This window comes from Actinomycetota bacterium, from assembly GCA_035536535.1.
Lineage (GTDB): Bacteria > Actinomycetota > JAICYB01 > JAICYB01 > JAICYB01 > DATLNZ01.
Genome location: DATLNZ010000159.1, coordinates 1 through 54406, shown reverse-complemented (window position 1 = coordinate 54406; position 54406 = coordinate 1). Strand labels below are relative to the sequence as shown.

Genomic DNA, 54406 nt, shown 5'->3' with positions numbered 1-54406 from the left:
GAGGCGGCAACGGCAGCGATGGCACCCCCGCAGCAACGAATCAGGATCAAGCTGAAGGCCTTCGACCACGAGGTCGTCGACCTTTCGGCCAAGCGCATCGTCGACACGGTGCTGCGCTCCGGCGCGCGCGTGTCGGGCCCGGTGCCTCTGCCGACGGAGCGGGGGATCATCTGCCTCATCCGGTCACCGCACAAGGACAAGGACTCGCGGGAGCACTTCGAGATGCGCACCCACAAGCGGCTGATCGACGTGATAGACCCGACCCCCCGCACGATCGAGGACCTGACGCGCCTGGATCTGCCGGCGGGCGTGGACATCGAGATCAAGCTCGCAGGTGCGGGTGCCCGCTGATCGCCATGCCTACCGTGACCAAGGGAATCATCGGGCGGAAGCTGGGCATGACCCAGGTCTTCGACGAGGCTGCCCGCGCGCTGCCCGTCACGGTGGTGCAGGTCGGCCCGTGCCGGGTCGCGCAGCTGCGCACCCCTGAGCGCGACGGCTACTCCGCGGTCCAGCTGGCGTTCGACGAGATCCCGGACCGCAAGCTGAACAAGCCGGAGGCCGGACACCTCCGCAAGGCGGGGCTGGACGGCCACCGCCATCTGGTCGAGTTGCGGGTGGCGGATCCTTCGGTCTTCTCCGTGGGCCAGGAGCTGCGAGCGGACGTCTTCGAGCAGGGCGAACAGGTCGACGTGGTTGGGACGTCCAAAGGCAAGGGCTTTTCCGGTGTTTACAAGCGCCACAATTTCGGAGGCGCCCCCGCGAGCCACGGCACGGAGCGCAAGCACCGCACACCCGGGTCCGTCGGCGGCGGCTCGACCCCCGCCCGTGTGTTCAAGGGCTTGAAGCTGCCGGGGCGGTACGGCCACGAGCGCGTGACGGTCCTGAACCTGCCCGTCGTGAAGGTCGACGCCGAGCGAAACCTTCTGCTCGTCAAGGGAGCCGTGCCCGGTCCCAACGGCGGGCTTGTCATCGTCCGGTCCTCGGTGAGGGGGAAGCGGTGAACGTCCCACTACTGGCTGAGGACGGGTCCAGCGCGGAGCAGATCGAGCTGTCCGACGAGATCTTCGCGGCGAAGGTGAACGTGCCGCTGATGCACCAGGTCGTGACGGCCCAGCTCGCCGCTGCCCGCAGCGGGACCCATTCCACCAAGACCCGGGCGGAGGTCAGCGGGGGCGGCAAAAAGCCATGGCGCCAGAAGGGCACCGGACGCGCGCGTCACGGTTCGACCCGCGAGCCGCAGTGGAAGGGCGGCGGGACCGTGTTCGGTCCGAAGCCGCGATCGCACGCCGTGTCGGTCCCCAAGAAGATGAAGGCGCTGGCCCTGAGGTCCGCGCTGTCGTCCAGGATGTCGTCCGGGGGTCTGTTCGTGGTCGCGGACCCGCCGTTCGAGGTTCCCAAGACCCGCCGGGCGGCCGCCGCCCTGGGCGCCTGGAGCGTTCAGGGCAAGGTTCTCGTGGTCGTGGACTCCTCCCAGGTCCTTACGGCGGTGGCTTTCCGCAACCTGGCACGGTCGCACTGCATCGACGAGACCCAGCTGAACGTCTACGACGTTCTGCGCCACGACAGCATCGTCTTCACGCGCACGGCCGTGGAGGCGTTTCAGCAGAGAGCCGCCGATCTTCCCGGCCGGCGCACGGCTCCCGCGCCGGAGGAGGCGTCATGAGCCTTGAAGCGAGGGACGTCATCATCCGGCCCGTCGTCTCGGAGAAGTCCTACGCGGCGGCCGAGGGCGGCAAGTACACGTTCGTGGTCGCGGCCAAGGCCACCAAGCCGGACATCCGCCGCGCCGTCGAGACGATCTGGGGCGTTCACGTCAAGCAGGTCAACACGGTGAAGCGCCGCGGGAAGATGGTGCGCCGCCACCTCGTCCAAGGACAGCGCCGGGACACCCGCCGGGCAGTCGTCACCCTGGCGCCCGGCGAGAAGATCGAGATTTTCAACACGGGATAGCCGATGCCCATCAGACAGCGAAAGCCCACATCCTCAGGACGCCGGTTCCAGACCGTCGCGACCTACGAGGGCATATCGACCAAGAGGCCCGAAAAGGCTCTCACCGTCCCTCTGCCGAAGACCGGGGGGCGCAACGCGCACGGCCGCATCACGTCGCGCCGGCGTGGCGGCGGCAACAAGCGCAGCTACCGGATCATCGATTTCAGGCGCAACAAGGATGGGATCCCGGCGAAGGTCGCGGCGATCGAATACGACCCGAACCGGTCGGCCCGCATCGCGCTGCTGCACTACGCCGACGGCGAAAAGCGATACATCCTTGCGCCCGACGGCCTGCGCGCAGGTGCCATGGTGCAGTCCGGGACGGGGGCCGAGATCAAGCCCGGCAACTCGCTGCCGCTGGCGCGGATACCGGACGGAACCGTGATCCACAACGTGGAGCTTGTCCCCGGACAGGGCGGGCGGATCGCCCGTTCCGCTGGGACCAGCGTCCAGCTCATGGCCAAGGAGAAGGGCTACGCAAACCTGCGGATGCCCTCCGGGGAGATCCGGCTGGTCCACGCGCAGTGCAAGGCCACGGTCGGGCAGGTCGGCAACACGGAGCACGAGCTGGTCTCGCTGGGCAAGGCCGGGCGCAACAGGTGGAAGGGCCGGCGGCCCAAGGTGCGAGGAGTGGCCATGAACCCCGTCGACCACCCCCACGGAGGCGGCGAGGGCAAGGCGTCCGGCGGACGTCCGGCCTCCACCCCGTGGGGACAGCCGGAGCGGCGGACGCGTCAGAAGCGCAAGACATCGAGCACGTTCATCGTCCGAAGGCGGGAGAAGAAGCGGCGCAAGTAGCCGCTGGAGCCAACATGCCGAGAAGCCTCAAAAAAGGACCCTTCGTAGACGAGCACCTGGCACGCAAGGTGTCGCTGCTCAACGACCGCAACGACCGCCGCGTGATCAGGACGTGGTCGCGTCGGTCCACGATCACCCCCGACATGGTGGGGCATACGATCGCGGTCCACGACGGGCGCAAGCACGTCCCGGTGTTCGTGACGGAGGCGATGGTCGGACACAAGCTCGGCGAATTCGCCCCCACCCGGACCTACCGGCGCCACGGCGCCACCGAGAAGTCATCGAGGACGAGATAGATGGCCAGAAGGCTCGAAGAGAACACACGCGAGGGCAAGGCGGTGGCGAAGTTCGTCGCCATGTCGCCGTCCAAGATCCGGCGGTCGGCCGACCTGATGCGCGGCAAGCCGCTGCTCGAGGCACGCCGCCTGCTGGCGTTCTCCCCGCTGCGTGGTTCCAGGGTGCTGCTCAAGGTTCTGGACTCGGCCGCAGCCAACGCCGTTAACAACTTTCACCTGCCGGAGGACCGTCTGTTCGTCTACCGCGCGTTCGTGGACGAGGGACCGACCTACAAGCGCTGGAGGCCCAAGGCCTACGGCCGGGCCGGCCGGATCCGCAAGCGCCGCAGCCACGTCACCGTCGTCGTCCGCGCAGCTGGAGAGGAGTCCTAATGGGCCAGAAGGTCAACCCCTACGGGTTCCGGCTCGGCGTGACGACCGACTGGAAGTCGCGCTGGTTCGCGGACCGCAAGCAGTACAAGCTCTACCTGCACGAGGATCTGCGCATCAGGCAGTTCATCCAGAAGGAGCTCCCGCAGGCGGGGATCTCCCGAGTTGAGATCGAGCGGACCCGCGACCGCGTGCGTGTGGACATTCACACCGCCCGTCCCGGGATCGTCATCGGCCGGCGTGGAGCGGAGGTCGAGCACCTCAAGGAGCGCATCCAGAAGATGACGGGGGCCGCCGAGGTGCGCGTCGACGCGCTGGAGATCAAACTGCCTCAACTGGAGGCGCCTCTGCTCGCCCAGGTCATCGCGGAGCAGATCGCGGGACGGGTCCAGTTCCGCAAGGCGATGAAGCGCGCGGTCGGAGAGGCCATGCGCTTCGGCGCCAAAGGCGTGAAGGTGCAGTGCTCCGGACGCCTTGCGGGAGCCGAGATGGCCCGGACCGTCGCCGACCGCGACGGCCAGGTCCCGCTCACCACCCTGCGCGCGGACATCGACTACGGCTTCTACGAGTCCCGCACCAAGTACGGCCGCATCGGGGTGAAGGTCTGGATCTACAAGGGCCAGATCCTTCCCAAGCCGGAGGAGGAGCGCATCCGCAAGGCAGCCCAGGAGAGGGTCCGCAGACGCGGGGGCGGCAGGCCGCGCAGGCCCGTCGAGGAGACCTCGGCTCCCGTGCAGTCGGCACCCGCCGATGCGGCGCCGGCCCAGTCCGAACCCGCGCAGCCCGCGCCTGAGACTTCCGCAGGAAGCGAGGGGTAGCCGCTCATGTTGATGCCGAAGAAGGTCAAGCACCGCAAGCAGCACAGGCCGAAGCTGCGCTCTCACCCCAAAGGCGGGGTGACGGTGGCGTTCGGCGAGTGGGGCCTGCAGGCGCTGGAGCCGGGCTTTCTGACGAACCGTCAGATCGAGGCGGCTCGTATCGCCATGACCCGGTACATCAAGCGCGGAGGCAAGGTCTGGGTGAACATTTTCCCCGACCGTCCCCGCACGAAAAAGGCGGCCGAGACCCGAATGGGGTCCGGAAAGGGCAACCCCGAGATCTGGGTGGCAGTCGTCCGGCCGGGGCGAGTGCTGTTCGAGCTGGCCGGCGTCCCGGAGGACGTCGCCCGCGAAGCGCTCAGACTCGCCGCGCACAAGCTGCCGCTTCGGTGCCGGTTCCTGCGGCGAGGGGAGCTGCCCATATGAAGCCAATGCAAGTCCGTGACCTGGCGACCGAGGAGCTGGAGGACAGGCTGCGCGAGCTCAAGGAGGAGCTCTTCAACCTGCGCTTCCAACTGGCCACGGGCCAGTTGGACAACCACCGGCGGATGCGCATCGTCAAGCAGGACGTCGCGCGCGTCCGGACGGTGCTTCGCGAAAGGGAGATCCAGGAGTGGACCGGAGGTGGGGCATGACCGAGCCTCAGGAGCGGGGCATGCGCAGGGTCCGGACCGGACACGTGGTCTCCAACGCCATGGACAAGACGGTAGTGGTGCGGGTGCGCACTACCGGCCAGCACGCGCTCTACTCGAAGGCCGTCAGGCGCGTAGAGAAGTTCTACGCCGACGACCCGGAAAACAGCTGCAGGGTAGGCGATGTCGTCCGGATCGCTGAGACGCGTCCGCTGTCGAAGCTCAAGCGGTGGCGTGTGGTCGAGGTCGTGGAAAGGGCGCGTGAGTGATCCAGCAGGAGACGAGGGTCCGGGTGGCCGACAACACCGGCGCGCGCCAGGTGCTCGTGATCCGCGTGCTCGGCGGGTCGGGCAAGCGCTACGCGCGCCTTGGTGACATCATTGTGGGGACCGTCAAGGACGCGGTTCCCGGAGCATCGGTCTCAAAGGGATCGGTCATCAAGGGCGTCGTCGTCCGCTGCGTCAAGGAGTCCCGGCGCCAGGACGGCTCGTACATCAAGTTCGACGACAACGCGATCGTCATCATCGACGAGGCGGGCAACCCCAAGGGGACCCGCATCTTCGGCCCGGTCGCCAGAGAATTGCGCGAGCGGAAGTTCATGCGGATCGTCTCGCTCGCGCCGGAGGTGCTGTAGTGAAGCTGACCGTCAAGCGTGGAGACCAGGTCCGGGTCATGACCGGGAAGGACCGGGGCAAGCAGGGCCGGGTCCTCAAGGTGATCCCCCGTGAGGCCCGGATCCTCGTGGAGGGCGTGAACCTGACCAAGCGCCACATGAAGCTGCGTCCCGCGCGCGGCCGGTCGGGCCAGGAGGGTGGGATCGTGGAGCGCGAGGCGGCCATAGCGATCTCCAACGTGCAGGTGCTGTGTCCGTCCTGCGGGCCGACCAGGGTCGGTCACAACGTCCAGGAGGACGGACTCCACGTCAGGGTCTGCCGTAAGTGCGGCGGGGAGCTGTAGGACATGGCCAAGGACACCAAGAAGAGCGCTCAGGCTCCGCAGGGGAAGGGCAAGGGAGGCAAGGGCGGCGGACAGTCCGCGCAGGATCGCAAGCGCGACGCCCCCTCGTTCCAGCCGGCCCCCGACACGTACGAGCCTAGGCTGCGCAGTCGATACCGCGAGGACATCGTTCCCGTGTTGATGGAACGCTTCGGGTACTCCAACCCGATGCAGGTTCCGCGGCTGGAGAAGATCGTCCTCAATATGGGCCTGGGTGAGGCCGTGCGCGATCCGCGCATCATCGAGCTCGCCGTGCGCGACCTGCAGGTGGTCGCGGGGCAGAAGCCGGTGGTTACGCACGCTCGCAAGTCCATCGCCGGCTTTAAGCTCCGCGCGGGGATGCCCATCGGGGCGAAGGTGACCCTTCGGGGCCCCCGGATGTGGGAATTCCTGGACCGGCTGCTGTCGATCGCCCTTCCCCGCATCCGGGACTTCAGAGGACTGAACCCCCAGTCCTTCGATGGTCAGGGCAACTACACGATGGGCGTCACCGAGCAATTGATTTTTCCCGAGATCGAGTACGACAAGATCGAGCGGCAGCTGGGCATGGACATCACTTGCGTGACCACGGCGCGGGAGAACGAGGAGGGCTACCAGCTCCTGAAGGAGCTCGGCTTCCCCTTCCGGGCTCGAGCCGAGGCCCAAGCCCAGGCCCAGGCCGGATAAGGACCCAGATGACGCGCAAATCGCTGTACGTGAAGACGTTCGAGAAAGAGCCGCGCTTTAAGGTGCGCAAGTACACGCGCTGCCGGCGTTGCGGCAGGCCGAGGTCGGTCTACCGCAAGCTGGAGCTGTGCAGAATCTGCATCCGCGAGCTTTGCCACGCGGGTGAGATCCCGGGCATGCGGAAAGCGAGCTGGTAATGGGCACAGGCGTCATAAGCGACCCGATCGGCGACCTGCTGACCCGCATCCGCAACGGGCTTCACGCCCGGCACGCGGAGGTGGTGCTTCCGCATTCGAGCGTCAAGGCGCGGATTGCGGAGATTTTGATGCAGGAGGGTTACCTGACCGACGTCCAGATCGAGCCGTCCGCGGTGCAGGGGAAGTTGCGGGTCACGCTGAAGTACACCCCCGATCGCAAGCCGGTCATTCTGGGGCTGCGCAGGGTCTCCAAGCCGGGCCTGCGTGTGTACGCCGGGTGGGACGAGGTCCGCAAGGTGCAGGGCGGACTCGGGGTGGCCATACTGTCCACCTCCCGCGGTCTGATGGTTGATCGCGAAGCACGCCGCTCACGTATCGGCGGCGAAGTCCTGTGTGAGGTCTGGTGAGATGAGTCGGATAGGCAGGATGCCCATTCAAATCCCGGACGGCGTCGAGCTGCGGATCGAGCCCGGCGTTGTCACCGCGCGCGGCCCTCTGGGAGAGCAGCAGGCGAAGTTCCCGGACGTCGTGCAGGTCGTGCGTGAGGACGACACGCTGACTGTGACGCGGTCGTCTGACGCCCGCCGCGAGCGGGCTTTCCACGGACTGGCCAGGGCCCTGGTGGCCAACGCCGTGCAAGGGGTCTCGCAAGGGTTTCAAAAGGTCCTCGAGCTGAGGGGAGTCGGGTACCGGGCCGCCATGGACGGCAAGGACCTGACCATGCAGCTGGGCTTTTCGCATCCCGTGCGGGTCGATGCACCCGAGGGCATCACTTTCGAGGTGCAGCCGGGCCCCCCCGGCGGCACTCCGCCGGTCCAGAACCTGGTGATCGTGAAGGGTGCCTCCAAGGAGCTCGTGGGACAGGTCGCCGCCACAGTCAGGAAGATCCGTCCCGTGGAGCCCTACAAGGGCAAGGGGATCCGCTACGAAGGCGAGTACGTCAGGCGCAAGGCCGGAAAGGCGGCGAAGTAATGGCCGGTGCCCTGTCCGCGCGCAACAAGGCCCAGGAGCGCCGGCTGTCACGCGTCCGGCGGCATCGGCGGGTCCGCAAGAGGGTTCTCGGCATGCCCGAGCGCCCGCGCCTCGTGGTTTTCCGGTCTGCCCGGCACATCTACGCCCAGGTGATCGACGACGTGGCCGGACGTACGCTCGCCTCGGCCTCGTCGCTGGATGCTTCGCTGCGCGGGGAGCAGGCCCGCAAAGCAGAGTCGGCCAAGCGAGTAGGGTCGATCGTGGCCGAGAGAGCCAAGGCGGCGGGGGTCGAGAAGGTCGCGTTCGACAGAGGCGGCTATGCCTACCACGGCAGGGTCGCAGCCCTGGCCGAAGGGGCACGTGAGGGAGGGTTGCAGTTCTGAGCGCGCAACGCAGATCAGATGCCGGGCGAGGACGCCGACGCGACCGCGACCAGGCCGATGACGGACGTCCTCAGCTCGAGGACAGACTGATCGGACGGCCCAACAGGGTCGCCAAGGTCCAGAAGGGCGGCCGCCGGTTCTCCTTCACCGCGACGATGGTCGTCGGCGACAAGGCGGGCCGCGTCGGCATGGGCTACGGCAAGGCCAAGGAGGTGCCCGCGGCGATCGACAAGGCCAAGGAGTACGCGAAGCGGTCGATGTTCACCGTCCCGATGATCGGCGCGACCATCCCCCACGAGGTCATCGGCGCCCACGGAGCGGCACGCGTGATGCTCAAGCCTGCGGCCCCGGGTACGGGGGTCATCGCTGGGGGACCGGTTCGCGCCGTGCTGGAGTGTGCGGGGGTAGAGGACTGCCTGGCGAAGATCCTCGGCACGAACAATCCGATCAACGTGGTTCACGCGACGATGGAGGGCCTCAAGTCGCTGCGTCGTCCAGAGGAGGTCGCCAGGGTGCGGGGCAAGTCACTCGAGCAGGTGGCTCCCAGGGTCATGCTGCGCCGGATGGAAGCGGCGAAGACCAAGGGCGCGGCTCCCGAAGCCGCGTCGGAGCCGCAGCCCGCAGGCGACGGCGCCGAGCCCGCGAAAGACGGTTCGTGATGCCCAGGATCCGTATCACACAGTTCCGAAGCGTCATCGGGTGTCCCGACGGCCAGCGCAGAACCGTTCGCTCGCTGGGCCTGCGCAAGATCGGGCAGAGCGTCGTGCATGAGGACACCCCGTCGCTGCGCGGGATGGCTTTCAAGGTCAGGCACCTGGTCAAGGTCGAGCCCGAGAACGGCGAGTCCGGAGGGAGCTCATGAAGATTCACGACCTCCGCCCCGCCAAGGGGGCGACGCACAGGTCCAAGAGAGTTGGTCGCGGCGAGTCCTCCGGACTCGGCAAGACCTCGGGACGCGGAATGAAGGGCACGAAGGCGCGCGGGCAGGTTCCCGCTGCTTTCGCCGGAGGTCAAATGCCCCTGCAGCGCCGTTTGCCCAAGTGGGGCGGGTTCACTTCCAGAAACCGCGTGGAATACGCTGTGGTCAACCTGGCCCGGCTCGAAAGCGCGTTCGAGGGCGGGTCTGTGATCGACCCCGACGAGCTGCGCCGGCGGGGGCTCGTTCGGAAGCGGATGCCCGTGAAGGTCCTCGGCCAAGGCGACATCAGCAAGTCCCTGACGATCCGCGCCAACGCGTTCTCAAAGCAGGCCGTCGACAAGATTCAGCATGCGGGCGGCACGGCCGAGGTGATCTAGGACGTGCTGACGGCGCTGCGCAACGCGTTCAAGGTCCCGGATCTCAGGCGCAAGCTGCTTTTCACCTTCTTCATCCTGGCCGTCTTCAGGCTCGGCGCCCACATCCCCGTCCCTGGGATCGACCTGGCGACGCTGAACCGCCAGATCGAGCAGCGCCAGCAGGTCGGAGGAGTCGCCGCTTTCCTGAACCTGTTCTCGGGAGGGGCGCTCACCAACTTCGCCATCTTCGCGCTGGGCATCATGCCGTACATCACGTCCTCGATCATCATGCAGCTGCTCGCCGTGGTCATCCCCCGGCTCGAGGAGTGGCAGAAGCAGGGCGAGGTCGGTCACCGGCAGATCACGAAGTTCACGCGTTACCTGACGATCGTCCTGGCCCTGATCCAGTCGACGGGCCTCGTGTTCCTGTTCCACAGCCCGGAGAACTCCCCGGTGGGGGCGGATGTCGTCCCTAACTTCACTCCACCGAGGGTGGCGCTCATCGTCCTGACGCTGACCGCGGGCACCGGCCTGATCATGTGGCTGGGTGAGCTCATAACCCAGCGCGGCATAGGCAACGGCATGTCGCTGCTGATCTTTGCCGGGATCATCGCCGGGCTCCCGGGCCAGGGCGCCGCGGTCTACGAGCAGTTGAAGATCATCGGGTCCGTCATCTTCCTTTTGATCGGGCTGATGATCGTGGTGGCAATCGTGCTCGTCGAGCAGGGCCAGCGCCGAATCCCGGTCCAGTACGCGAAACGGATCGTCGGACGCAGGATGACCGGGGGCGGGTCCACCTACATACCGATCAAGGTCAACCAGGCCGGTGTCATCCCGATCATCTTCGCGTCCTCTGTTCTGTACATCCCCGTGCTGGTCTCCAGCGCCGCCCCCTGGAAGGGGATGCGCGAGTTCGTCGAGAGGTGGTTCGTCAACCCGGCCACGGTGCCGTACATCGTCCTTTACGCCATCCTCATCCTGCTGTTCACGTTCTTCTACGTGGCGATCACGTTCAACCCGACGCAGCAGGCGGACTACATCCGCAAGTACGGCGGCTTTATCCCCGGGATTCGACCCGGCCGCCCGACCGCCGAGTATCTGAACAAGGTCCTCACGCGGCTCACGGTCCCCGGAAGCCTCTTTCTCGCGCTGGTTGCGGTGGTCCCATCCGTCATAGCCGTCATCACGGGACTGCCCGCGCAGACGTTCCCGTTCGGCGGGACGACGATACTGATCGCGGTGGGTGTGGCGCTCGAGACCATGCGACAGATCGAGTCCCAGCTCCTCATGCGCAACTACGAGGGCTTCCTCAAGTAGCGCCCGACACCGCCTCGCCGAAAAGGATGCCTATCGTGCGGCTGCTGATGGTGGGCCCTCCTGGCGCGGGGAAGGGCACCCAGGCCCGGCGTCTCGCCGAGCGCCTGGGGGTCCCCCACATCGCGTCGGGCGAGCTCCTGCGCCAGGCCATGGCCGACCACTCCGTTGTGGGCGACCAGGTCCGGGACTATGTGGAGCGCGGCGACCTCGTCCCCGACGAGCTGATGATCCATTTCATATCCGCCCGGATCGACTCTGCGGACGCGGAACACTTCGTCCTGGACGGTTTCCCCCGCACGGTCACGCAGGCCGGGGCGCTGGACCTGGCGCTGCAAGAGGCGAGCAGGCCGCTGGACATCGTGGTGCACCTCACGGCGACCGACGAGGAGGTCGTCCGGCGCCTGACGGGACGGCGGATGTGTCCCGTCTGCCAGCACCCGTACCACATGATCTACAACCCGCCGGCCGACGACGAGAAGTGCGACGACGACGGTTCCCCCCTTGTGACCAGGACCGACGATCAGCCGGACACCGTGATGCACAGGCTCGAGGTGTACCACCGCGACACCGAGGAGCTGATCCACCACTACGACAAGCAGGGTCTGGTGGTGACGGTGGACGGCATGGACGGCATGGAGCTCGTCTCCGAACGGATAGACAAGGCCATCGAGGCGGGTCCTTGATGGCCGGCGCGACACCGTGATCATCAAGAAGTCGCCGGACGAGCTCGACCGGATGCGTTCGGCCGGCAAGGTGGTGGCCACCGCGCTTCAGGCGGCGCGGGAGCACGTGAGGCCGGGTGTCCGGACGTCCGAGGTCGACGCGGTCGTCGAGAAGGTCATCCGCGCAGCCGGCTGCGTGCCTTCGTTCAAGGGGTACCGCGGCTTTCCCGGCAGCGTCTGCATCTCGATCAACGAAGAGGTCGTCCACGGGATCCCGGGTCCGCGCCGCATCGAGGAGGGGGACCTGGTGAAGATCGACGTCGGGGCGATCCACGACGGGTACCACGCCGACTCGGCCGCCACCTTCTACGCGGGGGAGTCCCCGCCCGAGGAGGTCCAGGGGCTGCTCAAAGCCACCGAGGAGTCGCTGTGGGCCGGCATCCGCCAGGTGAGGCCCGGGCAGCGGCTGTCCGACATCTCGCACGCCGTGCAGCAGGTCGCCGAGGGGGCGGGGTTCACCGTGGTCCGCGAGTACGTGGGGCACGGGCTCGGGCGCAACCTGCACGAGGAGCCACAGATCCCGAACTATGGCGCGCCCGGCCGGGGGCCGAAGCTGGAGCCCGGCATGGCGCTGGCGATCGAGCCGATGGTCAACGCCGGGGGGTGGGAGACGGAGGTACTCGCCGATGAGTGGACGGTCGTGACCGCGGACCGGTCCCTGTCCGCCCACTTCGAGCACTCGGTCGCAGTGACCGACGGTGATCCGCTTGTGCTCACCCTGCCCTGAGCGGCGGTCGACGCAGGGGGCCGACTACGCTAAACTTGCCGTTCGCCGCCCCGGCAAGGGTACGGCCGCGTTCGCGCGTCCGGGCCTAGGGCGAGAGCTTGAAACCGACAGAAAGCAGGCGTAGTGAAGGTTCGCGCGTCCGTGAAGAAGATGTGTGACAAGTGCAAGGTCATCCGCCGGCACGGCCGGGTTCTCGTGATCTGCGAGAACCCGCGCCACAAGCAGCGCCAGGGGGCCTGATTTGGCACGTATCGCGGGGGTCGACCTGCCGCGCGACAAGCGCGCGGACGTGTCCCTGACCTACATCTTCGGTGTGGGCAACGTGAAGGCGAAGCAGATCTGCGAGCGCGCGAACATCGATCCCGCGGCCAAGGTACGCGACCTGAGCGACGAGGAGGTCGCCCGGATCAGGCAGTGGATCGACGTAAACGTGAAGGTCGAGGGCGAGTTGCGGCGGGAGGTTCAGGAGAACATCCGCCGAAAGATCGAGATCGGGTCCTACCAGGGCATGAGGCACGTCCTCGGACTGCCTGTCCGGGGACAGCGCACTCAGACCAACGCCCGCACGCGCAAGGGTCCCCGCAAGACGGTGGGGGCCAAGAAGAAGAAGGTCGGCAAGAAGGGATAGTCCCAGTGGCGTCCGGACGGGAGCGGTAACGGGTGACTGCGAAGAAGAAGGGTGTCGGCGAGCGCGTAAAGCGGCGCGAGCGAAAGAACATCGCCGCCGGCGAGGCCCACATAAAGTCCAGCTTCAACAACACGACCATCGCGATCACGGATCCCGAGGGTGGTGTGGTCTCCTGGTCGACGGGCGGCACCGTCGGCTTCAAGGGTTCCCGCAAGTCGACTCCGTTCGCGGCGCAGCTGGCGGCCGAGGCCGCCGCGCGCAAGGCGATGGAGCACGGCATGCGGCGAGTGGACGTCTTCGTCAAGGGCCCCGGCTCCGGACGCGAGACGGCCATTCGGGCGCTGCAGGCCGCCGGCCTCGAGGTCGCCAGCATCACCGATGTGACGCCGGTGCCCCACAACGGGTGCCGTCCCCGCAAGCGGCGGAGGGTGTAGCCATGGCCAGATACGCGGAGGCCGACTGCAGGCACTGCCGGCGCGAGGGGATCAAGCTGTATCTCAAGGGCAGCAAGTGCGAGACCCCCAAGTGCCCCATCGAAAAGCGTCCGATCCCGCCGGGCCAGCACGGCCGCCGGCGCGCCGGCAAGGCATCGCCGTACCTGGAGCGGCTGCGTGAGAAGCAGAAGGCGCGCCGGATCTACGGCGTGCTGGAGAAGCAGTTCCGTGGCTATTACGGCGTGGCTGCCCGCCAGAAGGGCGCCACCGGTGAGAACCTGCTCCGGATTCTGGAGCGCCGCTTGGACAACGTCGTGTACCGGGCCGGGTTCGCCCACTCGCGTGACGACGCCCGGCAGCTGGTCCTGCACCGTCACGTCCTTGTCAACGGGCGTCTCACGAACATCCCGTCCTTTTTGTGCCGACCCGGGGACGTCGTCTCCGTGAAGGAGAAGTCCCGGGGAATCGTCCGGGTCCAGGAAGCAACCGAGCGTGCGCAGTCGCGAACGGTCCCCTCCTGGGTCTCGGCTGACTACTCACGCATGGAGGCCAAGGTGACCTCCCTGCCCGAGCGAGGCGAGATCGACGTCCCCGTCAAGGAGTCGTTCATCGTCGAGTTCTACTCGCGGTAGATCCGCGGGCAGTTTCGCTTCTTACGCATAAGGAGGCTTTGTGCTCACGATTGCCAGGGCGACCGTTTCAGAGGAACCCGTCTCGGAGTCGATCTCGAAGTTCGTGATCGAGCCGCTCGAGCCGGGGTTCGGCTACACGCTCGGAAACGCCATGCGCCGGACTTTGCTTTCTTCGGTCCCAGGGGCGGCCATCACGGCCGCCAAGATCGACGGCGTGCTCCACGAGTTCACCACCGTCGCCGGCGTCAAGGAGGACGTCACCGACATCGTCCTCAACCTGAAGGACGTGGTCGTTCGGCTCGAGGGCGACGAGGCGACTGCCTCGCTTCACCTGCGTGCCCGCGGCGCGAAGGAAGTCGTGGCCGGCGACATAGAGGCCCCGGCTGGGGTCGAGATCATCAACCGCGACTCCCACATCGCCTCGCTGAACACCAAGGGGAAGCTCGACATCGAGCTGACCGTCTCCCGTGGCCGTGGCTACCAGGTGGCCGACCGCATGGCCGGCCGGGACGTCATCGGTGAGATTCTCGTGGACGCCATGTTCTCGCCGGTCCGGCGCGTGACGTACGTCGTTGAGCACACGCGGGTCGAGCAGATGACCAACTACGACCGGCTCGTGCTGGAGGTCGAGACGAACGGCGCTGTGGCGCCGAAGGAGGCGACCATGCACGCGGCGCGCCACCTCGGACAGCTGGTCGGCCTGTTCGACGAGCTCGAGGAGGGGGCGGAACGACGCGACGAAAAGCAGGCCGGTCCCGGCCCCCGCGTCGATACGGAACGCCCCGTGGAGCAGCTGGACCTTTCGGTCCGGGCGCTCAACTGCCTCAAGCGCGAGGGGATCAACACGCTGGGCCAGCTGCTGGAGTACTCGATGGAAGACCTCATGGACATCCGCAACTTCGGGGAGAAGTCGGTGGTCGAAGTCGACGAGAAGCTCAAGGAGATGGGCCTGGGGCTCAAGGAGAAGGGGCTGTAGCATGGCGGCCCCCACACGCGGTCCCCGGATGGGAGGCAGTGCCTCCCATGAGCGCGCCATCATGCGCAACCTCTCCCGGTCGCTCATCGAGCACGGCAGGATCGTGACCACGCACACGAAAGCCAAGCGGCTGCGCCCCTTTGTGGAGAACCTGATCACGAAGGCCCGCCGCGGTGACGTCCACTCCAGACGGATGGTGCTGTCGGAGCTGCGTGACAAGGGGATCGTGCACCGTCTTTTCGCCGAGGTCGCCCCCAGGGTGGGGGAACGGCCGGGCGGCTACACCCGCATCCTGAAGCTCGGCTACCGCCGCGGCGACGCCGCCCCCATGGCCATCGTCGAGTTCGTAGACCAGCCGGGCAAGGAGGACTGATCTTGTCCCTCGTGAGGCTGCTCGTCTCCTACGACGGCACCGCCTTCGCCGGATTCCAGGTCCAGCCGGGCGTGCGGACTGTCCAGGGTGAGATCGAGTCCGCGCTGGAGCAGGTCCTCGGACGGGAAGTCCGTATCGCCGCTGCCGGCCGCACCGACGCCGGCGTCCACGCGACGGGCCAGGTCGTGTCGTTCGAGGATCCGGAGGCCGACGCCGAGCGGATCCTGCGCGGGGCCGCGGGCCTGCTGCCGTCCGATCTGAGCCTCGAGGACGCGCAGCAGGGGCCGGAGGGCTTTCACGCCAGGCACTCAGCGCGTGGCCGGACCTACGTCTACCTGCTATGGAACGCCGACGTCCGCAACCCCCTCATGGACCGGTTCTCGATCTGGGAGCCACGCACTCTCGACGACGACCTGCTCGCGGAGGCTCTGGCGTCCATCGTCGGCACGCATGACTTCAGTTCCTTTGCCCGGATCCGCGACGATCAGTCACCGGTCCGGACGGTCGTGGAGGCGTCCTGCCGCAGGTCCGGGTCGCTGGTCATGTGCCGGCTGTCCGCCAACGCTTTCCTGCACCAGATGGTGCGGAGCATCATGGGCTCGGCCCTCGAGGTGGCTTCGGGACGCAGGCCTCTGTCTTGGATGGAGCAGCTGCTCGAGTCGCGCAGCCGTGCGGGAGCCGGCAACGTCGCCCCCGCCCGCGGCTTGACTCTGACCGAGGTGCTTTACGAGGATGCCCCCTGGCCCCGGCGCGCGGCCGCGGCGTGGCCGTGGGCTTCCGTGCCTCAGCCCGCGACGATCTGAAGGAAGGGACCATGAAGACCTACTCGGCCAAGCCAGGAGAAGTGCCGCGGCACTGGTACGTCGTCGACGCGACCGACCAGGTGCTGGGACGACTGGCGACGCAGATCGCCGTCGTGCTGAGGGGCAAGCACAAGCCTCAGTTCACGCCGCACCTGGACACGGGCGACTTCGTCATCGTGGTGAACGCGGAGAAGATCAAGCTGACCGGCAACAAGCTGGAGAAGAAGCTGTTCCACCGCCACTCCGGGTATCCGGGGGGGCTGAGGTCGATCGAGTACGGCAAGCTCCTTCAGACGCATCCGGAACGGGCGGTTGAGAAGGCCGTCTGGGGAATGCTCCCGAAGAGGCGGCTGGGCCGCCAGCAGATCCGCAAGCTGAAGGTCTACCGCGGCCCCGAGCATCCACACGAGGCCCAGAAGCCCGAGCCGCTGCCGGCGACGCTGGCGGCCGGCCATCGCGGAGCCCCCGCTTTCGCGGGCGCGGCTCCCGAATCCAGTGATAACAAGGAGGCGTAGGAGACGTGGCGGATCGCATCGGTTGGGGAACAGGACGGCGCAAGGGCGCCGTCGCGCGCGTGAGGGTCCTTCCCGGGGACGGAACCATCACGGTCAACGACCGCACCTTCGACAATTACGTCACGTCCCGCGTGCAGCGCATGAGGATCATGGACCCGCTCCGGGTGGCCGGGATGGAAGGCCGCTACAGCGTGATTGCGCGCGTCGAGGGCGGGGGTACGACGGGGCAGTCCGGTGCACTGCGCCTGGGGGTTGCCCGCGCGATCCTCGAACTGGACCCCGAGCAGCGGCCTGCACTCAAGCGGGCCGGGCTCCTGACGCGCGACCCGCGTGTCAAGGAGCGGAAGAAGTACGGCCTGCGCAAGGCTCGCAAGGCCCCGCAGTTCTCGAAGCGCTGACGCCTCCGGCCTCGCCGCCGGGCCATCGAAAGGGCTGAGATGGGCAGGCTCTTCGGAACCGACGGCATCCGCGGCCGGGCCAACGCAGATCTTTCCGCGGAGCTCGCGCTGGACGTGGGCCGTGCAGTCGCCCGTGCCGCGTCGACGGGCGTCCTCGGCCAGGGCACGTCTGCCCGTCCGCGCGTCGTCGTCGGACGGGACACCCGGCCCTCCGGTCCCCTGCTGGAGGCGGCGCTCGTGGCGGGCCTGGCGTCCGCGGGGGCCGACGTCCTTCTGGCGGGAGTGGTGCCGACCGCTGCCGTCGCCTTTCTCGTAGCGGGCGACGGCGCCGATGCGGGCGTGGTGCTGTCCGCGTCGCACAACCCCGCGGCCGACAACGGGATCAAGGTGTTCGGTCCGGGAGGATGGAAGCCCTCGGAGATCCGGGAGGAGGCGCTGGAGCAGCTGATCGGGCAGCCGGCGGCACTTCCTGCCGGAGTTGACGTCGGTTCGGTCCGGTGGATTCCGGACGCTCGCGAGAGATACCTCTCACACCTCGAGCAGTCGGTTACCGCCGACCTGCGCGGCCTGAAGGTCGTGGTCGACTGCGCCCACGGAGCCGCGTGCGGACTGGCGCCGGAGATCCTGCGCAGGCTCGGAGTGGAGGTCGCGGAGATCCACGGCGAGCCGGACGGGGCGATGATCAATGACGGCTGTGGAGCCACCCACCCGGAGGTGGTCGCGGCGGCGGCGGCGGAGTCCGGGTCTATCGGACTGACCCACGATGGCGACGCGGACCGGGTCCTGGCCGGTGACGAGTCCGGGGCCGTGGTGGACGGCGACGCGATTCTCGCCATCCTGGCATCACGCCTGAGAAGGCGAGGCCGCCTGACGCACGACATGGTCGCGGTGACGGTGATGGCGAACCAGGCGCTCAGGGCGTGGTCTGCACGGGAGGGGATTTCGCTTGTGGAGACCCCGGTCGGCGACCGACATGTGCTCGACGCCATGCGCACAAAGGGCATCGTGTGCGGCGGCGAGCAGTCAGGTCACATTTTGCGCCTGGACCTGGCCACGACCGGGGACGGGATTCTGACGGCGCTGGGGCTGCTGGAGGCGGTAGCCGAGGAAGGCGGGCGCCTCGAGGGCGTCGTCCCGTTCCGGCCCTTCCCGCAGGTCCTGCTGAACGTGAGGACTTCCGCTCGCGACGGGCTCGGTTCCGCGGTCGGCGTATTGGACGCCGTCAGGGCGGTGGAGGCCAGGCTCGGGGACCAGGGACGCGTCCTGGTGAGGGCCTCCGGGACAGAGCCCCTGGTCCGTGTCATGGTCGAGGCCGCGACGGAAGCCGACGCGCGGTCGGGAGCCGAAGCGATCGCCGCCATGGTGCACCGTGACCTGAACGGTCACGACGAACCTGCCGCTGCGCAGCCGGCCGGACCGGCGTCGGCGGGGAAGGGGGCCTGACATGTGCGGAATCGTCGGTTACACAGGTTCGAGACGCGCTCTGGACGTGCTTCTGGACGGCCTCGCCAGGCTCGAGTACCGGGGCTACGACTCCGCCGGCGTGGCCATGTCCGGCCCCGGGGGAGTGGAGATCGTCCGGCGCAAGGGCGCCCTGTCACAGCTGCAGCAGGCGATTGCCTCCGCGCCTCCGTCGGGAGAGTCCGGCATCGGTCATACGAGGTGGGCCACGCACGGGCCTCCCAGCGACTCCAACGCGCACCCTCACACCGACTGCTCCGGGCGGATCGCGGTGGTGCACAACGGCATCATCGAGAACTTCGCTGAGGTCCGGGCCCATCTCGAGAAGCGTGGGCATCAGCTTCGGTCCGACACCGACACAGAGGTCATCGCTCACCTCATCGAGGAAAAGCTCGGCGAGGATGGCTTGGCCCACGCCGTCCGGGAGGCGGTCGCGGAGCTTCAGGGGGCGTATGCGATAGCCGTGGTGAGCGCGGATGACCCTGATCTCGTGGTCGGAGCGCGGATGTCGGCCCCGCTGATCGTGGGCCTGGGGGAAGGGGAGTCTTTTCTGGCATCGGACATCCCCGCCCTCTTGGGCTACACGCGCCGGGTGCTGGCCCTGGGAGACGGCCAGGTCGTCCAGATCCGCAAGGGGTCCGTCGAGGTCACGGACCTCTCGGGGCTTCCTGTGGTCGTAGAGCCGATGGAAGTCACGTGGGACCAGGCGGCGGCCGAGCGCGGAGGTTTTCCCGACTTCATGCTCAAGGAGATCCACGAGCAGCCGCAGGCGCTGCGCGACACGCTGCTGGGGCGCTGGGAGCACGACGGCGTGATTCAGCTCGACGAACTGCGCCTGACCGAAGAGGACATCCGCCGCATAGACAAGGTCTTCATCGTCGCTTGCGGATCGGCGTTTCATGCCGGCCTGATTGCCCGACACGGCATCGAGCACTGGTCGCGGCTGGCTGTGGAGGTCGAGGTGGCCAGCGAGTTCCGATACCGGGACCCCGTCCTGCACCGCAACACGCTCGTGATCGCGGTCTCGCAGTCGGGGGAGACTCTCGACACGCTGGAGGCGGTCCGCCACGCGCGCGACCAGAAGGCACGGGTCATTGCCGTCACCAACGTCGTCGGCTCGAGCATCGCGCGCGAGGCGGAGGCGGTCCTGTACACGCGGGCCGGGCCCGAGATATCGGTGGCCGCCACGAAGACGTTCACCACACAGGTGGCCGCGCTCCAGACGGTGGCGTTGTTCATCGCGCAGACGCTCGGCGCGGTGTACCCGTCGGAGTCCCGGGAGCTGCTCGAGCGCATGGAGGAGATCCCGGACAAGGTCCAGACCTGCATCGACCGAGCCGGCGATGTGCGTGTCGTGGCCGAGGCAATGGCCGACGCCCCCCTGGCGCTGTTCCTCGGACGCAACGTCGGCTTCCCCGTGGCCCTGGAGGGCGCGCTCAAGCTCAAGGAGATCGCGTACGTGCACGCCTCCGGCTACCCGGCGGGGGAGATGAAGCACGGTCCCATAGCACTGCTCGAGAAGGGGGTCCCGGTGGTGGTGGTCGGTACGCGGTCCCGGGTCTCGGCAAAGCTGCTGTCCAACGTCCAGGAGGTCAAGGCGCGCGGCGCCACCACCGTCCTGGTCGCCAACGACGGCGACGAGGCGGCGACGTCGGGGGTCGACCACGTCCTGTGGGTGCCCCAGACCCACGAGCTCCTGTCCCCGATGCTCGACGTCATCCCCCTCCAACTGCTCGCCTACTACGTCGCCCGGATCCGCGGGCTCGACCCGGACCGCCCGAGGAACCTCGCCAAGACGGTCACGGTGGAGTGACGCGACCGCGATGGAAGCGGTCCTGACTCCAAGTGAGATGCGGGAGGCCGACGAGTCGGCGATCCGGGACGGCACGCCGGCCCACATCCTCATGGACCGCGCGGCGGCTGCCTGCACCTCCGTCGCCCTGCGCATGACGCGGGGCGGTTACGGCCGCAGGGTCCTGTGCGTGTGCGGGAAGGGGAGCAACGGCGGCGACGGCATAGCCGTGGCCCGCCACCTGGCGGCGCGTGGCGCCTGGGCTTCGGTCCTTCTCGTGGCACAGCCGTCCGGAGCGGCGGCGGTGCACCTGGAAGCTGCGCGGCGCACGGCGTCCGTAAGGGTCGCCGGATGGAGTCCCGGCGCGTGGCAGGCGGAGTCGAAACGGGCGGACCTGGTGGTGGACGCGGTGTTCGGGACCGGGTTCTCCGGCGAGGCGACCGGTCCCGCGGCGGAGGCCCTGTCCGCGATCGCAGGCCACCCCGGGCGCGTGCTGTCGGTGGACATGGCTTCGGGGGTTGACGCCGGCAGCGGCGCCGTCGACGGTCCGGCCGTGCACGCCGACGTGACCGTAGCCGTGCAGGCCCTGAAGGTCGGCCACGTCAGGCCCCCCGGGGCGCTGCGGTGCGGCCGCGTGGACGTGGCGGACATCGGGATCCCGTTGCCGCAGACAAGCGTGAAGCTCCCCGATGCCGCTGACGTTGCGGCCGTGATTCCCCGGCGCGCTGCCGACTCCAACAAGTACTCGAGCGCGGTCGCGGTCGTCGCCGGGTCGTCCGGGATGAGCGGGGCGGCGGTCCTGACCGTGCTGGGGGCACTGGGCGCCGGCGCCGGAATGGTGATGGCCGGGGTCCCCCAGGACGTCCTGGGCGTGCTGGAGGTGCGGGTGCCGGAGGCAGTGAAGGTGGGCCTGGATTCGGAGTCCGGCATGCTGACGGGCAGTTCGCTGAAGCGATTCGATCAGTCGCTCGGCAAGGCTCGTGCCCTGGCCGTGGGGCCTGGGCTCGGGCGGGGGCCGGGGCCGTCCGAGGTGGTTCGCGATGCACTGCGGACGCCGTTGCCCGTGGTCCTGGACGCAGACGGCCTGTGGGCGCTGGCCGAGCTTCTGCGGGACCAGCCGGACGTGCTGCGGGACCGCGAGGCCGCGACCGTCCTTACTCCGCATGCGGGTGAGTTCCGGAATCTGCTCGGACGCGAGCCCGGTCCCGACCTGCTGGACGAGGCGCGGCGGGCGGCGCGGGAGTGGGGCGCGGTGGTCCACCTGAAGGGGCCGCGCGCGATCACCGCCACCCCGAAGGGAGAGGTTCTGGTGAACGCCACCGGGGGGCCGGGACTCGCCTCCGCGGGCACCGGCGACGTCCTGACCGGGGTGATCACGGCGCTGATCGCCGGGGGGGCTGCTCCCGCGGCCGCCACCTGGGCGGGCGCGTGGCTGCACGGTGCGGCATCCGATTCGGCGGTCAAGGCCGGACCGGGAAGCGCGACGGCGTCCGAGCTTTCAGCGTGGCTCCCGCGCGTGCTCCGCCGTGTGGCCGGGGAGTTGCCGTTCGGGCACGGGCCGCTGCGGACTGTGCTCGAGGGAGCCCAGCGATGAGGTGGCGGCCGACCTACGCCGAGATCGACCTCGATGCGATCCGGTCCAACTGCCGGGCCCTGCGGGCGCTGCTCGGCCCCCAGGTGGTCCACCTGCAGGTGGTGAAGGCCAACGGCTACGGACACGGCGATGTCGAGGTGGCCCGGGCGTGCCTGGAGTCCGGGGTCCAGCGTCTGGCGGTCGCTCTGGTGGAGGAGGGGGTCCGGCTCCGAGAAGCGGGCATCGACGTCCCCGTCCTGGTCCTGATCGAGGCGCCCCCGGACGCGGCCGGCGAGATCGTCTCGCGCGGGCTCACGCCGAGCGTGTCCACGCGCGCGGGGGCCGAATCCATCGCCAAGGCGGCCTCCGACGCCGGGTCTGTTCATCCTGTGCACGTCGCCGTGGACACGGGGATGCACCGCGAGGGCGTGTCGCTGGAGGAGGCGGCCGGACTCATCGGATGGGTCCGCGAGGAACGCTCGCTGTCGCTGGAGGGGGTTTGGAGTCATCTTGCCTCTCCGGACGATCCGGCGGCTGAGTCGACCGGCCTTCAGATCGGCCGCTTCGCCCAGCTTCGACGGGCGCTCGAGTCGCAGAACCTGCGGGCGCCCCTGTTCCATCTGGCCAACTCGGCGGCCACCATCGCGCGCCCCGAGGCGCATCACGACATGGTCCGGACCGGCGTCGCCTGCTACGGGCTGCTGCCCGCCCCTTGGATGGCCGACAAGGTGACCTTGCGTCCGGCCATGCGCCTGGTCAGCAGCGTCGGGCTGTCCAGGCGCGTCCCCGCCGGCGAGGGAGTCTCCTACGGCCTGACATGGGCCCCCGAAAAGGAGACAACCATCGCAACGGTGCAGCTCGGGTACGCGGACGGCTTTGCGCGGCTTCTGTCCAACAGCGGCGAGGTCCTGATCGGGGGTGTGCGCCGGCCCGTGGTGGGAAGGGTCACGATGGACACGATCATGGTCGACTGTGGAGACGATGCGGTTTCGGCCGGAGACGAGGCCGTGCTCATGGGTTCCCAGGGCGCGGACGCGATCACCGCCGACGAGATAGCCGGCCGCCTTCAGACGATCCACTACGAGGTCGTGTGCGGGGTGGGGGCGAGGGTGCCGAGGGTCTACCTGGGATGAAGGCCAGGACGCTTGTCGCGGTGGCTGCGCTGGCTTTCTGCTCGTGCGCGTCGAGTGGTGCGCCCGTCGGCGGGGACCAGCGGCGGGTCGGGTCCGTCACCGTGACGCTGCGGGTCGATCCATCCCGGGTGAAGCTCGGGCGTTCGGTTCGGCTGACGCTGGGCCTCCAGAACGTCTCGGGACAGGCCCAGACGCTGAGGTTCGCGTCCGGACAGAAGTACGATTTCTGGGCCACACGTGACGGCCGCGAAGTCTGGCGATGGTCGAAGGACAGGGTGTTCACCCAGGCCGAGCAGTCCCAGGAGTTGCAGGGCCAGACCGGAGCCCACTTCTCCGAGTCCTGGACCCCCGGCCAGGCCGGCACCTACGAGGTGATGGCGGAGTTCGCAGCCGAAGGGTTCGCCGGGACGCTCCGCGACGAGCTGGTGGTCGAGTGAGCGCTGCGGGTAGATCCCGATCCCGGGAGCCGAAGAGCAGCCGAAGGCGCGCGCGCAGCGGGGTTTTGTCGATGGCGGTGCTCGCAGGCGCAGCCGCGGCCGGTGCGGCGGCCGAGGAGCTCGTCTACCGGCGGCTACTGCCGGTCAGGGACCCCTTCGGCTCCCACAAGTTCGGCTGGGTGCGCGGCCGCGAGGTGGAAGTGGAGAGCTTCGACGGGACCCGTCTGCACGCGGAGGTGTTCGACTCCCCGGAGCACCCGGAGGACGTCGCCACGATCGTGTTCGTCCACGGTTTCACGCACTGCATGGACGTGTGGCACTACCAGCTCATGGAGTTGCGGTCCGAACGCGACCTGAGGCTGATCGCGTTCGACGCCCGCGGGCACGGCCGGTCCGGACCCGCCAGGGGCCCGAAGGGCAGCACTGCCTTCAGTCCGGACACCCTGGCCCAGGACCTGTGGGCCGTGGTCCACCAGACGGGGGCGGCACCCTGCGTGGTCGTCGGCCATTCGATGGGCGGGATGACCGTGCAGTCGCTGGTCGAGTTCGCACGCGACTTCCCGGAGGAACTCGGCTCCCACGTAAAGGGCCTGGTCCTCGTGAACACCACTTTCACCGCTGAGCTGGGACTGTGGCGCGACGGCAACCCGAGGTTCCAGGCGGCGCGCAAGGCCGTGCTGGGCGCCTGGGAGGCGCTCGGACAGCTCGGGCGGTTGCGCATGCCGCCGGGTGACCTCGCCATGCTCGTGTCGCGGATCGGGTTCGGCCCCCGCCCGTCTGCGACGCACGTCGCGTTCACGGCCGCCATGGCCAAGGCGACGCCCGGGGAGACGATGGCGGCGGCGGTCCCCGGGCTTTCGGAGTTCGACGGGGTTCGCGGCCTGGAGTCGATCGACGTCCCGGTGCTGGTGCTGGCCGGAGACCGGGACGTGGTCACGCCCGTCTGGCTGGCCCGGGAGATGGTCGATCGCATCCCGGAGGCCGAGCTGGTCGTGTTCGAAGGAGTGGGGCACATGGCGATGCTGGAACGGCACCGGGAAGTGACCCGGCTCGTGAGCGACTTCGCCCGCAGGGTGCTGCGGTGATGCGTCCGCTGCGTGTGCCCGCCGGGCAGGTCGCGGGGGGATTGCGATGATCACCTCGGTGCCAGGGGTCCTCGTCGGGCACTGGAGCGATCCCGAGGCCGCTACCGGATGCACGGTCATCATGCTGCCCGCGGGGACGATCGGCGCCTGCGCGATAGTCGGCGGCGCACCCGGCACCAGACAGACCGACGACCTGCGCCCGTCGGGAATCGTGTCCGATGTGAACGCCTTTCTGTTCTCCGGTGGAAGCTCGTTCGGGCTCGCCGCCACAGACGGCGTGATGCAGGTCTGCGAGTCCCGGGGGATCGGGATCGGTTTCGGGGGCGCCGTCGTGCCGATTGTGCCCACCGCCGTGATCTTCGACCTGGGGATAGGCGACGCCGCACGCCGCCCCGGCCCCGCGGAGGGACGCGCGGCGGCCGAGAGCGCCACCGAGCACTTCGAGGAGGGGTCGGTGGGGGCCGGGACCGGTGCCACCGTCGCGAAGTGGGGCGGCATGCACGGAGCGCGCAAGGGCGGAGTCGGGACGGCGTCGGCGTCGAGCGGCGACGTGATCGTCGGAGCGCTGGTTGTGAACAACGCCGCGGGGGACATCGTCGACGAGCAAGGACGGCCGCTGGCGGCGGCCCGGGTCCCGGCCGAAGCACCCTGGGCGCTGCGCCCGCGCCAGGCGACGGTTCTCGCGGCGGTCGTTACCAACGCGAAGCTGGACAAAGCCACCGCCTCGCACGTGGCCGTCATGGCGACCGCAGGTGTGTCGCGCAGCGTCCGCCCCGCCCACACCCAGTTCGACGGCGACGTCACCTTCGTCGGAGCCACGGGTGAGGTGCCCGCCGAGCCGACGGTGGTAGGCGCGCTGGGGGCCGAGGCCGTGGCGGAGGCGATGCGCCGCAGCGTCCGGCTGGCCACGGGCCTGGCGGGCATTCCCGGCCTGGCCGACGGCCGCCGCCGCTAGCGGCTCGAGCCTTTTCCGTCCAGCCTGCGCGGATGTCGGCGGCGGCTGGCAGTCTCCGCCCGAGATCGCCGGCCGGGAGGTGCCCGTGGAACGAGTGACGACGCTGCGCCGGACCCCGTCCGAGGAGGCGCTGACGAGGCTTTCCCTCCAGGCGGAGGCGTGCCGCGCATGCCCACTCGGGTTCCAACGGACCCAGGCGGTCTTCGGCACGGGCTCTGCGGCCGCCGACGTCATGTTCGTGGGGGAGGCGCCGGGCGTCAACGAGGACAGCAAGGGGGAGCCGTTCGTGGGCGCGGCCGGACGGCTGCTCACGAGGCTGATCGAGACGAAGCTCGGCCTGAATCGGCCGGACGTGTACATAGCCAACGTCCTCAAGTGCCGTCCTCCGGGCAACCGGGACCCGCTGCCGGAGGAGGTCCGGGCCTGCGCGAGCTTTCTGAAGTCGCAGCTCGAGGTGGTCGAGCCCAAGGTCGTGGTCACGCTGGGCAACTTCGCCTCAAAGCTGCTGCTGCGCACGGACACCGGCATCACGCGACTGAGAGGCAAGCGGTACCCGTTCGGGGGGGCGACGCTGATCCCCACGTTCCACCCGTCGGCCGCGCTCCGGGGTTCCTCGGCGATGAACGGCATCACCCAGGACTTCGAGGAGATCCGCCGGGCCCTGGACGACCTCGGCACCGGGCAGGGCCCGCCGCAGGCGGATCCGGGGGAGCCCGATGAGGCCCAGCCGCAGACGGTGTCCCGTCTCGGGCCGGCAGACGCCGCGGCGCGGCAGCTCGGACTGTTCTGACGGGAGACGGCGCCAAGCCGGGTGCGATCGAACGCCGTACTCTTGGCGGATGCGGCTTCCCTTTCTGGCCGTCCGTACGCGTTCCTCGGACGAAACCACCGCGCTAGGCGAGCAGCTGGGCCGGCTGCTCCTGCCCGGCGAGGTCCTGCTCCTGACCGGCACGCTCGGCTCCGGCAAGACGACGTTCGTCCAGGGGCTCGCGAAGGGCCTGGGGGTCGAGGACCCGTGCGTTTCGCCTTCGTTCACCCTGATGCGCTCCTACGAAGGGCGATACCCGCTCCTGCACGTGGACCTGTACCGGTGCAGCGGTCCGGCGGAGGTAGCAGACCTCGGACTCGAGGAGATGCTCGACCCCCCGTGGGTGGCTGCGATCGAGTGGGGCGAGAAGGCCGGTCCGATGGTTGGTGAGGACCACCTGGAGATCGAGTTCGCCTGGGACGACACGGGCGACGACAGCCGGATCATCCAGTTCCGTCCGTTCGGCCGTTGGCGCGACCGGATGCGGGTTGTCAGCGACTCCGTCCACGACTGGTCGCGAGGCTCGGCCTGATGCTCGTCCTCGGGATCGAGACCTCCACTCCACAGGCTTCGGTGGCGCTGGGTTCGGCCACCGAACTGGTGGGGGCCTACCAGTTGGGGCGCTTCCGCAGCCAGGACCAGATCCTCGTGCCGGCGATCGAAAGGCTGCTGGAGGACGCGGGCCTGACCTACAAGCAGGTCCACGGAATCGCCGTGGGGATAGGTCCCGGCCTGTTCACGGGCCTGCGCGTGGGGGTGTCCACGGCCAAGGCCCTGGCTCAGACGCTTGCGGTGCCGGCGGTGGGACTGTCATCGATGGACGTTCTGGCGTACAACGTCCGTCACTCGCGGCGCACGATCTGCACGTGCGTGGACGCACGCCGCGGCGAGGTTTACTGGGCCTTCTACAGGCCGATGCCCGGAGGAGTGCAGCGCATGACGGAGTTCCGCTGCGCCCGGCCGGAACACTGCGTCAACGAGATCGAGGCGCGCAGCGAGCCCGTCCTGGCGGTGGGCAACGGACCGCTTGTCTACCGTTCGATGTTCGACTCGGCCGACCTCGGCATAGAGATCGCCGGGATGACCGACTCCACCCCCACGGCGGTGCCCCTGACCGAGCTGGCCGTGCGCCTGTTCGAACGCGAGGAGTCGGACCGGCTCGCGGACCTCAGGCCGTTGTACATTCGCAAGTCCGACGCGGAGCTGAACTGGGAGCGGATGGGACGCTGATGGTCACCGAGCAGGTCCGGCAGGCGCTGGACGTCCAGATCATGCCGATGCGGCGGCGTCACATCCCGTCGGTGTTGCGGATCGAGGCGAAGGTCTACCCGCGGCCGTGGTCGGCCGGCCTGTTCCTGTCGGAGCTGGCGCAGAAGGATTCCCGCGCCTACTACGTCGCCCGCAGCGGCGGAAAGGTCGTCGGCTATGCGGGGATCATGCTGCTGGGCGACGAGGGGCACGTAACCAACATCGCCGTGGACCCCGACCACCATCGCGGCAAGGTCGGCACCCGCCTGATGATCCAGATGGTCGACGAGGCGCGGGCACGAAGTGCCCGCGCCGTGACGCTTGAGGTGCGAAAGTCCAACGCGGGCGCTCAGGCGATGTACCGCAAGTTCGGGTTCCAAACCGTCGGCGTCCGGCGCGGCTACTACATCGAGACGGGCGAGGACGCGTACGTGATGTGGGCCGAGGGGATCTGGACGCGCGAGTACGCGGAGCGTCTGGAGGCGATTCGAGCCGGCCTCGACGGATGACCGGCTCCGCGGTCGCCGAAGACGCCCTGATCCTGGGGATCGAAACCTCCTGCGACGAGACCGCGGTAGCGGTCGTGCGAGGGGGCAGGCGGGTGCTGTCCAACGTGATCGATTCGCAGGCGCGCCTGCACGAGCGGTTCGGCGGGGTCGTCCCGGAGATCGCCGCTCGCGCCCACGACGCGCGGCTGCCGCAGGTGATCGACCAGGCCCTCAGGGAGGCTGGGGTCAAGATGGCCGAGGTGTCCGCGGTAGCGGCCACCAGGGGGCCGGGGCTGATAGGCGCGCTGATCGTGGGCTTTTCGGCGGGCAAGGCCATGGCGTCGGCGCTCGGCGTCCCCTTTTCGGGGGTGCATCACCTCGAGGGCCACGTGCTGGCGGTGCGGCTGGAGGACCCGGCTACGGAGCCGCCGTACGTTGCTCTGGTCGTGTCCGGCGGCCACACCGCGCTGTACTCGGTCCAGGAGGAGGGTGTCTACCAGACGCTGGGCTCGACGCTGGACGACGCGGCCGGCGAGGCGTTCGACAAGGTCGCGCGCTTTTTGGACCTCGGGTACCCCGGGGGGCCGGCGATCGACCGGCTGGCCAAGCGCGGCGACCCGCAGGCGGTGGCATTTCCCCGGGGGTTGACCGGCAAGGGACTGGACTTCAGCTTCTCGGGCGTGAAGACGGCGGTGGTGCGTCACGTGCACCGGGCACAGGCCGCAGGAGAGAAGGTCGTCAAGGCGGACATCGCCGCCTCGTTCCAGGAGGCGGTCGTGGACGTGCAGGTCGAAAAGGCGATGCGCGCGCTGGAGATGCAGGGGGCCTCCACCCTCGTCGTCGGGGGCGGGGTGGCGGCGAACACCCGGCTGCGGGCGAGGCTGGCGGAGGAGGCGTCGCGCCGGGGCGCGCGCCTGGTGATCCCCGACAGAAAGCTGTGCGTGGACAACGGCGCGATGATCGCCGCCGCCGGGTTCTTCCGCCTCAGCCGGGGAGAGGTGACGCCGGCGGAGGCCCCGGCGGACCCGTCCCTGAAGCTTCCCTCCGCAGTGGCCTGAGCGGCCCGCAGGCCGTTTCCGCTGGTGGTCGCCGTGTCAGCACTCGTCCGGTTGACGTGCTGGCACTCCCCTGGTTAGAGTGCTAACGACAGTATGTTTCCGCAGGTCAAAGGAGGAGTCGTGGCAACCAAGACCAGGACCAAGATCATCCCGCTCGAGGACCGGATCGTAATCCGGCCCCTGGAGGGCGAGGAGATCACCGCTTCCGGGCTCGTCATTCCGGACACCGCCAAGGAGAAGCCCCAGGAGGGCCAGGTCATCGCAGTCGGACCGGGCCGCTGGGACGAGGACGGCGAAAAGCGCATCCCGCTGGACCTGTCCGAAGGTGACAGGGTTCTGTACTCCAAGTACGCAGGCACCGAGGTCAAGATCGACGGCGAAGAGCTTCTCGTCGTGTCTTCCCGCGACGTGCTCGCCAAGATCGCCGACTAGGGAGACCTCATGCCAAGCAAGATCCTGAAGTTCCGGTCGGACTCACGCGAGGCCCTCGAGGCAGGCGTGGACCGGCTGGCCAACGCGGTACGCATCACCCTCGGCCCGAAGGGCCGCAACGTCGTCCTGGACAAGAAGTGGGGTCCCCCCACGATCACCAACGACGGCGTCACGATCGCCAAGGAGGTCGAGCTCGAGGATCCCTTCGAGAACCTCGGCGCACAGCTGGCCAAGGAGGTCGCTTCCAAGACCAACGACGTGGCCGGTGACGGGACGACCACGGCGACCGTGCTCGCACAGGCCATGGTCCACGAGGGGCTTCGCAACGTCGCCGCCGGGGCCAACCCGATGGGCCTGAAGAGGGGCGTGGAGCGCGGCGTTGAGGCCGCGGTCGAGGCTCTGAGGTCGCAGGCCAAGGAGGTCGCCGGACGCGAGCAGATCGCCCACGTCGCGGCCATCTCGGCGGCCGACCCTGAGATCGGGGACATGATCGCCGAGGCGATGGAGAAGGTCGGCAAGGACGGGGTCATCACTGTCGAGGAGTCGCAGACGTTCGGGCTGGAGCTTGAAGCCGTAGAGGGCCTTCAGATCGACCGCGGCTACATTTCGCCGTACTTCGTCACCGACCAGGACCGCATGGAAGCGATCCTCGACCAGCCGCTGATCCTTCTGGTGAACAAGAAGATCAGCGCCGTCGGAGACCTGTTGCCGCTCATGGAGCGCGTCGTCCAGGCCGGGAAGCCCCTGCTGGTCGTCGCGGAGGACGTCGAGGGCGAGGCCCTGGCGACCCTGGTCGTCAACAAGATCCGCGGGACCCTTCAGGCCGCGGCCGTCAAGGCTCCCGGCTTCGGAGACCGCCGCAAGGCGATGCTCCAGGACATGGCCATCCTGACCGGTGGCACAGTCATCACCGATGAGCTGGGGATGAAGCTCGAGAACGTCGCACTGGACCAGCTCGGACGCGCGCGCAAGGTGGTCGTCACCAAGGACAACACGACGATCGTCGAGGGTGCGGGCAACGACGCGGACATCCGCGGGCGCATCGCCCAGATCCGGGCGGAGATCGACAAGAGCGACTCTGACTGGGACCGCGAGAAGCTACAGGAGCGCCTGGCGAAGCTGTCCGGGGGTGTCGCCGTGGTCAAGGTCGGCGCCGCGACCGAGGTCGAGCTCAAGGAGAAGAAGCACCGCATCGAGGACGCCCTGTCGGCCACCAAGGCAGCGGTCGAAGAGGGCATCGTCCCCGGTGGCGGAGTCGCGCTCGTCAACTGCGAGCGGGCGGTCGCTGCCGCGGCCGAGAGCGTCGAGGGCGACGTCCGGACGGGAGTTCAGCTGGTGGGGACGGCTCTTGCCTCTCCGCTGCGCTGGATCGCGTCCAACGCCGGCTTCGAGGGCTCGGTCGTTGTCGAGAAGGTGCGGTCCGGCAAGCCCGGCTTCGGGTTCAACGCCGCGACCGGCGAGTACGGCGACGTCCGCAAGGCCGGGATCGTCGACCCGCTCAAGGTGACGCGGTCGGCGCTGCAGAACGCCGCCTCGATCGCCGCACTGCTGCTGACGACCGAGGTCCTGGTTGTTGAGCAGAAGGAAGAGGAGCCGCAGGGGGCCGACGCCCACCACGGGCACGCCCACTAGCCAAAGTCGACCGGCCCGGGGCGCGTAGCGCCCCGGGCCGCGTCCTTGCCGGAGGATGCGGGTCCCCCCTCACCATCCGGGGCGGCATACGCAGGGCGCCCCGGACCCCCTGATACGATGACTCCCTTGTGACCGGGACCCGCCGAACGCTTTGACCTGGATCGTCCTTTCGGCTGTTGCTTCCGTGCCCTGGCTGGGCGTCCGGGTGTTCGACCTGGTCACCGGGTCGCACACGCTCTCCCCGCACGACCACCCCTACCCCGTGGCGATCCTGGCCGGGCTGGCGATCCTGGGCGCCGCCTACCTGCTGTCCGTGGGGGCTGAGGTCGCCCAGGTCGACATCTCGAGGTCGCTGGCCCTGGCGTTTTTGGCCCTCATAGCGATCCTGCCCGAGTACGCCGTGGACATGGTGTTCGCGTGGAAGGGCGGCGACGACCCGAAGAACATCGTGTACGCCACGGCGAACATGACGGGCGCCAACAGGCTGCTGATCGGGCTGTTCTGGCCGGTCGTGGTCTTTGTGTTCGCGATACGCCACAAGCGGGACCGCATCGTGCTGGACTCGCCGTTCCGCCTGGAAATCTTCTTCCTGCTGCTGGCCACCGCCTATTCGTTCACGATCCCGTTCCGGCGGCAGATCCACCTCGTGGACTTCGTCCTGCTCGCGTCGATGTTCGTCTGGTACGCGATAAGGGCGTCGAAGACACACGGGGACGAGCCGCCGCACCTGGAGGGAGTGGCCGAGAGGATCGCGTCCCGGGGCAAGACCAAACGCCGCCGCACCGTCCTGATCATGTTCGGCTGGGCGGCCATCGGCATCATCGCGGCGGCCGAGCCGTTCGCGGAGTCGTTGATCGTCACAGGCGACAAGCTGCTGTCCGGGCTGCTGGGCGCAGAGCAGGCGAAGTTCCTGACCGTGCAGTGGGTCGCTCCGCTGGCGTCGGAGTTTCCCGAGCTGGTTGTCGCATCCATGTTTGCGATCAAGGCCATGCCGGAGTCGGCTCTCGGCTCCCTGGTGTCGTCCAAGGTCAACCAGTGGACCCTTCTCATCGGCGCCCTGCCGGCGGTGTACGTCGTTTCCCACATGGTCCACGGCCACGGCTTCACCTGGGCCATGCCCCTGGACGTGCTGCAGTCCGAGGAGATCTTCCTGACGTCCGCGCAGTCGCTGTTCGCTGCGATCCTGCTCGTCAACCTCGACCTGAACGTGCGTGAGGCGTGGGTGCTGCTCGTGTTGTTCCTGAGCCAGTTCTTCCTGCCCTTGCTCATTCCCGCCATCGACCTGCTGGTGGATGTGCCGTTCTCGGCCGAGTCGACGAGGGTGGGGTTCTCGGCGATCTACATTCTGCTGGGGGTCGGCGTCCTGGCGGTCAGCAGGACCAGGAGGGGTGCGTTTATAGACATCATTCGCAGTCGCGGCGCCAAGACGGCAGTCAGTCGAGGCTGAAGCTCTCCTCGCTCCATTGATGGCCGCACTTGCGGCAGACCTTGTCCCCCAGCGCCTTGGACAGCCGCTTGGACCGGCAGACGGGACAGTCCTCGGCCTCCTCGGTCCACTCCGGCCTCAGCCTCTGGCAACCGGGACAGACGAGCACCTGCTCGCCCCGGACGACCGCTCGCGCCCAATCGGAAGGACCCCGCTGAGGATCCGAAGCGAGCACTCCGCAGTACAGGCACTGCGCCATTCCCGGAGTATGCCTCCGCAGGCCTCTCCGGAGCCACCCCTTCGCCGCTCGCCCACTAAAGGAAGAAGGGGCCCGAAGGCCCCTTCTGTCCGAAGCGTTGCGTTCAGGCGGCCTGCGTCAGCCTGGTCTCTCCGGCTCGCTGCGGCTCGTCGCGGTGGATCCAGCCACTCACGGCGCCCAGCATGGCCGGCCAGACCGAAGCGAGAGCGGACATGAACAGCCCGGTTGCGATGGTCCCAACGACCTCGCTGCGGACTCCGATGTCCCACGCTGCGAAGACCGAGAAGTCGAACAGGAACGCGTAGCCGATCCCGATCAGGGCCGACACGACCACGGCCGCGGCGGCGTGCATGCTCTTGGGCGTCAGGTGGTCCAGAAGATCCACCGTCTTCAGGGTCAGAAGTCCACCCAGGAGCAGGATCGTGAACTCGTACATTCCCTTCACCTCCTTCGAAGTTTCGACACCAAGAAGGACTCGGCGGGGGCGTCCAAGGTTTCACCGGTGTGATTCGGTTATTTGACCGGCCCCGCCGGGTCGGTTAAGAAGAGGGTTGCCCGAGTTCTTCGGGCCTCTCCCCGAGAAGCCCGGACAGGGACCCTATGAAGACGATGCGACCGATTGCGTTGGCGGCCGTGGTTGCCCTCCTGGTGTCGGCGACGGCACCGGCCGGCGCGGCCCCCACCGGCGTCGACGACAAGCGCCGGGAGGCCCAGCGGATCGAACGTGAGATCGCTCAGCGCGGGGAGCGCCTGTCGATCGCAACCGAGGAGTTCAACAAGGCGAGGCTCGCCCGCCAGGGCCTGGAGACGAGGCTCGGCGATCTCAGGCGCGAGAGGCTGGCCGCTCAGGAACGGTGGAACGAGCTCAAGGACCGGTTCAGCCAGCGGGCACGCGTTCTCTACATGCACCCGGGATCCTGGGCGCAGCCGGTGCTGGAGTCCGGCAGCATCAACGACCTTGCCCGGGCCAGGGTGCTGTCCGGAACCGTCCTGATGTCGGACACAGAGCTGCTCCAGCGCACAAAGCGCGCCAGGTCGGAGGTCTCGCAGCGCGAGAAGCAGCTGGACAAGCTGAAGGTCCAGGCGCGGGACAACGAGCGGCGCCTTCAGGAGCGCCAGTCGCTTGTCAGCCGGGAGGTCGGAGCTCAGCAGAGGGTGCTGTCCAGCCTTCGCGGCGACATCGCAACCCTGGTGGAGGCCGAGCAGCGACGACGTGAGCTGGATGAGGTCCGCGCGGTCAGGTCTGCGCCCAGGTCCGTAGCGGCCGCCGCCCCGCCCGCAGGACGCCCTCAGTCGTCGATCGCTCCCGGCTCCAACAAGGTCAAGGCTTCACCCGGCGCATCGGCGGCACCCCAGAAGGCGGCCGCGCCGGTGAAGTCGGGGGCCGGCAAGGCGGTTGCCACCGCGGCGGCGCAGATCGGCAAGCCCTACAAGTGGGGGGGAGCCGGTCCGGACTCATTCGACTGCTCGGGACTCACGCAGTACGCGTGGGCGTCGGCGGGCGTGTCCCTGCCGCACTCTTCGCAGGCCCAGTACAACGCGCTGCCCAAGGTCGACCGCAGCCAGCTCCAGCCGGGCGACCTGGTGTTCTTCGGCAACCCGATCCACCACGTCGGGATCTACGAGGGTGGGGGCAGCATGATCGCCGCCCCGCAGACCGGCGAGAAGGTGCGCCGGCAGTCGATCGACCGGCGCGACTACCGGGGCGCGGCCAGGCCCTGACGCAACCTCGGACCCCGGTAGCTCAGTACTCGGTGGGCACCTGAGCCAGGATCGGTGCCATGGTCTGAAAGAGCGCCTGATGCTGCAGGAGCTTGCCCATGTTCCCGGTTACCCGCAGCTTGCCCTGCATGAACGCGGCTTGTGCGTTGAGTTCCTGCTTGTTGATGGCCACGGCCGTCTCATAGCTCTGTGAGATCGTCACGTCTGGGTTGGACGCGCTTCCCGTTCCTCCGTCGACGCTGCTGTCCTTGATCTCGATCCAGTAGCGCGCCTCGCCGGACTCCGGCGCTCCCGTGATGACCTGTTCGATCGTGAGGTCCACTCCCTTTGACGCGTTCTTAAAGGAGTCGCTGGAGTTCAACGCTTCCCGGGCGGCGGTGGCCCACTCGTCACTCAGGTACTTGGCCATCATTCCTCCTTGTCGGACATGGCGGTGCTGCGTGATTGTGTCCCACACGCAACCCCCGGGCAAGTCGATGGCGCGGTGGGGGCGCCCTGCGCTTCGTCGCGTCCAGTCCCCCTTGGAGGGGCTCGGGCTAGTCCGGTTGCAGACCGGGCCTGTCCGCCAGGAACTCCTCCAGCGTGCGCGACGGCTTCGGCGGCTGGGCACCCGCGGCCACCTGAGCCAGCTGGATCAAGATGCCTGAGGTGTCCCTCGGGTGCAAAAAAGCCTCCTTCCACGACTCGTGCGAGAGGTCGACGTCCACCGGCGCAAAGCCCGCCGCCGCGAGCTTCGGGATGCTTCCCGCCAGGTCCTTCACGAACAGCGTCACGTGGTGCAGCCCCGGCCCCCGGCGGGTGAGGAACCTGTACAGAAAGCCCTGGTCGTGGAGGGGCTCGATGACCTCGATCTTGCCGTCCGGGAGCGTGAACTGGAGCCACCTGAACCCTGCGCGCTTTGAGTCGCCGCCGGTCAGGAACCTCGCCCCCAGGACCTCCGTCAGCATCCGCGCCGGGCCGGATGCGTCCCATGTGGCGATCGCGACGTGGTCCATCCTCACGACTTCAACCGGGAGGTCGAGCATCGGCGAAGGATACCCGCGCCCCCCCGGGCCGGGGCTTTCGGGACCTCCGGTAGGCTGGCCCGCATGGATAAGCGTGCGGGCCGGCTCGCGCTCTACGCGGGCGTGCTCCTCGTGCTCGTCGGGCTGATCGTGCTCTACATCGGCTACAACGGGGCCGCGACCCACGCCAATGTCGTCCAGCAGGTGCCATACCTCGTGTCCGGAGGCTTCACCGGGGTGATCCTGATCGTGCTCGGGGCCACCGGTGTTCTGGCCTTTGTGCTCGTGCACGTCCAGGCGGGCATCCGGGAGGGGCTGGAGGTCCTGGACGGGTCGATCCGGGAGATGACGGAGGCCCTGTCCCACCGGGAGTTCGAGCCGGCCGACAATCGTGGCTCCGGCGGGGAGCTGGTGTCGGTGACCCGCGGCAGCTCCAGCTTCCACCGGTCCGAGTGCAGGCTCGTGACCGGCAAGGAAGGCGTCCGGGTCCTGCCGCGCGCGGAGGCCGAGCGCACGGGGCTGCTGGCCTGCAGGGTTTGCAAGCCGTGACGCCGTCCGATTTGGGAGTTTCGTGGCAGGAACTCGCCGGCGTCGGGTCGAATTACGGTGGCCGGGGGCTCCTGCGAGCCGCAGTCAGCTGATCAGGGGGTGGAGCCGCACATGCGGCGCGCGATCTTTCTTCTTGCACTGTCGTCGGTGATCTCGTCGGCCTGCGGGCTGAAGGTCCCGGCCGACTCCAGTTCCCGTCTTTCGTCCGGCGAAGGCGCGGCAGTCGAGGCGGCCGAGGCGGGGGCCGAAGGGGCTTCGGTCAGCGCGGAGGCCGGCGGAGCGCAGGCCGGTGGCGCCGCCGCGGCAGCCGGGGGCCCCGCGGCCAAGGCCGCCGCCGGCAAAGCGGGCGAGGGCCCGGCCGGTGTCTCGGGGGCCAAGCTTTTCCCGAACGACACCGAAGGCGTGACCGACACGCAGGTGACCATCTGCTCCCACATCCCCATGACGGGAGCGGCACCCATTCCCAGGCACCCGGGCCGGTTCGGGAAGTTCTACTTCGACTACGTCAACAAAGAGCTGAAAGGGATCCACGGCCGGAACGTGAAGTTCGTCACCCTCGACGACAAGTACTACCCCGCCGGCGCGCTGCAGGCCGTCAACGACTGCAAGCGCAACGGGACCTTTCTGTACGCGGGCGCCGCCGGCACCGACCAGATCGTCGCGGTCGGAAAGTGGGCGGCCGCAAACAAGGTGCCCTACCTGGCCGGGCCGGCATCCGTGAAGGACATAGGCAACATCCCCCAGGTGAAGATGGTCGGCCCCGACTACGAGTCTCAGCACGTTCTGCTCGCCGACTACTTGATCAAAAACGCGCAGCAGCTGACGGGCAAGGCCAAGCCGGTGTTCGGGATGCTCCGCGTCAACTCTCCGTTCTTCACCGCCGGCCACGACGTGTTCGTCGAGGAACTGCGCAAGCGCGGCTTCTCCCTCGCCGTCGACAAGCAGGTGGAGAAGGACGAGAACCAGTTCACCGACGTGATGCTGGAGATGGAGCAAAAGGGCGTGGACATCATCAACAACTTCACGACGCCCAACATCTGGATAAAGCTGCTGAAGCAGAACAACAACCCGAACTACAAGCCCCTTTTCACGGCGGTGTCCCCGGCCGCGGGCTACAACATCATCGCCGCGGCACTGGCCGACTCCAACGCCAAGGCCATCCTCTTCCACCACTTCAACCCGCCCTACGACCACACCGACCGGAACCTTCCGTGGGCGGGCGACATAACCGAGTTCCGCAGGATCTTCGACAAGTACTCGCCTGAGAAGTGCGAAGCCAACGATCCGTTGTGTCCGGACGACTTCGACTACTCCGCGTATCTGGCCGCAAAGGGACTGGAGCGGATACTGCGCCAGGCGGGCCGCGACCTGACCCGGACAAAGGTGTGGACGCTTCTGGACACCTACAAGGAGAACCCAGCACAGGTCGGACCCGCCTGCGCGCTGGACTTCACCCGCGACAAGGGCCGGGGAGCCCACGCCGTAAACGTCTACCGGCTCGACGGCGCCAAGTGGAAGCTGCTCGCCGCCTGCATCGATAGGGTCTGATGCTCAGCGCCGTCATCACCGGCGTGACGGACGGCGCCACCTTCGGGCTCATGGCGCTGGGCATCGTCCTGGTGTACAAGGCGACCCGGGTCATCAACTTCGCGCAGGGCGAGATCGGCACCGTTGCCATCTACCTGGCATGGATGGCCACGAGTCGGCCGGGGACCACGCTCGCGCAGATAGGTCCGTTCAGCTTCGGGGGCCTGGGCCTGCCGCTCGTGTTCGCTGTGACGCTGGCGGTCCTGCTTGCCGCAGGTCTGGGCGTGGCGATGGAGCGGCTGGTGGTCCGGCCGATGTCCGACGCGGCCCCTCTGACGATCACCGTGGCCACGCTGGGGGTGTCCACCGTCCTGGGCGGGCTGGAGTTGATCATCTGGGGCGAGCGCCCCCAGAACCTGCCCTCTCTTCTGTCGGGGCAGGCCGTCGGGATCGGCGGGATCTTCGTGGACCGGGGCCGGCTTCTCGCGCTGGCGGTGACCGTCGTCCTGGGAGTTGTGTTCTACGTCTTCTTTAAGAGGTCGACGTTCGGTCTGGGGGTGCTGGCGGCGTCGCAGAACCCGACGTCCTTGCGGCTGATGGGCATCAGGCTGTCGGTCGTGTCGATGTTCACCTGGGGAGTGGCGGGGGTGCTGGCTGCGCTGGCGGGGATCATCCTGGCCCCCACCATCGGGTCCTTCCACCCCTATTTCATGACCCTGATCCTGATCCCCAGCTTCGCCGCGGCCCTTGTGGGCGGGCTCACGAGCCTGCCGGGGGCGTTTGTCGGGGGCATGGTCGTCGGCGTGGTCACGAGCCTGTCGAAGTACGTCGCGTCGCGGTACCTCAAGCAGGACATCCCCGGGCTGCAGTTCGTGGCCCAGTTCGCGCTGATCGTCGGCGTCCTCACGCTCCGTCCGCGAGGACTGCTGGGGGGTGAGGCTTGACTTCGCCGGCGGTGGCAGACCCGCAGCAGATGGCCCGCAGGCGCCGCCGGTTTATCGCCGGAGCCGCCGCTGCCGGGCTCCTTCTCTGCCTGCCCGAGATCGGCATCGTCAAGGACAACACGTTCCTTTTCTCCCGGGCTCTGATCTGGGGGCTGGTGGGACTGTCGATCAACGTGCTCACCGGGTATGCCGGCCAGATGTCCCTTGCCCAGGCGGCGCTGATGGGGTCCGGCGCTTTCACGCTCGGCATCCTCTACTCGCTGCACGGCGTCCCGTTCTGGGTCGCCTACCCCATCGCCGGGCTGGTGACGTCGGCGGTCACTGTGCTCATCGGCATCCCCGCCCTTCGCATCCGGGGCCTTCACCTCGCGATCGTCACGCTGGGCTTCCAGTTCGTGATGGCGCGCGTCGTGTTCCGGCAGGACGTGATCACGTCCGGGGCCGCGGGCATCGACATCGAGATGCCGATGTGGATCGGGGGCCGCCGCCTGACGGAGCAGACGTTCATGTACGTGATCGCGGTGACGCTGCTCGTCATCTGGATGGCCGACCGCAACCTCGCCTCCACGCGCGGGGGCCGGGCCTTCTACGCGATCCGCGAGGACGAACAGGTCGCGGCGTCGTTCGGCATCTCCGTGCAGCGCTACAAGCTGCTCGCCTTCGCCATCGCCGGCTTCTACGCGGGTCTGGCCGGGGCGCTTTTCTCGACCCTGCTGCGCTCGGCGGGGGCGGAGCTGTTCGACTACGACCGGTCCCTGGAGCTGCTCGTCTACGGCGTCATCGGCGGGCTCGGCTCCCGGGCCGGCGTCTTCATCTCGACGATGTTCCCGATCTTCTTCACGCAGATCTTCACCAACCTGCAGACGTGGTCGATCGTGCTCGGGGGGTTCCTGCTCATCCTGACGCTGACCCGCTACAGAGGCGGCCTCGCGGAGCAGGGCAGGGAGCTGGCTCACCTGGCGACTCACCTCTGGAAGCACCGGCGCCACGTCGCCCTTGGCCTGCTGCGCCTTCCCGCATCGGTGGCTCGGGCCGTGAGCTCCCTGCCGTCCGCGGCGGCCGCGGCGGGGGGCTGGGCCCGGCTTCCGCGCGCTCTGCGCGAGCGGCGTCATGCAAGGGCGGAACACCAGGCGCAGGCCGCCGAAGAGCACGACCCGGAGGCGGCGCAGGTGCTGGCGACGACCTCCGTGGGCCAGGCGGCCGTGTCGGGGTCGGTACTGCGGCGCAACGCGCTCGGCCGGTCCGCCCGCGGTCCGCTGCTGGAGGTGCGGGAGGTGTCGATCCGGTTCGGCGGGGTCCAGGCGCTGGACGGGGTGACGCTGGAGGTCCGTGAGGGGGAGATCGTAGGCCTGATGGGGCCCAACGGCGCCGGCAAGACGACTCTTTTCAATTGCGTCTCCGGATTCGCCAAGCCCAATTCCGGACAGGTGTGGTTCGGCGGCCGCGACGTCACCTCGACCCCTGCCTACCGCAGGGCCTGCATGGGGTTCGGCAGGACTTTCCAGAACATCGGGCTGGTGAAGTCCGAGACGGTGCTGGCGAACCTGATGATCGCCCAGCACTCGGTGGCAGGGTATGGGCCGCTGGAGGGAATCCTGCGCACTCAGGCCGTCCGGCGGTCCGAGGACGAGCTGCGTGAGCGGGCCGAGGAGGCCCTGACCCGGCTGGGGCTGCTCGAGCTCGCCGGAAGAGTGGTCCACGACCTGCCGCACGGCCTGCTCAAGGTCGTCGAGCTTGGTGCGGCTCTCGTGACGGGCCCCCGGATCCTTCTGCTGGATGAGCCTTCGTCCGGAATGGCCCCCCCGGAGGCCGAGCAGCTGGGGCGGACGCTCAAGGAGATCCAGGCGGCGTTCGACGTGACGGTGCTGATGATCGAGCACCATGTCCCCCTGGTGCTGTCCGTGGCCGACTACGTCTACGTCCTGAATTTCGGAGAGCTCCTGGCCGAGGGGGAGCCCTCGGCCATCGCGCGGCACCCGGAGGTGATCGCCGCCTACCTGGGATCCGACGAGGGCGACCTGGGGGGCGAAGAGGCGCTGGTCTCCGCGGCGGCCCAGCCGTCGGTCTGACCGCCGGTCACTCAAATGGCCAGGTTGGGCGGACCCCGGGGGGTTGGCTCCCGGAAGGAATGAGCGGCCCGGCGGCGAACACAGTGCGCAAGAAGTTCAGTTGCGGCAAGGGGGATTTATGAGAGCAGGACGATTGGTCACCGCTGTGGCGGCACTGGCCGTGATCGCGATGACTCCCGCGGCAGCCGGCGCCCGCGCCGAGGACTGCGCGGGCATCACGCCGGACGTTTGCGTTGCGCAGGACCACCGTCAGGTGTACCTGCAGTTCACTCCCGGGGCCGACCCGGGCCTTTGGCGCCTCGTCGCCGACGAAACGGGGGCAGCGGTCCTTACCGCCACATCCCAGGCGTACGGAACGGCCGCAGGCATCGTGCCCCGCGGGACGCTGCAGGTGAGCGTCGACTGGGGCTCGACCCCCCAGACGAGCACGGCCACAGTGCGCGGGACGATCCCCACCTCGGGGACCTGGGCCCTGGGCGACGTTGCGATCGACCTCGCCATCCAGGGCATTCCCGGCGACGCCGCCTACAGGGGAGCAGGCTGCAGCGTGTCGGACCGCGCCAGCGCCGGCAACGGGCGTGCGAGGTCCTCCGACGCTGTAGGTGATGTCGGACCCCACGCCTTCACGGCCGACGAGCCGATGTTCGCGCAGCTGCGCCGCTACGACGTGTGCACCGCGGTTCGATAGACAACTGACATGACTGGAGGACCTCACATGAGATTCAGAAAGCTCGTCGCGGCGGCCGCCGTAGCGGCGCTCGCAGCGGTCACCGCCTCGCCCGCATCGGCACAGAACCCCGACGAGGTCGTCGCGGTCAGCGTTCTGGAGGGAGTCGGCTTCGTCTGCAACGCCGCCGGCGCCAACTGCACCTACGACCTCGAGGACCCGCTTTGGAACAAGGTCACCAACGCCCACTGCTTTTCCGGGTGCCAGGGCTTCTTCTGGCCCGGGCTCGGCCCCCGCATCCTGCGCTCGCCGGTGGAGTTCGCGGCAGGTCCGGACCTGAAGGCTCCGGACAGCTTCTGCGTGAGCACGCTGGGAGGGCCCGGATGCTCGATCCACTCCTACTCGCCGGACGGCAACTACGGGGTGTTTCCCAGCGCAGTGGGACTCGGCGCCTACTGCGGGTCGTCCCGGGGACGGCTGCGCAGTGACACCAGGTCGGCTCAAAGCTCCGTCAGCGGCCGGGTCGTGAGGGTTTCCTACGAGTACACGTGGGAGCAGTCGGGAGCCACGGTCCTTCCGATCGTTGGGTCCGGGATCGATCTCGACACGGGCAAGCGCTCGACGCTGGTCGGGTTCACGAGCTCGCGTGGCCTCAGCGGCGCCGGCGACTGCGGCATCTCGCAGGCCACCACTCAGTTCCAGGTGGAGGGGATGACGGTTTCGTTCTAGCAGCCGCACGCAAGAAGGACGGTTTCACCGGGAGCGCCGATGGAGACATCGGCGCTCCCGTGCGACTGTCTCGGGTGACAATGTGGGCGAAAGGGACGATGTGAAGCGGACGCGGGGACTGTGGGTCTGGCCGGTGACGGCCGTGCTCCTGCTGGCCTTGCTGCCCGTGGGCGTGGGGGCCGCGGACCCGAAGCTGGTTCCCCGCGGCAAGCTTCCGATCTTCAGGCCGCACGATGCGGCCGATTTCTCGTCCAACGGATCGCTGCTGCTGGACCGCAAGCGGCGCATCGGGTACCAGGTCTTCGCCCTGACCCGTGGGACGGGCGTCCAGTCGTTCAACCTGGACACCCTGGAGCCTTTGGCCTACAAGTCCTTTGCGTTCACGGCCAGCACTCCGGTGGGGATCACGTCCGGGGAGTTCATCCAGGCCGTCGACGAAAACAGCGGGCGCCTGTACTTCGCCTTCCTCGACAGCCTGAGTTTGTTCGGGGGATTCGTGGTGTTGGACGGTCCGACGCTCACCCAGATCAAGACGTTCCGGCGCGAGGACGCGCCTCCCACGCCCGCCTCCAACGGCCTGTGCACCTCCACGAGCTCCTGCGTGCCGCTGCCCGCGGGGGTGGCGGCCGGATTGCGGGGCATCGACATAACGCCTTCCGCGCTGTCCGGAGGCTCTCCGAAGATCCTGCTGTTGATGCAGGAGCAGAGGGCGCCCGGGACGGAGAACAACTTCAACATCGTCTGGGCCTCCCAGTGGGACACCCAGACCGGCAAGCAGGACTGGATCTACAGGGTCGCCGCCTGCGGGAACTTCAAGCTCCCGATACATCCGCAATCGCGGTACCAGCTGAGCCTGTTCCAGAGCCGGCACGGGTCGTCGGTCTACCTCGCCTGCCAGGGGGCCGGTGGGACCGGGCAGGTGGTCCGGCTGCTGACCGACGCGAGTGGACGTCCGGTCGTCGAGGAGGTGTTCCCCGGGCCGCTTGGAGTCGCCGACGTCCTGTCGGACCCCGAGTCCGACCGCATGCTCATGCGTGTCATGAACGAGGAGGGCGAGTCCTGGTGGGTGTTCGACGGCGACAGCTCGGCCTACGTCGGGGTGATCGGGATGACGCTGGAGCCCGTGCCCGCGTCGTCCGGAGTGGACCCGTTCACCGGCAGGCTGTACACGCTGGCCCCATCCACTCAGAAGGGCAGGCAGCGCAATGCCGGAGGGCTGCTCATCGCCGATGCTCGCCGGTCGCCCGTCCCCCAAGCTCTGGCGTTCGAAGACCAGGCGGGTAACGGCGTGATGCGGATCCAGGCCGACTCCGGAGAGGATCTGGCTACCAGGGTGTTCGTCCGGCGCGGCACCGACGCCTTCTTCACCGTGTACGAGGACTCCGTCGAGGTGTCCACCGACCCCCCTCTGGAGGACCAGGACCGGTTCACCACCGACGAGCCGGAGAACCCGGCCACGACCGCTTCCAACTTCACCGGCACCGCCCACGGCTACGGCTTGCGCGCGCTGTTCGTCGGCGGTGTCGAGGGCCTTCCTCCCGGGGGGCCGAGCGTCGGGTCGATCAGGCCCGGACGCAGCGGCATAGCCTCGGCCGGCTCCCCGTGCGGACGGGCCGACCGCGAGATCGTCTTCGGCTTCGTCAGGCAGGCGGCGCTGTCCAACAACCTCGCCGGGGCGGCCGCGATCCCTCTGGAGGCCGATCCAGGTACGAAGACCGACGCGGCGGAGGTCGTCTCCCGGTGCTGGGCGCGCCCGCAGCCGCTCGGCGCCGACCCTTTTCAGTCCTTCTGGCCACGGCCCGACCTCGACGCGGACCGCGACGGCAACAACGACGCCGACGAGGCACTCGGCACGACCTGGCCTACAAAGGCCGCGGAGTGCTCGAACGACGGCACGGGCAACGCCGGCACCACGAACCTCCCGGGCTACACCGCGGAGGTCAACTGCGCGCAGTCCGACGCGCAGCCGAAGGTGCTCGCCAGCGCCCGCAGCCAGAACCTGACGCTCAGCCCCCCGAACGCCGGCGGCGTCAACTTCGGCCCCCTGAAGGTGGTGGACACGTCGTCGCAGGTGAGCCTCATGAAGACCACGGACCGGGGACTGGTCGTCCACAGCGAGTCGTGGGCCAGGGGGGTCGAGGTGCCGGGCGTCTTCCGCATCGAAGCCGCCGGCACCGTGGCTGAGTCGTTCGCCGGCGGACAGCCCGGAACGGCAGGCACGAAGTTCAGCCGAATCCTGTGCGGGGTGAGCATCCCGAGCCAGAAGGTCGATGTCCAGGGATGCGTCCTGCCCGAGAGCAACGTGTCCCCTCAGATCGAGTCCGCGCTGGGCAAGTCGCCCATCGAGACGCAGTTGAACCGCGCCCTCAGCGGCCGGGCACGCGTCGTCTTCCCGGAGCCGGACCCCGGCCTGAGCCGCGGGACTCCCGGCGGCTACCTGGCCTCCATCCAGAAGGACCGCGGGCAGGAGGTCTCCGCTCGCGCGATCAACAACGACGCGTCCACGCAGGTTCCCGCGATCGAGATGTCGGTCTTCAACGACGACCCCACCCTCGGCCGCGGCCGCCAGATCTACCAGATCGCCGGCGTCGACGCCTCCGCGACCTACGGCATCTACCTGCTCAACGCGCTGGGCCTGGAGGGCCTCGGCGACGTGGATCTCGCCGCGGGAGACACCCTGCCCGACGTGCCCCTCACGGAGGTCCTGTCCGAGATCGCCTACGGCCCGCTTCCGGAGATCGGCGGCGTCGCCGCTCCTCCGGTGGTGGCCGGAGCCGTGGGAAACGCGATCGCGAGGACGGTCAAGCGCTTCGCCTACGGGCTGTCGTTTTTGCTCCGGCGACCCCGTGAGGGCCTGCTGGCGACGATGATTTGGATGGTCCTCGGCGCGCCCGTCTACCTGGCCATGCGCCGGCGCGCCATCCGAGTCACGATCAGCTGAAGCGCGTCCGCCCGGCTTCGGAGAACCAGATCAGATGACCCTTCTGCTCATCGGAATAGGAATCGGATTGCTGGCGGGGTCGCTGTTCGCCGGGCGGAACCGTCCGCTTCTCTACCTCGCCATGGCAGGACTGCTCGGTTACGTGGTGGTTCAGGACCGTGCGGCTCCGCAAAAGTCGGCGGTCGCCGGTGGAGGAGCGGAGTCCGCCGCGGTCGACGGTGAGGGGGCCGCAGCCGAGGCCGCCGACGCAGGTGGGGCCATCGGGGACCCGGCAGCGGCCGGAGGCAGCACGGCCGGAGCTGCGGCGGGCCCGGGTGGCGCGCTTGCGCAGCCGAAGGGACTGGAGTGCTCGCGCGGCAAGAACGGCGGCGCCACCGACACCGGCGTCACCGCCGACAAGATCAAGCTCGCGGCGACCGTGGTCCAGTCCGGGATCGGGGCATCGTTCCTTGGGCAGTCTCCGGTCGGGATCCAGGCCGTCGTCCGGAAGGTGAACTCGTCAGGCGGAATCTGCGGGCGGCTGCTGGACATCAAGCTGGTGGACGACGGCTGGCAGGCCGACCGCGGCTTGACGTTCATCCGCAACTTCATCAACGAGGGCGTGTTCGCCCTGCCGGTCACGCCGTCTTCGGAGGGACTGACGGCCGCCATCGAGTCCGGCGACATCTCCAAGGCGGGCATTCCGGTGGTCGGGTCCGACGGGATGCTCATTCAGCAGTACCGCGACCCGTACGTGTGGCCCGTGGCGACGGCGACGATCTCGACGATGCGGGTCATGGCGCGTCACGCCTACGACAAGGGTGCCCGCAGCTTCGGGATCGTCTACGACAAGTTCTACCGGTTCGGCCGGGAGGGGGCCGAGGCGTTTAAGCAGTACGTGGAGTCCAAGCCGGGGGCCCAGCTGAAGGCGTACACCGGCATCCTTCCCGGACAGGCCTCCTACAGCTCAGACATCCAGTCGTTCAATACCGCGTGCAACGGCCAGTGCGACATGGTCGCGCTGCTGCTGGAGCCGTCGACGGCCGAGACCTGGATCGCCGGACGTCCTCAGTTCGGGACCATGATCACGTCCGGGTCGCAGACTCTTTTCAACGAGCGGTTCGCGTCCAACTGCGGAAAGCCGTGCAGCGGGATGCTCGTGTGGACGGGCTACAACCCGCCGGTCGGAACGCTGGCGTCGGATCCCGCCGTGGCCGCCTACGTCAACGACGTAAAGAGCGTGTCGCCCACCGTGGACACCACCAACCAGTTCCTGGAGGGTGCGTACCTGGGCATGAACGTGTTCGTGGAGGCACTTAGGAAGGTCGGGCCGCAGCTGACGAGGGCGCGGCTCAAACAGGTGCTCGATTCGATGGAGCATCCGGCCGGGGTCTCGGCTCCCCTGTCCTGGAAACCCGGCAAGCACCATGCCAACATCCGTGCCCAGGCCTTTTCGATCGTGGTGGCGCAGGGGTCGTTCGCGGGATTCGGCCCGGGATCCGGTTTTCTGGCGGACCCGGCCCTGGAGTGACATGAAGATCCTCGTGGCGGTCCTGCTGTCCCTGGGGAACATCGGGGCCTACGCGATCCTGGCCGTGGGGATCGTGATGATCTACCGGGCGTCCCAGGTCCTGAACCTCGCGCACGGCGCGATGGTCATGATCCCGGCCTACGTGGTCTACACGCTCAACGCGAAGCTGCGCGTCCCGGCGGCCATCGCATTCGTGCTCGGGGTGGCGGCCGGCGGACTGCTCGGGTACGGGGTGGAGAGGGTCTTCATCCGGCGCCTGAGGTCGGAGTCGACGACGTCCCAGACCGTCGGGACCGTGGCCGCACTCGGGATCCTCGTAGCCATCGCCGCCAAGGTGTGGGGGACCACCGGACTGCCCTCGGTGAGGATCTTCCCCGCGGGCTTCGTCAAGGTCAGCCAGTCGTCCATCAACTACGGGGAGTTCGGACTCTTTTTCGTGATGCTGGCCGTGACCGCGGCGTTGTTCGTCCTGTTCACGCGGACCGACCTCGGACTGATCATGCGCGGTTCGGCCGAGAACAGGCGTGCCGCTGCGTTGATGGGGGTCAACCCCGACCGCATCACCGCCCTCGCCTGGGTCATCGGAGGCAGCCTCGCCGGGCTGTCGGGGATCCTGCTCGCGTCGAACACGACGAACCTGCACCCGTACGTCCTTTCCTTCCAGGCCCTGTTCGGATTCGTGGCCGCGCTCATCGCCGGGATGGCGAGCCTGCCGGGGGCCGTCCTGGGGGCCGTGGTGGTGGGCGTGACGCTGGGACTCGTTCCCGTCCTCGGCTCCCTGGGACAGATGCAGGGAGCTCCGCAGCTGCTGCTCGCGGTCATCGCGATAGCGGCCATGGCCTTTCGTGGGCGCCGCATCGTCGCGGGTGCAGACGTACGCGGTGGTGCGATCGGCAGGGCGAAGTCCGGCGATGGTCCGAGGGCCCGCGATCTGCCGGGCCGTCGTCTAGCTATGGCGGCCGGGGTCCTGTTGTTCTGCCTGCTTCCCTTTAAGTTGAACTACGCGCTGCTGGGTTCGGCCAACCAGGGGGCCATCTACACGATCGTTGCGGTCTCACTCGTCATGCTGACGGGGTGGGTTGGGCAAATCTCGCTGGCCCATGCGGCATTCCTCGGCGTGGGCGCCTACACCACCGGCTGGTTCGCGCAAGGCCTCGGCATCCCCTTCCCGCTCAACCTCCCGCTCGCCGCGGGGGCCGGCGCGCTCGTCGCCGTGGCTCTGGGAGCGGTCGCGGTCCGGGTGCGCGGCCTGTACCTCGCCGTCGCCACTCTCATCTTCACCTGGACGGCCAGCGAGTTTTTGTTCCGCCAGACCTGGTTCACGAGGCACAGCTCGATCACGGTGGCCCCTATCGGACGCGCCGGCACTTTCCCCTACTTCGACTTCTCCAGCCGGACGGTCTTCTACTTCATCGCCTGGGCGGTCGCCTTCGCGCTGCTCTATACGATGGCCAACCTGCGCGACTCCAAGACCGGCCGCGCGTTCTTCGCGGTCCAGGGCTCGGAGATGGCCGCCGCGTCGCTGGGCATCAACGTCGTCCGCTACAAGCTGCTGGCGTTCAGCCTGTCCGGGGCCCTGGCCGCCGTCGCGGGCAACCTGCTCATGATGGAGGCCCGCGCGATCTCGCCGTTGCAGTTCGAGATCAACATCTCGCTGCTGCTCCTGTCGATCGCGGTCGTGGGCGGCGTCTCCAGTCTCGCCGGGGGGATGGCGTCGGGGCTGGTGTTCGCCTCCCTCAACTACGTCTTCTACGAGGTTCAGGCCCTGAGCGGCTTTCTGGAGGTCACGGCCACCGCGCTGCTGGCCATCGTCCTGCTGGCGTACCGCGGCGGCCTGGCCGCCGCGGGACACAGGATCGTAGGCCTGATCGCGGGGCGGCAGGCGCTGATGAGCGCCCTTCGCCGGGCGGACGCCCTGACCGACCAGATGATCGAGGACCTGTCGTGGCTCGCCGGGCGGGTACGCTACCGCGGCCGTGCCCGGCTGCTGTCCTGGGGGATGCAGCCCGCTTCGGAGGCCGGACAACTACAGGACGATGCGATTTCATCGGAACCCGGTCCGGTTCTTGTCCCCAGCGCTTCACCGGACGGCCGGCGTCAGACTACGGTCGTTCTGAAGGCCGACGACCTAACCGTCCGTTTCGGCGGCCTGACCGCGGTTCAAGGAGTGACGCTGGAGGTCCGCGAGGGCGAGATCGTCGGACTGATCGGTCCCAACGGCGCCGGCAAGTCCGTCACGTTCAACTCGGTCGCCGGACTCGTCACGCCTTCGTCCGGGCACATCACCCTGCACGGGACCGACGTCGGCGAGATGCCGGTGCACGAGCGCGCGGCCATGGGCGTCGCCAGGACGTTTCAGGCGATCCAGCTATTTCCGCAACTGTCGGTGTTCGACAACCTGCTCGTCGCGACCCACCTGCACAACTCCACGGGCTTTTTGTCGCATCTGGTCGTAACCCCGAGGTCGATCCAGACCGAGCGGCAGGCTAGGCGAAGGGTGGCCGAGGTGGTGGAGCGGCTGGAGCTGGCCGACGTCGCCCAGCGCCGGGTAGCCGATCTGCCCTTCGGCGTGCTGCGGATGGTGGAGGTCGCCCGGGCTCTGGTGACGGGTTTCCGGTTCATCATGCTCGACGAGCCCGCTTCGGGCCTCGACGGCACGGAAACGGAGGAGCTGACGGAGGTGCTTCGCCGCCTGCGCGACGAGGAGGCGATGACGCTGCTGCTGATCGAGCACGACGTGAAGATGGTCACATCCGTGAGCGACTACATGTACGTGCTCGACCGCGGGTCGCTCATCGCGCAGGGCCCCCCGGAGTCTGTGAAGCGCGATCCTCAGGTGATCGCGGCCTACCTGGGACGCCCCGTCGAGGAGATGGCGGTGGCGCGGTGAGCCTGCTCGAGGTGCGCGACATCGACGTGCGGTACGGGGCAGTCCAGGCGCTGCGGGGAGTTTCGCTGGACGTTGCGGAAGGCGAGATCGTGTCGATTCTCGGGTCGAACGGGGCCGGGAAGACCACGACCCTGCGGACGATCTCCGGGCTGCTCGCGCCCTCGTCCGGGTCCATCACCTTCGCCGGAGAACCGATTGCCGGACTGCCGGCCTACGAGGTGATCGGACGCGGCCTCGCGCACCTGCCGGAGGGCCGGGACCTGTTCCCGTCGCTCACGGTCGAGGAGAACCTGCGTTTCGGTTACTGGACCAAGCGAAAGGATCGCGCCGGTTACAAGCAGGGTCTGGACCGCGCGTTTCACTTCTTCCCGAAGCTGCTCGAGAGGCGGGAGCAGCCTGCCGGCACGATGTCGGGTGGCGAGCAGCAGATGCTCGGAGTCGCGCGGGCGCTGATGTGCACCCCGAGGCTGCTTGTGGTGGACGAGCTGTCGCTGGGACTGGCGCCGTTGATCGTCCAGCAGCTGTTTCAGATCCTCCGCCAGGTCAACCAGGAGGGGACGGCGCTTTTGATCGTGGAGCAGTTCGTCCACATGGCATTGGAGAACAGCGACCGCGCATACGTCCTCGCGCGGGGAGAAGTGGCGCTGGAGGGAAGGTCGCGCGACCTGCTCGACGACCCGGACGTGATCGCGGCCTATCTGGGCGAGGCGGCCGAGGCCCCCGGCGCCACCGGTGCGGCGGGAGGGGGCCGGCGATGACCCGCCTCGGCCCCCTGCTCGTGGCGCTGGCCCTGACCGGATGCTCTAGCCAGGACGCGCCGAGGCCGGGCAGGGTCACCGGCAGCGGGCTCAGGGACGCCGTCGCGGCCCCGGGTTCGTCCTCGGCCCCAGCCGGCCCTTCCGGAAGCGCGGCTGCCGCGAGTCCTTCATCTGCGCCGGCGGACGCGGGCGGCGCGAGCACTCCCGAGCCCACGGCGGCCCCCGACGGGTACAGGCCGATCACCTATCCCAACAACACGATGCCGCTGGAGGTGAAGGTTGTCCCAGACTGCGGCCGGCGCGGGGCGGCCATGAAGGCGGTGGTCCAGACGCGGCCAAACGTGGTGATAGGCGTGGCTACGCAGTACTCGGACCCCGACTACCGTCCGGACTTCCCCTCGGCCCCCGGGTACTCCGACGCCAGCGGGCGCTACGAGTGGAGCTGGGTGATCCGTCCCGACGCGCCTTTCGGTTCCGGGTTTGTCAGGGTGGCGGCGGGCAGGTCCAAGGTCGGGCAGGCGGCAGGGGAGGCACGGTTCTTCGTGAAGGACGCATGTTGATCCGCCGGGCCGCGGTCGTGCTGGTGGCGGTTCTGGCGTGCGGAGCCTGCGGGGACGCGAGCCCCGAGGCCAAGGGCCTGTCCCGGGAGTGTCAGGAAAAGCTGCGCCGCCTGCGGCTGGCGTCCACCGCCCTTCCTTCCGGTGGTTCACCTTCGGCCGTCCCGGGCAGGGACAGCCGTAATGAATGCGGTCCGGTGCGCATCGACGTGGAGGGGGACTTCGACGCGCACGTGCGTGACGCCCTGGTGGTCACCCGGCAGGAGACCTTCTTCGGCGGGCGACTGCCCGAGGTGGCGACCTTTTTGTCGGTCGCCATGATCGAGCACCTCAAACTCGAAGACGGGACCCGGTTCCGGGTGGCTTTCAACCTCGCGCCCGGGAGCTACAGAGGCGACGGAAAGTACACGCTCACCGACCGCGGGATCTCGGTGCCGGGGGAAGGGGGGACGGTCCAGAGCCCGTTGGGATCGGACGCCTTTGTGGAGGTGGTCGGATCGTCCGCGTCCCCCATCCCGTACCTGCGGTTCGACGCCCTGTCGCGGCCCTGCACCCTGGAGACGTCGAGAAAGGGGTCGTCCGGGCTGCTGCACTGCCGGGAGCTCACGGCCTCGGACGGCCGCAAGGTGTCTCTGCGGTGGCAGTGGGACACCCAGCGGGAGCAGGCCCGCAAGTAGCGCAGCCGGCCGTCAGCGCTTGCGCGTCCTCCCGGCCGGCGGGGCCTTAGGGGCCTTAGGGGCCTTAGGAGCGGCCGGGGGGGCACCGATGGACCCTTCGCCCAGGTAAGCCCGGACGATCCCCTCGCCACGCAGCTCACTGCCGGACCCGGCGAACACGATCTGCCCCTTCTGCATCAAAAAGGCGCGATGGGCGATGGCCAGGGTGAACGCTGCGTTCTGCTCGACCATCAGCACGGTCGTGCCCGACGCGTTTATCTGCTGGATGATCGAGAACAGGCGCTTGACGACTATCGGGGCAAGGCCGAGCGACGCCTCGTCCACGAGCAGGACCTTCGGGGAACTCATGAGGCCCCGTCCGATCGCCAGCATCTGCTGCTCGCCGCCGGACAGGGTCCCCGACAGCTGCGTCCGGCGCTCGGCGAGCACCGGGAAGAACTCATGGACGCGCTCGAGGTTGGCGCTGTACTCCGCGGGCCGCCGCTGGACCAGGTAGCCGCCCAGCCGCAGGTTCTCCTCGACTGTGAGCGCCGGGAACACTCCGCGGTTCTCGGGGACGTGGGCGATGCCCTTCGCCACGATCTGCTCCGCGGTCCGCCCGCGCAGCTCCTGGCCTTCGAACGTGACGGAGCCGCGAGCCGGCTTGATCAGGCCCGACAGCGCCCTCAGCGTCGTGGTCTTGCCCGCGCCATTGGGGCCCAGCACCGCTGCGATCTCTCCCGCTTCGATCTCCAGTGTCACGCCGTGCAGCACCAGAGTTGAGCCGTAGCCCGCGTGCAGGCCGCGGACCGACAGCAGCGGCATCTAGCGGGAGCTGTTTCGCCGGCCGCCGCGCGACCCGGACTCCTCCGTGTCGTCGTCGCGCGCACGGGCTGCCCCGGCTGCGCGCTCCAGCTTCGCCGCCACATCGTGGAGCGCCTGGCGCTCCTTGTACGACGTGTGGAGGATGACCTGCATCAGGATCGCCGCGGCCCCCAGCAGCAGGAGGCCGAGCCCCCCGAACCCTCCGGAGACGATGTAGGGCAGCTGTCCCACCTCCAGCTTCTGCGCCGCCGCGCGCTGCCAGCCGAGATAGATCACCGCCCAGCCGGAAGCGATCAGCAGGATGCCGGTCACGAGCGGGAGCCACGAAGGCCGCTGGTCCATGGCTACAGTGTGTCTCACGGCGCCCTTTCTTGCGATGTCCCTATACTCGCTGGCGCCGCACGCGGAAGGCCAAGGGAGGACCATGAAGCTGCTCGAAGGCAAGGTCGCTGTCGTTACGGGCGCAGGACGCGGAGTCGGCCGGGGCCACGCACTGGAGCTGGCCAGGCACGGGGCGAAGGTGGTTGTCAACGACCTGGGGGTCGCCTGGGACGGAAGCGGCGAGGACCAGACGCCGGCGGGACAGGTCGTCGCGGAGATCCGCGACCTCGGCGGGGAAGCGGCGGCCAACCACGACAACGTGTCGGACTGGGCGGGGGCCGAGAACATGATCCGCCAGGCGATCGACACCTTCGGAGACCTCCACATCCTGATCAACAACGCGGGGATCCTGCGCGACCGCATGGCCTTCAACATGACCGAGCAGGAATGGGACGCCGTGGTGACGGTCCATGGCAAGGGCCACTTCGCCCCCACCCACTTCGCATGCACCCACTGGCGGCAGAAGTCCAAGGAGACCGGGGAGCCGGTCTACGGGCGAATCGTCCACACGTCCTCGGAGTCTGGGCTGTACGGAAACGCCGGACAGTGCAACTACGACTTCGCCAAGCTCGGTATCTGCTCGTTCTCTCTGTGCATCGCCAGGGAGATGGTCCGCTACGGCGTCACCTCCAACGCGATCGCTCCCCGCGCCCGCACGAGAATGACCGAGGGGACGTTCGGCGAGATCCCGGCCGGCGAGGGATTCGACGCCTGGCACCCGGACAACGTCGCGCCATGGGTGGTCTACCTGTGCACTCCGGACGCGGCGCACATCACGGGCCAGGTGTTCGTGGTGACCGGAGGCGAGGTCTCGCTCGTGGAGCAGCCACACGTGGTGTCGTCTTTGAACAAGGACGACCGGTGGACGGTCGAGGAGCTGGCCGGCAAGTCCGCGGAGTTGTTCGGCGACCGGCCCACGTCGTTCGCCGACCGCACTCCTTTGTCGAGCATGGCCTCCGGCGGATAGATGGCCGACGTTCGCTGGCGCCGGGCCGTGGGCCCGGTCGAGATCACGAAGCTGTCGGTGGGCCCGATGGACAACAACGTCTATGTGCTGGCGTCCGGCGGGGAAGCGGTCCTGATCGACGGGTCCAACGAGGCCGACGCGATCCTGTCGGAGCTGGGCGACAAGCGGCTGACCACGATCGTCCAGACGCACGGGCACGGCGACCACGTGGTCGCCCTTCCGGCCCTGGTGGAGAAGACGAGCGCGCCGGTGCTGGTCCACCCCGGGGACGCAACGATGATCCCGGTCCCCACGGGCACGATCGGCGAGGGCGACACCGTGAAGCTGGGACCCGTTGAGCTGAGGGTGCTCCACACGCCTGGGCACACGCCCGGTTCCATCTGCCTGGTGCTGGAGCGTGACGGCCAAATCCTTTTGTTCAGCGGGGACACCCTGTTCCCGGGCGGGCCCGGCGGCACCTTCGGGAGCCGGGAGGCCTTTGAGCAGATCATGTCCGGACTTGAGAACAAGCTCTTTGCGCTGGACGACGATACGCAGGTCCTGCCCGGCCACGGGGACGACACGACGATTGGCGACGAGCGTCCCCACCTGTCCGGGTGGCGTCAGCGCGGCTGGTAGCAGGTCGCGAACGCAGCCGCTTTGACCTCGCCGGGCGCGGTCGTCACCTCCAGCTCGCAGTCGACCAGCAACCGGCCGTCCTCCTCGTAGGACCTCGTGATCCGGCCCGTGCAGGTGAGGGTCTGGCCCGGGAAGACGATGCCGGAGAACCGGACCCTGTAGCGGCGGACGGAGTCGGAGCCCAGCCACCTCGTGAGATAGCCGGCGAGGACTCCGGCCGTCAGCATGCCGTGGGCGAACACGCCCGGGAAGCCGGCGGACTGCGCGTACCCCTCGTCCCAGTGGATGGGGTTGAAGTCTCCCGACGCCCCGGCGTAGCGGACGAGCGTGGAGCGGTCCAGCCGGACCTCGAACGGCGGCGGCGGTTCGATCACCGCTCCGGAGCC

The 54406-nt window shown here is 68.5% G+C and carries 69 protein-coding genes and 1 pseudogene; 63 read left to right on the top strand and 7 right to left on the bottom strand.

Annotated elements, in window-relative coordinates; translation table 11 throughout:
- Nucleotides 1–18: 18 nt before the first annotated feature.
- The 48 genes and pseudogenes from rpsJ to VNE62_10650 all read left to right on the top strand — a co-directional run bounded on the left by rpsJ (nt 19) and on the right by VNE62_10650 (nt 32468).
- Nucleotides 19–351: a 30S ribosomal protein S10 gene (rpsJ, locus tag VNE62_10885; GenBank protein ID HVE92783.1), complete on the top strand. Its 333-nt coding sequence runs from the start codon at nt 19–21 to the stop codon at nt 349–351.
- 5 nt (nt 352–356) lie between these two features.
- Nucleotides 357–1004, top strand: a complete 648-nt coding sequence (gene rplC, locus VNE62_10880; GenBank protein HVE92782.1) for a 50S ribosomal protein L3 — start codon at nt 357–359, stop codon at nt 1002–1004.
- Nucleotides 1001–1666, top strand: a complete 666-nt coding sequence (rplD, locus tag VNE62_10875) for a 50S ribosomal protein L4 (protein ID HVE92781.1) — start codon at nt 1001–1003, stop codon at nt 1664–1666. The genes rplC and rplD overlap by 4 nt, the downstream gene beginning before the upstream one ends.
- Nucleotides 1663–1953 carry a 50S ribosomal protein L23 gene (gene rplW / locus VNE62_10870; protein HVE92780.1) on the top strand — a complete coding sequence of 97 codons (291 nt, stop codon included), beginning with the start codon at nt 1663–1665 and terminating at the stop codon, nt 1951–1953. The genes rplD and rplW overlap by 4 nt, the downstream gene beginning before the upstream one ends.
- A 3-nt stretch (nt 1954–1956) precedes the next feature.
- On the top strand, nt 1957–2790 hold the full coding sequence (rplB, locus tag VNE62_10865; protein ID HVE92779.1) for a 50S ribosomal protein L2: 834 nt from the start codon (nt 1957–1959) through the stop codon (nt 2788–2790).
- A gap of 14 nt (nt 2791–2804) precedes the next feature.
- On the top strand, nt 2805–3086 hold the full coding sequence (gene rpsS, locus VNE62_10860) for a 30S ribosomal protein S19 (GenBank protein HVE92778.1): 282 nt from the start codon (nt 2805–2807) through the stop codon (nt 3084–3086).
- Nucleotides 3087–3458 (top strand): 50S ribosomal protein L22, encoded by a 372-nt coding sequence (gene rplV / locus VNE62_10855; protein ID HVE92777.1) that lies wholly within the window; start codon nt 3087–3089, stop codon nt 3456–3458.
- Nucleotides 3458–4273 (top strand): 30S ribosomal protein S3, encoded by an 816-nt coding sequence (gene rpsC / locus VNE62_10850; protein HVE92776.1) that lies wholly within the window; start codon nt 3458–3460, stop codon nt 4271–4273. The genes rplV and rpsC overlap by 1 nt, the downstream gene beginning before the upstream one ends.
- Nucleotides 4274–4279: 6 nt before the next feature.
- A complete protein-coding gene (rplP, locus tag VNE62_10845; protein ID HVE92775.1) occupies nt 4280–4699 on the top strand; it encodes a 50S ribosomal protein L16 in 420 nt (139 codons plus the stop codon).
- Nucleotides 4696–4908: a 50S ribosomal protein L29 gene (gene rpmC, locus VNE62_10840; GenBank protein HVE92774.1), complete on the top strand. Its 213-nt coding sequence runs from the start codon at nt 4696–4698 to the stop codon at nt 4906–4908. The genes rplP and rpmC overlap by 4 nt, the downstream gene beginning before the upstream one ends.
- Nucleotides 4905–5174 carry a 30S ribosomal protein S17 gene (gene rpsQ, locus VNE62_10835; GenBank protein ID HVE92773.1) on the top strand — a complete coding sequence of 90 codons (270 nt, stop codon included), beginning with the start codon at nt 4905–4907 and terminating at the stop codon, nt 5172–5174. Before rpmC ends, rpsQ begins: the two co-directional genes overlap by 4 nt.
- Nucleotides 5171–5539, top strand: coding sequence for a 50S ribosomal protein L14 (gene rplN, locus VNE62_10830; GenBank protein ID HVE92772.1), 369 nt, complete (start codon nt 5171–5173; stop codon nt 5537–5539). The genes rpsQ and rplN overlap by 4 nt, the downstream gene beginning before the upstream one ends.
- Nucleotides 5540–5544: 5 nt before the next feature.
- The gene (gene rplX, locus VNE62_10825; protein HVE92771.1) at nt 5545–5862 is read left to right on the top strand and encodes a 50S ribosomal protein L24; all 318 of its coding nucleotides are present in this window, start codon (nt 5545–5547) and stop codon (nt 5860–5862) included.
- Between the two features lie 3 nt (nt 5863–5865).
- The gene (rplE, locus tag VNE62_10820; protein ID HVE92770.1) at nt 5866–6567 is read left to right on the top strand and encodes a 50S ribosomal protein L5; all 702 of its coding nucleotides are present in this window, start codon (nt 5866–5868) and stop codon (nt 6565–6567) included.
- An 8-nt stretch (nt 6568–6575) separates the two neighbouring features.
- Nucleotides 6576–6764, top strand: a complete 189-nt coding sequence (locus VNE62_10815; GenBank protein HVE92769.1) for a type Z 30S ribosomal protein S14 — start codon at nt 6576–6578, stop codon at nt 6762–6764.
- Nucleotides 6764–7171 (top strand): 30S ribosomal protein S8, encoded by a 408-nt coding sequence (gene rpsH, locus VNE62_10810; GenBank protein HVE92768.1) that lies wholly within the window; start codon nt 6764–6766, stop codon nt 7169–7171. The genes VNE62_10815 and rpsH overlap by 1 nt, the downstream gene beginning before the upstream one ends.
- A 1-nt stretch (nt 7172) precedes the next feature.
- Nucleotides 7173–7736: a 50S ribosomal protein L6 gene (rplF, locus tag VNE62_10805; GenBank protein ID HVE92767.1), complete on the top strand. Its 564-nt coding sequence runs from the start codon at nt 7173–7175 to the stop codon at nt 7734–7736.
- Nucleotides 7736–8119 (top strand): 50S ribosomal protein L18, encoded by a 384-nt coding sequence (rplR, locus tag VNE62_10800; protein HVE92766.1) that lies wholly within the window; start codon nt 7736–7738, stop codon nt 8117–8119. Before rplF ends, rplR begins: the two co-directional genes overlap by 1 nt.
- The gene (gene rpsE / locus VNE62_10795; protein HVE92765.1) at nt 8116–8778 is read left to right on the top strand and encodes a 30S ribosomal protein S5; all 663 of its coding nucleotides are present in this window, start codon (nt 8116–8118) and stop codon (nt 8776–8778) included. Before rplR ends, rpsE begins: the two co-directional genes overlap by 4 nt.
- The gene (rpmD, locus tag VNE62_10790) at nt 8778–8981 is read left to right on the top strand and encodes a 50S ribosomal protein L30 (protein ID HVE92764.1); all 204 of its coding nucleotides are present in this window, start codon (nt 8778–8780) and stop codon (nt 8979–8981) included. Before rpsE ends, rpmD begins: the two co-directional genes overlap by 1 nt.
- Nucleotides 8978–9415 carry a 50S ribosomal protein L15 gene (gene rplO / locus VNE62_10785; protein ID HVE92763.1) on the top strand — a complete coding sequence of 146 codons (438 nt, stop codon included), beginning with the start codon at nt 8978–8980 and terminating at the stop codon, nt 9413–9415. The genes rpmD and rplO overlap by 4 nt, the downstream gene beginning before the upstream one ends.
- Before the next feature lie 3 nt (nt 9416–9418).
- Nucleotides 9419–10711, top strand: a complete 1293-nt coding sequence (gene secY, locus VNE62_10780) for a preprotein translocase subunit SecY (GenBank protein ID HVE92762.1) — start codon at nt 9419–9421, stop codon at nt 10709–10711.
- Between the two features lie 35 nt (nt 10712–10746).
- On the top strand, nt 10747–11394 hold the full coding sequence (locus VNE62_10775; GenBank protein HVE92761.1) for an adenylate kinase: 648 nt from the start codon (nt 10747–10749) through the stop codon (nt 11392–11394).
- Between the two features lie 16 nt (nt 11395–11410).
- Nucleotides 11411–12160 (top strand): type I methionyl aminopeptidase, encoded by a 750-nt coding sequence (gene map, locus VNE62_10770; GenBank protein ID HVE92760.1) that lies wholly within the window; start codon nt 11411–11413, stop codon nt 12158–12160.
- A 123-nt stretch (nt 12161–12283) separates the two neighbouring features.
- Entirely contained in the window at nt 12284–12400 is a 117-nt protein-coding gene (gene rpmJ / locus VNE62_10765) for a 50S ribosomal protein L36 (GenBank protein ID HVE92759.1), read from the top strand.
- Between the two features lies 1 nt (nt 12401).
- Nucleotides 12402–12788 carry a 30S ribosomal protein S13 gene (rpsM, locus tag VNE62_10760; protein HVE92758.1) on the top strand — a complete coding sequence of 129 codons (387 nt, stop codon included), beginning with the start codon at nt 12402–12404 and terminating at the stop codon, nt 12786–12788.
- Nucleotides 12789–12820: 32 nt separating this feature from the next.
- Nucleotides 12821–13222, top strand: a complete 402-nt coding sequence (gene rpsK, locus VNE62_10755) for a 30S ribosomal protein S11 (protein ID HVE92757.1) — start codon at nt 12821–12823, stop codon at nt 13220–13222.
- A 2-nt stretch (nt 13223–13224) separates the two neighbouring features.
- The gene (rpsD, locus tag VNE62_10750) at nt 13225–13854 is read left to right on the top strand and encodes a 30S ribosomal protein S4 (GenBank protein HVE92756.1); all 630 of its coding nucleotides are present in this window, start codon (nt 13225–13227) and stop codon (nt 13852–13854) included.
- A gap of 40 nt (nt 13855–13894) precedes the next feature.
- On the top strand, nt 13895–14830 hold the full coding sequence (locus VNE62_10745) for a DNA-directed RNA polymerase subunit alpha (protein ID HVE92755.1): 936 nt from the start codon (nt 13895–13897) through the stop codon (nt 14828–14830).
- 1 nt (nt 14831) lies between these two features.
- Nucleotides 14832–15182 (top strand): annotated as a pseudogene (rplQ, locus tag VNE62_10740) (50S ribosomal protein L17).
- Between the two features lie 32 nt (nt 15183–15214).
- Nucleotides 15215–16006 (top strand): tRNA pseudouridine(38-40) synthase TruA, encoded by a 792-nt coding sequence (gene truA, locus VNE62_10735; protein HVE92754.1) that lies wholly within the window; start codon nt 15215–15217, stop codon nt 16004–16006.
- 11 nt (nt 16007–16017) lie between these two features.
- Nucleotides 16018–16521, top strand: coding sequence for a 50S ribosomal protein L13 (gene rplM / locus VNE62_10730; GenBank protein HVE92753.1), 504 nt, complete (start codon nt 16018–16020; stop codon nt 16519–16521).
- 5 nt (nt 16522–16526) lie between these two features.
- Complete coding sequence (gene rpsI, locus VNE62_10725; protein HVE92752.1) at nt 16527–16919, top strand: 30S ribosomal protein S9; 393 nt, start codon at nt 16527–16529, stop codon at nt 16917–16919.
- Nucleotides 16920–16958: 39 nt separating this feature from the next.
- Nucleotides 16959–18362 carry a phosphoglucosamine mutase gene (gene glmM, locus VNE62_10720; GenBank protein HVE92751.1) on the top strand — a complete coding sequence of 468 codons (1404 nt, stop codon included), beginning with the start codon at nt 16959–16961 and terminating at the stop codon, nt 18360–18362.
- A gap of 1 nt (nt 18363) precedes the next feature.
- Complete coding sequence (gene glmS / locus VNE62_10715) at nt 18364–20193, top strand: glutamine--fructose-6-phosphate transaminase (isomerizing) (protein ID HVE92750.1); 1830 nt, start codon at nt 18364–18366, stop codon at nt 20191–20193.
- A gap of 10 nt (nt 20194–20203) precedes the next feature.
- Complete coding sequence (locus VNE62_10710) at nt 20204–21766, top strand: NAD(P)H-hydrate dehydratase (protein ID HVE92749.1); 1563 nt, start codon at nt 20204–20206, stop codon at nt 21764–21766.
- Nucleotides 21763–22878 (top strand): alanine racemase, encoded by a 1116-nt coding sequence (alr, locus tag VNE62_10705; protein ID HVE92748.1) that lies wholly within the window; start codon nt 21763–21765, stop codon nt 22876–22878. The genes VNE62_10710 and alr overlap by 4 nt, the downstream gene beginning before the upstream one ends.
- On the top strand, nt 22875–23315 hold the full coding sequence (locus VNE62_10700; GenBank protein ID HVE92747.1) for a BsuPI-related putative proteinase inhibitor: 441 nt from the start codon (nt 22875–22877) through the stop codon (nt 23313–23315). The genes alr and VNE62_10700 overlap by 4 nt, the downstream gene beginning before the upstream one ends.
- Nucleotides 23316–23386: 71 nt before the next feature.
- Complete coding sequence (locus VNE62_10695) at nt 23387–24400, top strand: alpha/beta hydrolase (GenBank protein ID HVE92746.1); 1014 nt, start codon at nt 23387–23389, stop codon at nt 24398–24400.
- Nucleotides 24401–24446: 46 nt separating this feature from the next.
- On the top strand, nt 24447–25355 hold the full coding sequence (locus tag VNE62_10690; GenBank protein HVE92745.1) for a P1 family peptidase: 909 nt from the start codon (nt 24447–24449) through the stop codon (nt 25353–25355).
- An 85-nt stretch (nt 25356–25440) separates the two neighbouring features.
- Nucleotides 25441–26145 carry a uracil-DNA glycosylase gene (locus VNE62_10685; protein HVE92744.1) on the top strand — a complete coding sequence of 235 codons (705 nt, stop codon included), beginning with the start codon at nt 25441–25443 and terminating at the stop codon, nt 26143–26145.
- A 49-nt stretch (nt 26146–26194) separates the two neighbouring features.
- Complete coding sequence (tsaE, locus tag VNE62_10680; GenBank protein ID HVE92743.1) at nt 26195–26695, top strand: tRNA (adenosine(37)-N6)-threonylcarbamoyltransferase complex ATPase subunit type 1 TsaE; 501 nt, start codon at nt 26195–26197, stop codon at nt 26693–26695.
- The gene (gene tsaB / locus VNE62_10675) at nt 26695–27393 is read left to right on the top strand and encodes a tRNA (adenosine(37)-N6)-threonylcarbamoyltransferase complex dimerization subunit type 1 TsaB (GenBank protein HVE92742.1); all 699 of its coding nucleotides are present in this window, start codon (nt 26695–26697) and stop codon (nt 27391–27393) included. The genes tsaE and tsaB overlap by 1 nt, the downstream gene beginning before the upstream one ends.
- Complete coding sequence (gene rimI / locus VNE62_10670; protein HVE92741.1) at nt 27393–27920, top strand: ribosomal protein S18-alanine N-acetyltransferase; 528 nt, start codon at nt 27393–27395, stop codon at nt 27918–27920. Before tsaB ends, rimI begins: the two co-directional genes overlap by 1 nt.
- Nucleotides 27917–28957, top strand: a complete 1041-nt coding sequence (gene tsaD, locus VNE62_10665; protein ID HVE92740.1) for a tRNA (adenosine(37)-N6)-threonylcarbamoyltransferase complex transferase subunit TsaD — start codon at nt 27917–27919, stop codon at nt 28955–28957. The genes rimI and tsaD overlap by 4 nt, the downstream gene beginning before the upstream one ends.
- A 120-nt stretch (nt 28958–29077) precedes the next feature.
- The gene (gene groES / locus VNE62_10660; GenBank protein HVE92739.1) at nt 29078–29389 is read left to right on the top strand and encodes a co-chaperone GroES; all 312 of its coding nucleotides are present in this window, start codon (nt 29078–29080) and stop codon (nt 29387–29389) included.
- A gap of 9 nt (nt 29390–29398) precedes the next feature.
- Entirely contained in the window at nt 29399–31021 is a 1623-nt protein-coding gene (groL, locus tag VNE62_10655; GenBank protein ID HVE92738.1) for a chaperonin GroEL, read from the top strand.
- Nucleotides 31022–31205: 184 nt separating this feature from the next.
- Complete coding sequence (locus tag VNE62_10650) at nt 31206–32468, top strand: sodium:calcium antiporter (GenBank protein ID HVE92737.1); 1263 nt, start codon at nt 31206–31208, stop codon at nt 32466–32468.
- Here VNE62_10650 and VNE62_10645 read toward each other — a convergent pair.
- The gene (locus tag VNE62_10645; protein HVE92736.1) at nt 32455–32706 is read right to left on the bottom strand and encodes a hypothetical protein; all 252 of its coding nucleotides are present in this window, start codon (nt 32704–32706) and stop codon (nt 32455–32457) included. The two genes, VNE62_10650 and VNE62_10645, sit on opposite strands and share 14 nt — an antisense overlap.
- 103 nt (nt 32707–32809) lie before the next feature.
- Nucleotides 32810–33142, bottom strand: a complete 333-nt coding sequence (locus VNE62_10640) for a hypothetical protein (GenBank protein HVE92735.1) — start codon at nt 33140–33142, stop codon at nt 32810–32812.
- A 173-nt stretch (nt 33143–33315) separates the two neighbouring features.
- On the opposite strand from VNE62_10640, the gene VNE62_10635 reads away from it, so the two are divergent.
- A complete protein-coding gene (locus VNE62_10635; GenBank protein ID HVE92734.1) occupies nt 33316–34428 on the top strand; it encodes an NlpC/P60 family protein in 1113 nt (370 codons plus the stop codon).
- A gap of 22 nt (nt 34429–34450) precedes the next feature.
- Here the strand turns inward: VNE62_10635 and VNE62_10630 are convergent, their stop codons facing one another.
- A complete protein-coding gene (locus tag VNE62_10630; protein HVE92733.1) occupies nt 34451–34837 on the bottom strand; it encodes an SCP2 sterol-binding domain-containing protein in 387 nt (128 codons plus the stop codon).
- Between the two features lie 127 nt (nt 34838–34964).
- Nucleotides 34965–35453 carry a VOC family protein gene (locus VNE62_10625; protein HVE92732.1) on the bottom strand — a complete coding sequence of 163 codons (489 nt, stop codon included), beginning with the start codon at nt 35451–35453 and terminating at the stop codon, nt 34965–34967.
- 63 nt (nt 35454–35516) lie between these two features.
- On the opposite strand from VNE62_10625, the gene VNE62_10620 reads away from it, so the two are divergent.
- From VNE62_10620 to VNE62_10565, 12 genes are all read left to right on the top strand, one after another.
- Nucleotides 35517–35981, top strand: coding sequence for a hypothetical protein (locus tag VNE62_10620; protein HVE92731.1), 465 nt, complete (start codon nt 35517–35519; stop codon nt 35979–35981).
- A 111-nt stretch (nt 35982–36092) separates the two neighbouring features.
- The gene (locus VNE62_10615) at nt 36093–37529 is read left to right on the top strand and encodes an ABC transporter substrate-binding protein (GenBank protein ID HVE92730.1); all 1437 of its coding nucleotides are present in this window, start codon (nt 36093–36095) and stop codon (nt 37527–37529) included.
- A complete protein-coding gene (locus VNE62_10610; protein ID HVE92729.1) occupies nt 37529–38452 on the top strand; it encodes a branched-chain amino acid ABC transporter permease in 924 nt (307 codons plus the stop codon). Before VNE62_10615 ends, VNE62_10610 begins: the two co-directional genes overlap by 1 nt.
- Nucleotides 38453–38463: 11 nt before the next feature.
- Complete coding sequence (locus VNE62_10605) at nt 38464–40521, top strand: branched-chain amino acid ABC transporter ATP-binding protein/permease (protein HVE92728.1); 2058 nt, start codon at nt 38464–38466, stop codon at nt 40519–40521.
- 118 nt (nt 40522–40639) lie between these two features.
- The gene (locus VNE62_10600; protein ID HVE92727.1) at nt 40640–41209 is read left to right on the top strand and encodes a hypothetical protein; all 570 of its coding nucleotides are present in this window, start codon (nt 40640–40642) and stop codon (nt 41207–41209) included.
- A gap of 27 nt (nt 41210–41236) precedes the next feature.
- Entirely contained in the window at nt 41237–41917 is a 681-nt protein-coding gene (locus VNE62_10595; GenBank protein ID HVE92726.1) for a hypothetical protein, read from the top strand.
- Between the two features lie 82 nt (nt 41918–41999).
- Complete coding sequence (locus tag VNE62_10590) at nt 42000–44858, top strand: hypothetical protein (GenBank protein ID HVE92725.1); 2859 nt, start codon at nt 42000–42002, stop codon at nt 44856–44858.
- A gap of 34 nt (nt 44859–44892) precedes the next feature.
- Complete coding sequence (locus VNE62_10585) at nt 44893–46368, top strand: ABC transporter substrate-binding protein (protein HVE92724.1); 1476 nt, start codon at nt 44893–44895, stop codon at nt 46366–46368.
- A 1-nt stretch (nt 46369) separates the two neighbouring features.
- Complete coding sequence (locus VNE62_10580) at nt 46370–49258, top strand: ATP-binding cassette domain-containing protein (GenBank protein ID HVE92723.1); 2889 nt, start codon at nt 46370–46372, stop codon at nt 49256–49258.
- Nucleotides 49255–50016: an ABC transporter ATP-binding protein gene (locus tag VNE62_10575; GenBank protein ID HVE92722.1), complete on the top strand. Its 762-nt coding sequence runs from the start codon at nt 49255–49257 to the stop codon at nt 50014–50016. Before VNE62_10580 ends, VNE62_10575 begins: the two co-directional genes overlap by 4 nt.
- A complete protein-coding gene (locus VNE62_10570; protein HVE92721.1) occupies nt 50013–50576 on the top strand; it encodes a hypothetical protein in 564 nt (187 codons plus the stop codon). Before VNE62_10575 ends, VNE62_10570 begins: the two co-directional genes overlap by 4 nt.
- Nucleotides 50570–51250 carry a hypothetical protein gene (locus VNE62_10565; protein ID HVE92720.1) on the top strand — a complete coding sequence of 227 codons (681 nt, stop codon included), beginning with the start codon at nt 50570–50572 and terminating at the stop codon, nt 51248–51250. The genes VNE62_10570 and VNE62_10565 overlap by 7 nt, the downstream gene beginning before the upstream one ends.
- A 12-nt stretch (nt 51251–51262) precedes the next feature.
- Here VNE62_10565 and VNE62_10560 read toward each other — a convergent pair whose 3' ends face one another.
- Nucleotides 51263–52048 (bottom strand): ABC transporter ATP-binding protein, encoded by a 786-nt coding sequence (locus tag VNE62_10560; protein ID HVE92719.1) that lies wholly within the window; start codon nt 52046–52048, stop codon nt 51263–51265.
- A 6-nt stretch (nt 52049–52054) separates the two neighbouring features.
- The gene (locus tag VNE62_10555; GenBank protein HVE92718.1) at nt 52055–52396 is read right to left on the bottom strand and encodes a hypothetical protein; all 342 of its coding nucleotides are present in this window, start codon (nt 52394–52396) and stop codon (nt 52055–52057) included.
- 82 nt (nt 52397–52478) lie between these two features.
- Between VNE62_10555 and VNE62_10550 the strand changes: the two genes are divergently transcribed.
- A complete protein-coding gene (locus VNE62_10550; GenBank protein HVE92717.1) occupies nt 52479–53402 on the top strand; it encodes an SDR family NAD(P)-dependent oxidoreductase in 924 nt (307 codons plus the stop codon).
- On the top strand, nt 53403–54020 hold the full coding sequence (locus VNE62_10545; GenBank protein HVE92716.1) for an MBL fold metallo-hydrolase: 618 nt from the start codon (nt 53403–53405) through the stop codon (nt 54018–54020).
- Here the strand turns inward: VNE62_10545 and VNE62_10540 are convergent.
- Nucleotides 54005–54406 (bottom strand): MaoC/PaaZ C-terminal domain-containing protein (locus tag VNE62_10540; GenBank protein HVE92715.1); only part of this gene is annotated, 402 nt, incomplete at its 5' end. The genes VNE62_10545 and VNE62_10540 overlap by 16 nt on opposite strands.

What these genes read in the sequence shown, in the direction of transcription:
- rpsJ (HVE92783.1), top strand. Translation starts at nt 19, where the DNA reads ATGGCACCCCCGCAGCAACGAATCAGGATCAAGCTGAAGGCCTTCGAC.
- rplC (HVE92782.1), top strand. Translation starts at nt 357, where the DNA reads ATGCCTACCGTGACCAAGGGAATCATCGGGCGGAAGCTGGGCATGACC.
- rplW (HVE92780.1), top strand. Translation starts at nt 1,663, where the DNA reads ATGAGCCTTGAAGCGAGGGACGTCATCATCCGGCCCGTCGTCTCGGAG.
- rplB (HVE92779.1), top strand. Translation starts at nt 1,957, where the DNA reads ATGCCCATCAGACAGCGAAAGCCCACATCCTCAGGACGCCGGTTCCAG.
- rpsS (HVE92778.1), top strand. Translation starts at nt 2,805, where the DNA reads ATGCCGAGAAGCCTCAAAAAAGGACCCTTCGTAGACGAGCACCTGGCA.
- rplV (HVE92777.1), top strand. Translation starts at nt 3,087, where the DNA reads ATGGCCAGAAGGCTCGAAGAGAACACACGCGAGGGCAAGGCGGTGGCG.
- rpsC (HVE92776.1), top strand. Translation starts at nt 3,458, where the DNA reads ATGGGCCAGAAGGTCAACCCCTACGGGTTCCGGCTCGGCGTGACGACC.
- rplP (HVE92775.1), top strand. Translation starts at nt 4,280, where the DNA reads ATGTTGATGCCGAAGAAGGTCAAGCACCGCAAGCAGCACAGGCCGAAG.
- rpmC (HVE92774.1), top strand. Translation starts at nt 4,696, where the DNA reads ATGAAGCCAATGCAAGTCCGTGACCTGGCGACCGAGGAGCTGGAGGAC.
- rpsQ (HVE92773.1), top strand. Translation starts at nt 4,905, where the DNA reads ATGACCGAGCCTCAGGAGCGGGGCATGCGCAGGGTCCGGACCGGACAC.
- rplE (HVE92770.1), top strand. Translation starts at nt 5,866, where the DNA reads ATGGCCAAGGACACCAAGAAGAGCGCTCAGGCTCCGCAGGGGAAGGGC.
- VNE62_10815 (HVE92769.1), top strand. Translation starts at nt 6,576, where the DNA reads ATGACGCGCAAATCGCTGTACGTGAAGACGTTCGAGAAAGAGCCGCGC.
- rpsH (HVE92768.1), top strand. Translation starts at nt 6,764, where the DNA reads ATGGGCACAGGCGTCATAAGCGACCCGATCGGCGACCTGCTGACCCGC.
- rplF (HVE92767.1), top strand. Translation starts at nt 7,173, where the DNA reads ATGAGTCGGATAGGCAGGATGCCCATTCAAATCCCGGACGGCGTCGAG.
- rplR (HVE92766.1), top strand. Translation starts at nt 7,736, where the DNA reads ATGGCCGGTGCCCTGTCCGCGCGCAACAAGGCCCAGGAGCGCCGGCTG.
- rpmD (HVE92764.1), top strand. Translation starts at nt 8,778, where the DNA reads ATGCCCAGGATCCGTATCACACAGTTCCGAAGCGTCATCGGGTGTCCC.
- rplO (HVE92763.1), top strand. Translation starts at nt 8,978, where the DNA reads ATGAAGATTCACGACCTCCGCCCCGCCAAGGGGGCGACGCACAGGTCC.
- rpsD (HVE92756.1), top strand. Translation starts at nt 13,225, where the DNA reads ATGGCCAGATACGCGGAGGCCGACTGCAGGCACTGCCGGCGCGAGGGG.
- rplM (HVE92753.1), top strand. Translation starts at nt 16,018, where the DNA reads ATGAAGACCTACTCGGCCAAGCCAGGAGAAGTGCCGCGGCACTGGTAC.
- glmM (HVE92751.1), top strand. Translation starts at nt 16,959, where the DNA reads ATGGGCAGGCTCTTCGGAACCGACGGCATCCGCGGCCGGGCCAACGCA.
- glmS (HVE92750.1), top strand. Translation starts at nt 18,364, where the DNA reads ATGTGCGGAATCGTCGGTTACACAGGTTCGAGACGCGCTCTGGACGTG.
- VNE62_10710 (HVE92749.1), top strand. Translation starts at nt 20,204, where the DNA reads ATGGAAGCGGTCCTGACTCCAAGTGAGATGCGGGAGGCCGACGAGTCG.
- alr (HVE92748.1), top strand. Translation starts at nt 21,763, where the DNA reads ATGAGGTGGCGGCCGACCTACGCCGAGATCGACCTCGATGCGATCCGG.
- VNE62_10700 (HVE92747.1), top strand. Translation starts at nt 22,875, where the DNA reads ATGAAGGCCAGGACGCTTGTCGCGGTGGCTGCGCTGGCTTTCTGCTCG.
- VNE62_10695 (HVE92746.1), top strand. Translation starts at nt 23,387, where the DNA reads ATGGCGGTGCTCGCAGGCGCAGCCGCGGCCGGTGCGGCGGCCGAGGAG.
- VNE62_10690 (HVE92745.1), top strand. Translation starts at nt 24,447, where the DNA reads ATGATCACCTCGGTGCCAGGGGTCCTCGTCGGGCACTGGAGCGATCCC.
- tsaE (HVE92743.1), top strand. Translation starts at nt 26,195, where the DNA reads ATGCGGCTTCCCTTTCTGGCCGTCCGTACGCGTTCCTCGGACGAAACC.
- tsaB (HVE92742.1), top strand. Translation starts at nt 26,695, where the DNA reads ATGCTCGTCCTCGGGATCGAGACCTCCACTCCACAGGCTTCGGTGGCG.
- rimI (HVE92741.1), top strand. Translation starts at nt 27,393, where the DNA reads ATGGTCACCGAGCAGGTCCGGCAGGCGCTGGACGTCCAGATCATGCCG.
- tsaD (HVE92740.1), top strand. Translation starts at nt 27,917, where the DNA reads ATGACCGGCTCCGCGGTCGCCGAAGACGCCCTGATCCTGGGGATCGAA.
- groL (HVE92738.1), top strand. Translation starts at nt 29,399, where the DNA reads ATGCCAAGCAAGATCCTGAAGTTCCGGTCGGACTCACGCGAGGCCCTC.
- VNE62_10645 (HVE92736.1), bottom strand. Translation starts at nt 32,706, where the DNA reads ATGGCGCAGTGCCTGTACTGCGGAGTGCTCGCTTCGGATCCTCAGCGG.
- VNE62_10640 (HVE92735.1), bottom strand. Translation starts at nt 33,142, where the DNA reads ATGTACGAGTTCACGATCCTGCTCCTGGGTGGACTTCTGACCCTGAAG.
- VNE62_10635 (HVE92734.1), top strand. Translation starts at nt 33,316, where the DNA reads ATGCGACCGATTGCGTTGGCGGCCGTGGTTGCCCTCCTGGTGTCGGCG.
- VNE62_10630 (HVE92733.1), bottom strand. Translation starts at nt 34,837, where the DNA reads ATGGCCAAGTACCTGAGTGACGAGTGGGCCACCGCCGCCCGGGAAGCG.
- VNE62_10625 (HVE92732.1), bottom strand. Translation starts at nt 35,453, where the DNA reads ATGCTCGACCTCCCGGTTGAAGTCGTGAGGATGGACCACGTCGCGATC.
- VNE62_10620 (HVE92731.1), top strand. Translation starts at nt 35,517, where the DNA reads ATGGATAAGCGTGCGGGCCGGCTCGCGCTCTACGCGGGCGTGCTCCTC.
- VNE62_10615 (HVE92730.1), top strand. Translation starts at nt 36,093, where the DNA reads ATGCGGCGCGCGATCTTTCTTCTTGCACTGTCGTCGGTGATCTCGTCG.
- VNE62_10610 (HVE92729.1), top strand. Translation starts at nt 37,529, where the DNA reads ATGCTCAGCGCCGTCATCACCGGCGTGACGGACGGCGCCACCTTCGGG.
- VNE62_10600 (HVE92727.1), top strand. Translation starts at nt 40,640, where the DNA reads ATGAGAGCAGGACGATTGGTCACCGCTGTGGCGGCACTGGCCGTGATC.
- VNE62_10595 (HVE92726.1), top strand. Translation starts at nt 41,237, where the DNA reads ATGAGATTCAGAAAGCTCGTCGCGGCGGCCGCCGTAGCGGCGCTCGCA.
- VNE62_10585 (HVE92724.1), top strand. Translation starts at nt 44,893, where the DNA reads ATGACCCTTCTGCTCATCGGAATAGGAATCGGATTGCTGGCGGGGTCG.
- VNE62_10580 (HVE92723.1), top strand. Translation starts at nt 46,370, where the DNA reads ATGAAGATCCTCGTGGCGGTCCTGCTGTCCCTGGGGAACATCGGGGCC.
- VNE62_10570 (HVE92721.1), top strand. Translation starts at nt 50,013, where the DNA reads ATGACCCGCCTCGGCCCCCTGCTCGTGGCGCTGGCCCTGACCGGATGC.
- VNE62_10565 (HVE92720.1), top strand. Translation starts at nt 50,570, where the DNA reads ATGTTGATCCGCCGGGCCGCGGTCGTGCTGGTGGCGGTTCTGGCGTGC.
- VNE62_10555 (HVE92718.1), bottom strand. Translation starts at nt 52,396, where the DNA reads ATGGACCAGCGGCCTTCGTGGCTCCCGCTCGTGACCGGCATCCTGCTG.
- VNE62_10550 (HVE92717.1), top strand. Translation starts at nt 52,479, where the DNA reads ATGAAGCTGCTCGAAGGCAAGGTCGCTGTCGTTACGGGCGCAGGACGC.
- VNE62_10545 (HVE92716.1), top strand. Translation starts at nt 53,403, where the DNA reads ATGGCCGACGTTCGCTGGCGCCGGGCCGTGGGCCCGGTCGAGATCACG.